Source organism: Streptomyces sp. NPDC048172 (genome assembly GCF_043202595.1).
Taxonomy (GTDB): Bacteria; Actinomycetota; Actinomycetes; order Streptomycetales; family Streptomycetaceae; genus Streptomyces.
This window is the reverse complement of sequence record NZ_JBIDAT010000005.1, coordinates 57,672-114,916: the sequence shown is the minus strand read 5'-3', so window position 1 is coordinate 114,916 and position 57,245 is coordinate 57,672. Positions and strand designations below refer to the sequence as shown.

The 57,245-nt window shown below is 73.7% G+C and carries 49 protein-coding genes (2 of these 49 cut by a window edge); 32 read left to right on the top strand and 17 right to left on the bottom strand.

Annotated features, from left to right (window positions below; genetic code table 11):
• A protein-coding gene (locus tag ACGF3A_RS22275) for a bifunctional 3'-5' exonuclease/DNA polymerase (protein ID WP_393732003.1) crosses the window boundary here: on the bottom strand, positions 1-418 show its start. Its footprint begins 1,307 nt before the window's first position; 418 of the gene's 1,725 nt are visible here — the first part of the coding sequence; its start codon is at positions 416-418; its stop codon lies off the left edge, out of view.
• A 176-nt stretch (positions 419-594) separates the two neighbouring features.
• Between ACGF3A_RS22275 and ACGF3A_RS22270 the strand changes: the two genes are divergently transcribed.
• Positions 595-1,248, top strand: a complete 654-nt coding sequence (locus ACGF3A_RS22270; RefSeq protein WP_393732002.1) for a TetR/AcrR family transcriptional regulator — start codon at positions 595-597, stop codon at positions 1,246-1,248.
• An 85-nt stretch (positions 1,249-1,333) separates the two neighbouring features.
• Positions 1,334-1,600: a GlsB/YeaQ/YmgE family stress response membrane protein gene (locus ACGF3A_RS22265; RefSeq protein ID WP_393732001.1), complete on the top strand. Its 267-nt coding sequence runs from the start codon at positions 1,334-1,336 to the stop codon at positions 1,598-1,600.
• A gap of 121 nt (positions 1,601-1,721) precedes the next feature.
• Here ACGF3A_RS22265 and ACGF3A_RS22260 read toward each other — a convergent pair whose 3' ends face one another.
• A complete protein-coding gene (locus ACGF3A_RS22260) occupies positions 1,722-2,987 on the bottom strand; it encodes a glycoside hydrolase family 18 protein (protein ID WP_393732000.1) in 1,266 nt (421 codons plus the stop codon).
• 412 nt (positions 2,988-3,399) lie between these two features.
• Here ACGF3A_RS22260 and ACGF3A_RS22255 point away from each other — a divergent pair, with 412 nt between their 5' ends.
• Positions 3,400-4,575 carry an acyl-CoA dehydrogenase family protein gene (locus tag ACGF3A_RS22255; protein WP_393731999.1) on the top strand — a complete coding sequence of 392 codons (1,176 nt, stop codon included), beginning with the start codon at positions 3,400-3,402 and terminating at the stop codon, positions 4,573-4,575.
• On the opposite strand, the gene ACGF3A_RS22250 is transcribed toward ACGF3A_RS22255, so the two are convergent.
• Positions 4,535-6,646, bottom strand: a complete 2,112-nt coding sequence (locus ACGF3A_RS22250) for a GTP-binding protein (protein ID WP_393731998.1) — start codon at positions 6,644-6,646, stop codon at positions 4,535-4,537. The two genes, ACGF3A_RS22255 and ACGF3A_RS22250, sit on opposite strands and share 41 nt — an antisense overlap.
• A gap of 315 nt (positions 6,647-6,961) precedes the next feature.
• Between ACGF3A_RS22250 and ACGF3A_RS22245 the strand changes: the two genes are divergently transcribed.
• Positions 6,962-7,894 (top strand): endonuclease/exonuclease/phosphatase family protein, encoded by a 933-nt coding sequence (locus tag ACGF3A_RS22245; RefSeq protein WP_393731997.1) that lies wholly within the window; start codon positions 6,962-6,964, stop codon positions 7,892-7,894.
• 26 nt (positions 7,895-7,920) lie between these two features.
• Here the strand turns inward: ACGF3A_RS22245 and ACGF3A_RS22240 are convergent, their stop codons facing one another.
• Entirely contained in the window at positions 7,921-8,952 is a 1,032-nt protein-coding gene (locus tag ACGF3A_RS22240) for an ArsR/SmtB family transcription factor (protein ID WP_393731996.1), read from the bottom strand.
• Between the two features lie 127 nt (positions 8,953-9,079).
• Between ACGF3A_RS22240 and ACGF3A_RS22235 the strand changes: the two genes are divergently transcribed.
• The 5 genes from ACGF3A_RS22235 (at position 9,080) to ACGF3A_RS22215 (ending at position 15,482) form a co-directional block, all read left to right on the top strand.
• Positions 9,080-9,760 (top strand): Crp/Fnr family transcriptional regulator, encoded by a 681-nt coding sequence (locus tag ACGF3A_RS22235; protein WP_393731995.1) that lies wholly within the window; start codon positions 9,080-9,082, stop codon positions 9,758-9,760.
• Positions 9,761-9,872: 112 nt separating this feature from the next.
• Positions 9,873-11,753, top strand: coding sequence for an FHA domain-containing protein (locus ACGF3A_RS22230; RefSeq protein WP_393731994.1), 1,881 nt, complete (start codon positions 9,873-9,875; stop codon positions 11,751-11,753).
• A complete protein-coding gene (locus ACGF3A_RS22225) occupies positions 11,750-12,901 on the top strand; it encodes a hypothetical protein (protein WP_393731993.1) in 1,152 nt (383 codons plus the stop codon). Before ACGF3A_RS22230 ends, ACGF3A_RS22225 begins: the two co-directional genes overlap by 4 nt.
• Complete coding sequence (locus ACGF3A_RS22220) at positions 12,898-13,785, top strand: putative Ig domain-containing protein (protein WP_393731992.1); 888 nt, start codon at positions 12,898-12,900, stop codon at positions 13,783-13,785. The genes ACGF3A_RS22225 and ACGF3A_RS22220 overlap by 4 nt, the downstream gene beginning before the upstream one ends.
• A 2-nt stretch (positions 13,786-13,787) precedes the next feature.
• On the top strand, positions 13,788-15,482 hold the full coding sequence (locus ACGF3A_RS22215; RefSeq protein WP_393731991.1) for a bifunctional serine/threonine-protein kinase/formylglycine-generating enzyme family protein: 1,695 nt from the start codon (positions 13,788-13,790) through the stop codon (positions 15,480-15,482).
• Between the two features lie 132 nt (positions 15,483-15,614).
• On the opposite strand, the gene ACGF3A_RS22210 is transcribed toward ACGF3A_RS22215, so the two are convergent.
• A complete protein-coding gene (locus ACGF3A_RS22210; RefSeq protein WP_393731990.1) occupies positions 15,615-16,316 on the bottom strand; it encodes a hypothetical protein in 702 nt (233 codons plus the stop codon).
• 107 nt (positions 16,317-16,423) lie between these two features.
• Positions 16,424-17,479, bottom strand: a complete 1,056-nt coding sequence (locus ACGF3A_RS22205) for a Gfo/Idh/MocA family protein (protein WP_393731989.1) — start codon at positions 17,477-17,479, stop codon at positions 16,424-16,426.
• A 216-nt stretch (positions 17,480-17,695) separates the two neighbouring features.
• Between ACGF3A_RS22205 and ACGF3A_RS22200 the strand changes: the two genes are divergently transcribed.
• Entirely contained in the window at positions 17,696-18,805 is a 1,110-nt protein-coding gene (locus ACGF3A_RS22200; RefSeq protein WP_393732633.1) for a hypothetical protein, read from the top strand.
• Complete coding sequence (locus tag ACGF3A_RS22195) at positions 18,802-19,908, top strand: phosphotransferase family protein (RefSeq protein WP_393731988.1); 1,107 nt, start codon at positions 18,802-18,804, stop codon at positions 19,906-19,908. The genes ACGF3A_RS22200 and ACGF3A_RS22195 overlap by 4 nt, the downstream gene beginning before the upstream one ends.
• Before the next feature lie 70 nt (positions 19,909-19,978).
• On the opposite strand, the gene ACGF3A_RS22190 is transcribed toward ACGF3A_RS22195, so the two are convergent.
• Positions 19,979-20,410, bottom strand: a complete 432-nt coding sequence (locus ACGF3A_RS22190) for a hypothetical protein (protein ID WP_393731987.1) — start codon at positions 20,408-20,410, stop codon at positions 19,979-19,981.
• Positions 20,411-20,608: 198 nt separating this feature from the next.
• On the opposite strand from ACGF3A_RS22190, the gene ACGF3A_RS22185 reads away from it, so the two are divergent.
• From ACGF3A_RS22185 to fxsA, 5 genes are all read left to right on the top strand, one after another.
• Positions 20,609-21,049 (top strand): Lrp/AsnC family transcriptional regulator, encoded by a 441-nt coding sequence (locus ACGF3A_RS22185; protein WP_393731986.1) that lies wholly within the window; start codon positions 20,609-20,611, stop codon positions 21,047-21,049.
• A 51-nt stretch (positions 21,050-21,100) separates the two neighbouring features.
• Positions 21,101-22,747, top strand: coding sequence for an amidohydrolase (locus tag ACGF3A_RS22180; RefSeq protein WP_393731985.1), 1,647 nt, complete (start codon positions 21,101-21,103; stop codon positions 22,745-22,747).
• Between the two features lie 577 nt (positions 22,748-23,324).
• A complete protein-coding gene (lnt, locus tag ACGF3A_RS22175; protein ID WP_393731984.1) occupies positions 23,325-25,160 on the top strand; it encodes an apolipoprotein N-acyltransferase in 1,836 nt (611 codons plus the stop codon).
• Entirely contained in the window at positions 25,157-25,924 is a 768-nt protein-coding gene (locus ACGF3A_RS22170; RefSeq protein WP_393731983.1) for a polyprenol monophosphomannose synthase, read from the top strand. The genes lnt and ACGF3A_RS22170 overlap by 4 nt, the downstream gene beginning before the upstream one ends.
• An 18-nt stretch (positions 25,925-25,942) precedes the next feature.
• Positions 25,943-26,593, top strand: a complete 651-nt coding sequence (gene fxsA / locus ACGF3A_RS22165; RefSeq protein ID WP_393731982.1) for an FxsA family membrane protein — start codon at positions 25,943-25,945, stop codon at positions 26,591-26,593.
• Positions 26,594-26,713: 120 nt separating this feature from the next.
• Here fxsA and ACGF3A_RS22160 read toward each other — a convergent pair whose 3' ends face one another.
• Both ACGF3A_RS22160 and ACGF3A_RS22155 read right to left on the bottom strand, forming a co-directional pair.
• Positions 26,714-27,103: an RNA polymerase-binding protein RbpA gene (locus tag ACGF3A_RS22160; RefSeq protein WP_344534005.1), complete on the bottom strand. Its 390-nt coding sequence runs from the start codon at positions 27,101-27,103 to the stop codon at positions 26,714-26,716.
• Between the two features lie 266 nt (positions 27,104-27,369).
• On the bottom strand, positions 27,370-28,767 hold the full coding sequence (locus tag ACGF3A_RS22155) for an MFS transporter (RefSeq protein ID WP_393732632.1): 1,398 nt from the start codon (positions 28,765-28,767) through the stop codon (positions 27,370-27,372).
• A gap of 184 nt (positions 28,768-28,951) precedes the next feature.
• Between ACGF3A_RS22155 and ACGF3A_RS22150 the strand changes: the two genes are divergently transcribed.
• The gene (locus ACGF3A_RS22150) at positions 28,952-29,785 is read left to right on the top strand and encodes an alpha/beta fold hydrolase (protein ID WP_393731981.1); all 834 of its coding nucleotides are present in this window, start codon (positions 28,952-28,954) and stop codon (positions 29,783-29,785) included.
• Here the strand turns inward: ACGF3A_RS22150 and ACGF3A_RS22145 are convergent.
• Both ACGF3A_RS22145 and ACGF3A_RS22140 read right to left on the bottom strand, forming a co-directional pair.
• Positions 29,764-30,561, bottom strand: coding sequence for a glycerophosphodiester phosphodiesterase (locus tag ACGF3A_RS22145; RefSeq protein ID WP_393731980.1), 798 nt, complete (start codon positions 30,559-30,561; stop codon positions 29,764-29,766). The two genes, ACGF3A_RS22150 and ACGF3A_RS22145, sit on opposite strands and share 22 nt — an antisense overlap.
• Complete coding sequence (locus ACGF3A_RS22140) at positions 30,558-31,181, bottom strand: YitT family protein (protein WP_393732631.1); 624 nt, start codon at positions 31,179-31,181, stop codon at positions 30,558-30,560. The genes ACGF3A_RS22145 and ACGF3A_RS22140 overlap by 4 nt, the downstream gene beginning before the upstream one ends.
• A gap of 149 nt (positions 31,182-31,330) precedes the next feature.
• On the opposite strand from ACGF3A_RS22140, the gene ACGF3A_RS22135 reads away from it, so the two are divergent.
• On the top strand, positions 31,331-32,872 hold the full coding sequence (locus ACGF3A_RS22135; RefSeq protein ID WP_393731979.1) for a PLP-dependent aminotransferase family protein: 1,542 nt from the start codon (positions 31,331-31,333) through the stop codon (positions 32,870-32,872).
• A 257-nt stretch (positions 32,873-33,129) separates the two neighbouring features.
• Here ACGF3A_RS22135 and ACGF3A_RS22130 read toward each other — a convergent pair whose 3' ends face one another.
• The 3 genes from ACGF3A_RS22130 to thrS form a co-directional block, all read right to left on the bottom strand.
• Positions 33,130-34,677, bottom strand: coding sequence for a hypothetical protein (locus ACGF3A_RS22130; protein ID WP_393731978.1), 1,548 nt, complete (start codon positions 34,675-34,677; stop codon positions 33,130-33,132).
• Between the two features lie 36 nt (positions 34,678-34,713).
• Positions 34,714-34,908 (bottom strand): hypothetical protein, encoded by a 195-nt coding sequence (locus tag ACGF3A_RS22125; protein WP_344533997.1) that lies wholly within the window; start codon positions 34,906-34,908, stop codon positions 34,714-34,716.
• Positions 34,909-35,042: 134 nt separating this feature from the next.
• On the bottom strand, positions 35,043-36,281 hold the full coding sequence (gene thrS / locus ACGF3A_RS22120; protein ID WP_393731977.1) for a threonine--tRNA ligase: 1,239 nt from the start codon (positions 36,279-36,281) through the stop codon (positions 35,043-35,045).
• A gap of 255 nt (positions 36,282-36,536) precedes the next feature.
• Here thrS and ACGF3A_RS22115 point away from each other — a divergent pair, with 255 nt between their 5' ends.
• Both ACGF3A_RS22115 and ACGF3A_RS22110 read left to right on the top strand, forming a co-directional pair.
• Positions 36,537-37,850, top strand: coding sequence for an MFS transporter (locus tag ACGF3A_RS22115; protein ID WP_393731976.1), 1,314 nt, complete (start codon positions 36,537-36,539; stop codon positions 37,848-37,850).
• A 94-nt stretch (positions 37,851-37,944) separates the two neighbouring features.
• Positions 37,945-38,034 (top strand): K(+)-transporting ATPase subunit F, encoded by a 90-nt coding sequence (locus ACGF3A_RS22110; protein ID WP_393731975.1) that lies wholly within the window; start codon positions 37,945-37,947, stop codon positions 38,032-38,034.
• Positions 38,035-38,405: 371 nt separating this feature from the next.
• Here ACGF3A_RS22110 and ACGF3A_RS22105 read toward each other — a convergent pair whose 3' ends face one another.
• A complete protein-coding gene (locus tag ACGF3A_RS22105) occupies positions 38,406-39,632 on the bottom strand; it encodes a GNAT family N-acetyltransferase (protein WP_393731974.1) in 1,227 nt (408 codons plus the stop codon).
• A gap of 116 nt (positions 39,633-39,748) precedes the next feature.
• Here ACGF3A_RS22105 and ACGF3A_RS22100 point away from each other — a divergent pair, with 116 nt between their 5' ends.
• Positions 39,749-40,222: a GNAT family N-acetyltransferase gene (locus tag ACGF3A_RS22100; RefSeq protein ID WP_393731973.1), complete on the top strand. Its 474-nt coding sequence runs from the start codon at positions 39,749-39,751 to the stop codon at positions 40,220-40,222.
• Between the two features lie 96 nt (positions 40,223-40,318).
• Entirely contained in the window at positions 40,319-41,386 is a 1,068-nt protein-coding gene (locus ACGF3A_RS22095; protein ID WP_393731972.1) for a cation diffusion facilitator family transporter, read from the top strand.
• A 7-nt stretch (positions 41,387-41,393) separates the two neighbouring features.
• Here ACGF3A_RS22095 and ACGF3A_RS22090 read toward each other — a convergent pair whose 3' ends face one another.
• Both ACGF3A_RS22090 and ACGF3A_RS22085 read right to left on the bottom strand, forming a co-directional pair.
• Entirely contained in the window at positions 41,394-42,212 is an 819-nt protein-coding gene (locus ACGF3A_RS22090; protein ID WP_393731971.1) for a HEAT repeat domain-containing protein, read from the bottom strand.
• 9 nt (positions 42,213-42,221) lie between these two features.
• A complete protein-coding gene (locus tag ACGF3A_RS22085; RefSeq protein WP_393731970.1) occupies positions 42,222-42,740 on the bottom strand; it encodes a GNAT family N-acetyltransferase in 519 nt (172 codons plus the stop codon).
• Positions 42,741-42,855: 115 nt separating this feature from the next.
• Between ACGF3A_RS22085 and ACGF3A_RS22080 the strand changes: the two genes are divergently transcribed.
• The 10 genes from ACGF3A_RS22080 to ACGF3A_RS22035 form a co-directional block, all read left to right on the top strand.
• Complete coding sequence (locus ACGF3A_RS22080) at positions 42,856-43,632, top strand: GNAT family N-acetyltransferase (protein ID WP_393732630.1); 777 nt, start codon at positions 42,856-42,858, stop codon at positions 43,630-43,632.
• 224 nt (positions 43,633-43,856) lie between these two features.
• On the top strand, positions 43,857-44,384 hold the full coding sequence (locus ACGF3A_RS22075) for a DUF1062 domain-containing protein (RefSeq protein WP_393731969.1): 528 nt from the start codon (positions 43,857-43,859) through the stop codon (positions 44,382-44,384).
• Between the two features lie 141 nt (positions 44,385-44,525).
• The gene (locus tag ACGF3A_RS22070; RefSeq protein ID WP_393731968.1) at positions 44,526-46,889 is read left to right on the top strand and encodes a GH92 family glycosyl hydrolase; all 2,364 of its coding nucleotides are present in this window, start codon (positions 44,526-44,528) and stop codon (positions 46,887-46,889) included.
• A 300-nt stretch (positions 46,890-47,189) separates the two neighbouring features.
• The gene (locus tag ACGF3A_RS22065; protein ID WP_393731967.1) at positions 47,190-47,708 is read left to right on the top strand and encodes a hypothetical protein; all 519 of its coding nucleotides are present in this window, start codon (positions 47,190-47,192) and stop codon (positions 47,706-47,708) included.
• 105 nt (positions 47,709-47,813) lie between these two features.
• Entirely contained in the window at positions 47,814-48,770 is a 957-nt protein-coding gene (locus ACGF3A_RS22060; protein WP_393731966.1) for a LysR family transcriptional regulator, read from the top strand.
• Positions 48,771-48,904: 134 nt separating this feature from the next.
• On the top strand, positions 48,905-50,347 hold the full coding sequence (locus ACGF3A_RS22055; RefSeq protein WP_393731965.1) for a carbohydrate-binding protein: 1,443 nt from the start codon (positions 48,905-48,907) through the stop codon (positions 50,345-50,347).
• 179 nt (positions 50,348-50,526) lie between these two features.
• Positions 50,527-51,705, top strand: a complete 1,179-nt coding sequence (locus ACGF3A_RS22050; protein WP_393731964.1) for an acyl-CoA dehydrogenase family protein — start codon at positions 50,527-50,529, stop codon at positions 51,703-51,705.
• 152 nt (positions 51,706-51,857) lie between these two features.
• The gene (locus ACGF3A_RS22045; protein WP_393731963.1) at positions 51,858-54,194 is read left to right on the top strand and encodes a tetratricopeptide repeat protein; all 2,337 of its coding nucleotides are present in this window, start codon (positions 51,858-51,860) and stop codon (positions 54,192-54,194) included.
• Between the two features lie 131 nt (positions 54,195-54,325).
• The gene (locus ACGF3A_RS22040; protein WP_393731962.1) at positions 54,326-55,429 is read left to right on the top strand and encodes an NAD(P)H-dependent flavin oxidoreductase; all 1,104 of its coding nucleotides are present in this window, start codon (positions 54,326-54,328) and stop codon (positions 55,427-55,429) included.
• Positions 55,430-55,709: 280 nt separating this feature from the next.
• Positions 55,710-57,245: the 5' portion of an acyl-CoA synthetase gene (locus ACGF3A_RS22035; protein WP_393731961.1), read on the top strand. The gene runs 15 nt beyond the window's last position; 1,536 of the gene's 1,551 nt are visible here — the first part of the coding sequence; its start codon is at positions 55,710-55,712; its stop codon lies beyond the right edge, outside the window.

Sequence of the window (57,245 nt, the reverse complement as noted above, 5' to 3'; positions counted from 1 at the left end):
GCGGCACCGGGCCCGCCTCGAACAGCGAGGGCTGCGGGTCCGTCTCCCGCGAGACCGGCGGCGGATCGGGCGGCTCCGGCAGCCGGTGCAGCCGTGCCCAGGCGGCGGGGAGGGAGCGGGGGCGGCCCGCCAGCCCCTCGTGGCCGAGGAGCAGGGCCTCGGCCGCCTCCACGTCGTAACACCTCTCCACGCGCAGGTCCGCCGCGAGCAGCGCGGGATAGACCGCGGCCGTCGAGCGCCACACCCAGCGCGCGACCTCCGGGCGCGCCCGCACGGCCGCCGCGGGCGACTCCTCGGCGCGCACGGGCCCCGCCGGGCGGCCCTCGCCGTCCAGCGGGCACACCAGGGCGCGGCCCCCGGCGGTCTCGGCGAGCGCCCACCGCCCCTGGGGCCGGACATCCTCGGCACTCTCGGTCATGTCAGCGAGTGTGGCAGGGGGGACTGACAATCCCGGTGATGGTGACCCACGCCATATGCGTCAGAGGCGTGCACCGCACGATCCATGGGGATATCCCGGACAACCTCGGATGATGACGGTCTGTCATACTGCGGTCATTTCCTGGCACTTGGAGACTCCGGACAGCAGGGACGGTCTTGGACGACAGACAGCAGGGCGCGGCGGGACCCGCGCCCGCCTCCCGGGGCACGGAGCGCTCGCGGGCACGCCGCGCCGAACTTCTCGCGACGGGCCGCAAGCTGTTCGCCGACACGTCCTACGACGCCCTCTCCATGGACGACATCGCCCGGCACGCGGGCGTCGCCAAGGGGCTGATCTACTACTACTTCACCAGCAAACGGGGCTACTACCTCGCGATCATCGAGGACGCCGTCGCCGGGCTCGTCCTGCGCGCCGCCGGTGACCAGGACCTCCCGCCCGCCGAGCGCGTCCACCGTACGGTCGACGGATACCTGCGCTACGCCGAGCACCACCAGGCCGCCTACCGCACCATCGTCACCGGGGGAGTGGGCCACGACACGCAGGTCCTCGCCCTGCGGGACGAGGTCCGCGAGCGGCTGCTCGGCACCATCGCGGAGGGCGCGTGGGGGACCACGGACGTCCCGCCGCTCGTCCGGTCGGCCCTGATCGGCTGGCTCTCCTCGGTGGACGGGGTCACCCTGGACTGGCTCGGCCGCCGGGAGCTGCCGCGCGACGCGGTGCGTGACCTGCTGGTGCGCACCCTGCGCGCGACCCTGGAGGCCATCGAGGAGTTCGAGCCGGACTTCCCCGCGCCCCCGTACGGACGCTGATTGGCGCATCCCGAACCGACATACCGCCGCCCGAGGAGGACACTCGTATCCATGGGATCAGCGCAAAAAGGCTGAAAGGGAAGCCATGGATATCTCAGGCATCATCAGCGCGATCGTGATCGGTCTCATCATCGGCGCGCTGGGGCGGCTCGTGCTGCCAGGGCGGCAGCGGGTCGGCCTGCTCTGGACACTCCTCGTCGGCATCGTCGCGGCACTGATCGGTACCGCCATCGCCGGGGGACTCGGAGTCGCGGACACCAGGGGCATCGACTGGATCGAGCTCGCCATCCAGGTCGTCCTGGCCGCGGTCGGCGTCGGTGCGCTGGACCGGGCCAAGGCCCCCCGCCGCTGACGGTCGCGGCTGACTGTCCGCGACCGGAATCAGGCGTGGGCGTGGCCCCGGAGCGGTGCGTGCTCCGGGGCCACGCCATGGGCGACCCGGCCAGGGGTCTCTGCTCGACGGCCGACGGCCGTTACTTGATGGCCTTGATCAGCTCACCGTCCGGGGTGTCGCCGCTCAGCTCCCAGAAGAACGTGCCGCCCAGCCCCTGCTGTGCCGCCCAGTCCCCCTTGGCGCCGATCGTCTCCGGGGTGTCGTAGCTCCACCACTGCTCGCCGCAGTGCGCGTAGGCCGTGCCGCCCACCTTGCCGGTGGCCGGGCACTTGCCCTTGAGCTCCTTGTAGTCGTCGATGCCCGCCTCGTACTTGCCGGGCGCCGGACCCGTCGCCGTCCCGCCGGGCTCGGACTGCTTGACGCCGGTCCAGCCGCGGCCGTAGAAGCCGAGGCCGTAGAGCAGCTTGTCGCCGGGGACGCCGAGCTTCTTGAGCTTGGCGATGGTGTCCTCGGTGTTGAACCCCTCCTTCGGGATGCCGTCGTACTTGGTGAGCGGGGAGTGCGGAGCCGTCGGCCCCTGCGCGTCCCAGCCGCCGAAGTAGTCGTACGTCATGGGCAGATACCAGTCGACGTACTGGGAGGCGCCCTTGTAGTCGGCCTGGTCCATCTTTCCGCCGTCGGAGGCGTCGGCCGTGATGGCGGCGGTGATCAGCTTGTCGCCGAACTTGCCCCGGAGCGCCTTCAGCAGGTTGGCGAAGGCGTCCTTGCCGCTGGTGTCACAGGTCAGACCACAGGTGTTGGGGTACTCCCAGTCGATGTCGATGCCGTCGAACAGGCCCTTCCAGCGCTCGTCGTTGAGCAGGTTGAAGCAGGACTCGGCGAAGGCCTCGGGGTTCTTGGCCGCCTCACCGAATCCGCCGGACCAGGTCCAGCCGCCGAACGACCAGAGGATCTTCAGGTCCGGGTGCTTCTTCTTCAGCTTGAGCAACTGGTTGAAGTTGCCCTTCACCGGCTGGTCCCAGGTGTCGGCCTGGCCGTCGACGCTCTCCTCGGCCGTGTACGTCTTCTCGTAGTCGGCGAAGCTGTCGCCGACCGTGCACTTGCCGCCCTGCACGTTCCCGAAGGCGTAGTTGATGTGCGTGAGCTTGTCGGCCGAGCCGGACGTCTCGATGTTCTTGACGTGGTAGTTGCGCTGGTAGACGCCCCAGTTGGTGAAGTAGCCGACGTTCTTCCCGGCGGCCGAGGCCGAGGGCTTGGCGGGGGCCTCTTTCTGGCCCGCCGAGGCGTTGACCGTCAGCATCGTGGTGGCGAGAACCGCCGCGCAGGCGGCGCCGATCACGGCGAACAGCTTGCGGCGCCCGCCGAACGACCGCCGACGTGACCGTCTCTTCTCGGTTCCGAGCATGATTCTCCTCGCGTGTGGGGGAGTGGGGGGTGCTCAGTTCCGCGCGCCGTGTCCGCTGCCGGGGGTGGGGTGATGCGGTGGGGTTGTGGCATGGACACGACTTGCGTTCTCCACGGCGGAATCTAGAAGGACTAGACCAGTGCGTCAATGGTTCGGACCAATTCCCGTCCGTCGCTGCCGCTGAGCCGCCGGTCAGGGGCCGGTTCACACCCGTCAGCCGGTGACGCGAGGCGTCCGATCGGGCATACTCCAACTGCCCCGGCCACAGGCCAGCCCTCCTCGCGACCCGGAGAGGGAGGATCACGGCGGGGCAGCGACACCCCTGGGCCTTCCCGGCCCGGCCAGAGACCCTACGGCGGCGTGCCACACCCCGGACGCGTCGCCGCCGAGCCTGACCGAAGGAGAGCGCGCCATGCCGCAGCACGGTCCGCAGCCGGTGGAACGAGAACTGCCCACCGAGGAGGCGCACGACCTGCTGACCCTCGTACGCGATCTGGTGCAGCGCGAGATCAAGCCCACCGCGGCCGAGGAGGAGGCGGCGGAGCGCTTCCCCCGCGACACCTTCTCGCTGCTCTCCCGCTCCGGCCTGCTCGGCCTGCCGTACGAGGAGGAGTACGGCGGCGGGGAGCAGCCGTACGAGGTCTATCTGCAGGTCCTGGAGGAGCTGGCCGCCGCCCGGCTCACGGTCGGCCTCGGCACCAGCGTGCACGCCCTGGCCTGCTACGGGCTCGCGCACTTCGGCACCAAGGAGCAGCGCCTGGAGCACCTCCCCGCCATGCTCGGCGGCGAGCTGCTCGGCGCCTACTGCCTCTCCGAGCCCTCCTCCGGCTCCGACGCCGCCTCCCTGCGCACCCGCGCGGTGCGCGACGGGAACGACTGGGTGCTGCACGGCACCAAGGCGTGGATCACCCACGCGGGGATCGCCGACTTCTACACGGTCATGGCCCGCACCGGCGAGGACGGACCGCGCGGCATCACCGCGTTCCTCGTCCCCGGCGACGCCGAGGGCCTCAGCGCAGCGCCGCCCGAGCGGAAGATGGGCCTCAAGGGCTCGCCCACCGGACAGCTCCACCTCGACGGCGTACGGGTGCCCGACGCGCGCCGTCTCGGCGACGAGGGCCAGGGCTTCACCATCGCCCTCGCCTCCCTCGACTCCGGGCGCCTCGGCATGGCCGCGTGCGCCATCGGCATCGCCCAGGCCGCGCTGGACGAGGCTCTGGCGTACGCGGAGGGGCGGGCGCAGTTCGGCCGCCCCATCTCCGACTTCCAGGGCCTGCGCTTCATGCTCGCCGACATGGCCACCCAGATCGAGGCGGGCCGCGCCCTCTATCTGAGCGCGGCCCGGCGGCACGACCAGGGCAAGCAGTTCTCCCAGCAGGCCGCCATGGCCAAGCTGTTCTGCACCGACGCCGCCATGCGCGTCACCACCGACGCCGTCCAGGTCCTCGGCGGGTACGGGTACACGGCGGACTTCAGCGTCGAGCGCTACATGCGCGAGGCCAAGGTCCTCCAGATCGTCGAGGGCACCAACCAGATCCAGCGCATGGTCATCGCGCGCCGCCTGCTGGGCCCGGAGAGCGACCGCTGAGGACGTCCACCCGCCTGTCGACCCGCAGCAGGTACTCCTCCCGGTCGAGCGGATCGCTGTCCGTCCTCGGCCGGGAGGGTGGTGCCGTGTCGCTGCCGCTGCCGCTGCCGCTGCCGCGCACCGGCTCGTAGCGGTCGAGGACGGTCTCCAGCACGCCCTCGCCGCTCGTGAGCGACGGCAGCTCGCGCTCCAGCCCGTGCACCGAGGCCGCCGGGATGTCGCCCTCCACGGCATACGTGTCGCCGTACGTCACCGAGGTGCGCGGCACCGCGCGCAGCCGCGAGAGCACCGGCAGCACCGCGCCGTACGCCTCCGCCGGGAGGTCCAGCCGGAAGTGGTGCACCGGCTCGCACACCCGCGTACCGGCCCGCCGCAGCGCCTCCATCAGGACCAGCGGCGTCAGGTTCCGGAAGTCGCCCGCGGTGCTCGACATGCTCTTGTCGAACGTCCCGTGCGCGTGGCTCTGCCGCGCGAGATAGCCCGAGCGCGTCAGCGTCACCACGCAGTCGGTGACCTCCCAGCCGTGCAGCCCCTGCCCCAGCGTCGCCCGGACGGTCTCCTCGACCGCGCGGACGAACGCGTAGGGCAGCGAGCCGAGTTCGATCTCCAGCCGGAAGCCGACGCCCGAGCCCACGGGCGCCGGAGCGACCCGCAGGCCGACCGTCGCGAGGAACGGGTTCGCCCCGGCGTGCAGCACCTCGACGGCCTCTCCCGTCCCGGCGGGGCGCTCGATGTGCAGCGTGGTCGTCTCCCGGAAGTCGGCCTCGACGCCGAACTCGGCGGCCAGCGTCTCCGCGATGACCTCCTTCTGGACCTCCCCGTAGAGCGAGACGCGTGTCTCGCCGCGCCGCTCGTCCAGCCGCAGGCCGATCAGCGGGTCCTGCTCGGCGAGCTGGGTGAGCGCGGTGTGCAGCGCGCCCCTCTCGTCCGGACGGCGCGGCACGACGACGCTCTCCAGGGTCGGGGCGGCGAAGTGCCGGTCCGTATCGCGGTCTTCGCTCTCAAGAGGCCGGGCACCGACCCGGGCATCGACCCTGTCGCCCAACCGGTCGCCCACCCGTACGCCCCTGAGCCCCCGCAGGATCCCGATGCGCCCCGCGCCCACCTCGGGGCGCGGCAGGACGGAGCCCCGCTCGAAGACCTCGATGCCGGTGACCTTCTCCTCCGTACCGTCCGGCAGCCGCAGCCGGTCCCGTACGCGCACGGTCCCGGCCGTCATGCGGACGTACGCGGACTTCTCCCCGGCGGGGCCGCGCGCCACCTTGAACACGGTGCCCGACGGGGCGCCCGCCGCGGCCCCGGCCACCTCGGTGGCGGGCAGCAACCCGGCGATGCCCGCGACCAGTTCGCCGATCCCGGCGCCCGTGATCGCCGAGCCGGGGAACACCGGGTGGACGAGCGCGCGCCGCGTCTGCTCCACCAGCGCCGCACGGAGGCGTACGGGCGAGAGGGACCGCTCGTCCTCGACGTACGCGGCGAGCAGCTCCTCGTCGTGCTCGGCCAGCACCGCCGCCATGCGCGAGACGAAGCCGGGGTCGGTGTCCTCGTACGGCACCGCGCGCGCCCCGCGCGTCCCCGGCGCGCGGACCGCGCCCATCGCGAGGCTCGCGTCGGTCAGCTTCGCGGCGATGCCGCGCAGCACGGCGTCCTCGCGGGCTCCCGCGCGGTCGATCTTGTTCACGAAGAGGAGGGTGGGGAGGCGCAGCCGCCGCAGCGTGCGCATCAGGACGCGGGTCTGCGGCTGCACGCCCTCCACGGCCGAGACGACGAGCACGGCGCCGTCCAGGACGCTCAGCACGCGCTCGACCTCGGCGATGAAGTCGGGGTGGCCGGGGGTGTCGATCAGATTGACGGTCACGCCGCCCGCCTCGAACGAGGCCACGGCGGACTTGACGGTGATGCCGCGCCGACGCTCCAGCGCCAGCGAATCGGTCAGCGTGCTGCCCGCGTCGACGCTGCCGATCTCGTCGCGCACGCCCGCGGTGTGCAGCAGGCGCTCGGTGAGGCTCGTCTTCCCCGCGTCAACGTGCGCGAGGATTCCCAGGTTGAGTGTTCTGGCAGGTGTACTCACGAAGTGTCATGCCCTTGAGGTAGGTGACGGTTCCCATCCGGCTGGACATGTCTGCGGGGCACATGGGGGCCTCCGATCGTGAGAGGGCCGTACGGGTGCGCGTACGAGTGCGCGTACGCGTACGGATACGGGGCGCGGGCACCTGGCGGCCCCGCCGCCACGCAGTGCAGCAGAGCGCGCGCCCGCGGAACAACCGAATATCGCCCGGGGCCGCCCCCGGCCGTTCGTGAACCGGACGCTCTCACGCCACTTCCCCCACACCCGCCCGTCTGAGACTCTCCGGAAGTCCCCACCCGAATCGCCCGGGAGGTCACGTTGTCCACTGAGCCCACGCCGCCCTCGTCCCGCTTCAGCCGCCGCACCGGTATCCGTACGGCCACCGCGGCGGCCGTCGCGCTCCCGCTCCTCGCGCGGACCGCCACCGCGCACGCCGCGCCGGGCCCCGAGAGACGCCCGGGGGGCGGTGACGGCCGGGCCCTGAACGTCATGACGTTCAACCTCCGCTACGCCTCGGACACCCCGCCGCACAGCTGGCCGGAGCGGCGGCCCGTGATGCGGGCGCTGCTGCGGAAGGAGACGCCGCATCTGATCGGGACGCAGGAGGGGCTGTACCCGCAGCTGCAGGACATCGCCGCCGATCTCGGCCGCCGGTACGACTGGATCGGCACGGGGCGCGCGGGCGGCAGCCGCGACGAGTTCATGGCCGTCTTCTACGACACCCACCGACTGGTTCCGGTCGAGTTCGACCACTTCTGGCTCTCCGACCAGCCCGCTCTGATCGGCTCGGCCACCTGGGGCAACAAGGTCATCCGTATGGTCACCTGGGTCCGCTTCCGCGACCTGCGCACCGGCGGGCAGCTCTACCACCTCAACACCCACCTGGACCACCAGAGCCAGCCCTCCCGCGAACGGTCGGCCGCCCTCGTCAACGAGCGCCTCGCCGCCCTCGACCCGGCCCTCCCGCGCGTCGTCACCGGCGACTTCAACGTCCCGGCGCACGGCAACCCCGTCTACGACACGCTGCTCGGGGACGGCAGGCTCGTGGACACCTGGGACACCGCCGAGAAGCGCAGCAAGCTCTACGCCACCTTCCACGGCTACAAGCCCCTGATCCCCGACGGCGAACGCATCGACTGGATCCTCGCCTCCCCCAAGACCCGCGTCCGCCGGTCGGTCATCAACACCTACTCCCGCGACGACCAGTTCCCCAGCGACCACCTCCCGGTCCAGGCGACCCTGGAGTTCTAGGGCAGACGGGACTTCGACGACACGACCTAGCGGTCCGGCGGAGCCGGGGGGCCGACCAGGGCGCGGCCCTCCGGGGTCGCGGCGTGGAGCGTCCTGCCCGGGGCGCGGAAGGAGTGCGCCAGCCCGGCGCGGCGCAGCACCGCGAGGTGCTGGCTCACCGCGGGCCCGCTGACGCCGACGCGGTCGGCGAGGGCGCCGGTGGTGCGGGCGACGCGGCACAGCTCGGCGAGGATCCCCGCGCGGGTCGTGCCGATGAGCGCGCACAGCGGATGCGCCGCCCGCGCCGGTCCGGCCGTGCGGGCCCGCCGCGCCGGGGCGGCGCGTCCGGACTCCCCGGCCCAGGCCGGTTCGTGCCGGATGGGGTACGTCAGTACGGGCGGCAGCTCCGGATCGGCGAGGCTGACCGGCCCCGGCCAACAGAAGAACGACGGCTGGAGCGTCAGCCCCCGGCCCGCCAGCCGCAGGTCCTGGCGGGCCGGATAGCTCAGGACCTCCAGTACGGGCGCCCGCCAGCGGAAGTCGGGGCCCAGCTCCTTCAGCAGCCGCTCGGTGCCGCCGCGCAGCAGCGCCTGGAGCCGCTCGTGGACGTCGGCCTCGACGTGCAGCCGGAGGGTGGGCCAGTACGCGGCCAGCGCCGCCTCGTGGAAGTGCCGCAGCGCCGCGCCGAGGCGGCCGATCGTCCCGGGGTCGCCCTCCGCGAGGCCCCGGAACCACCCGATCGTGTCACGGCACCGGGCGAGCCGTCCCATGTCGGCGCACAGCCGCGCGCGGGGCGTGCCCAGCACGGTCTCGACGGCCGCGTCGAAGAGGTGCTGGTCCGCGGAGGGCGCCGGGGTGAGGAAGTCCGGCGAGTACCCCCGCGCGGGCAGCAGCGTGCGCAGCGGGTGGGCGGGGGAGGGGAGCCGGGGCCTGACCGCCCTGCGCCAGGCGCCGAACACCGGGGCGCCGTCGCCCCGGAAGAGCGTCTGCACGCCGTTGGCCAGCTCCCACATCACGTCCGGTTCCGCCGCGACCCGTACGCGTGCGAGGTCGTCGGGGGTGAAATGGATGCGCAGCACGGCGTCCTCCTGCCGTGTATGTCAAGGAACGGGATCAACTGCCGCCGGAACAGGGGATGTTAGCCACAGCTTCCGGCCTTTGTGGCCATGATGCCCCTCGGTGACCATGCGGAGAAGGAGGAACGCGATGGCGCACACCGAGGAACTCTCCGGGCTGGGAGCGCTGCTCTCGCCGCCGCGCTGGCACGCGCTGCTGGACCTGGGCTGCCCCCGTGACTACGGCCCCGGCGACGTGCTGATGCGGCAGGGCGAGGCGGCGCAGGTGATCCTGGCGCTGGTCAGGGGCCGGGTCAAGGTCTCGATGCTGGAGCCCGACGGCTGCGAACTGCCCATCGCCGTACGGCACAGGGGCGAGGTGCTCGGCGACATCGCGGTGCTCGACAAGAAGCCCCGCACCGCGACCGTCACCGCGGTGGAGGCCTGTCGGGTACGCGTGGTGCAGGGGGTGCGCTTCGAGCGCTTCCTCGCCGAGCACGGGCTCGAACCCCTGGTACTGAGGCACTCGTTGGGCAGGCTGCGCGAGGCCGAGCTGTACCGGGCCGAGCTGATCGCACTGCCGCTCGCCCAGCGGCTGTCCCGGGCGCTGCTGCGGCTGTGCACCGAGGACGGGGAGGGCGGCGCCGTCGTCGATCTGCGCATGTCGCACGAGGAGCTGGGGCGCGTGGTCAACGCCTCGCGCAACGCCGTCGGCCAGGTGCTCGGCCACCTGCGCCGCCTCGGCCTCGTGGAGATCCGCCGCCAGGTCGTCCACATCCGCGACGTCGACCAGCTCAGGAAGTACGGGGAGCAGGACGACGAGGGCGCCTGACGGAGGGCCGACGGGGATTCCTTCCGGCTCTGCACAGTTCTGGGCACTCGTCCCGTGGGGGCGCGCCCAGAGTGGGGGTCCGGTCGCACCACACCCGAGGACGCACATGGACATGCCCAGCATCGGTCCCCGCTTCAGCCGGGACCTCCCGCCCCACCGCGCCGTGCTCGCGGTGGATCTCGAACGCTTCAGCAGCCACCCCAGCAGCGAACTGACGCGGCTCAGCGCCGCCGTGCCGCGGATCCTCGAAGAGGCCTTGCGGCGCTCCGGGCTGGAGTGGAAGGAACGCCGCTTCCCGCAGGCCACCGGCGACGGTTTCGTGCTCGGCCTCGATCCCGCGCACACGCCTCGGCTGATCCATCCCTTCCTCGGCAGGCTCCAGCGCGTGCTGGAGGAGGAGGCCGCGGAGTCACCGGCCACCCGCGCGGGCGGGCTGCGGATGCGCGTCAGCGTCCACCTCGGCCCGCTGCCCGACAGCGGCGGGGAACGGCCGGGCGACGGCGTGGGCAAGCCCATGAACGACGTGCACCGGCTGCTGGACTGCGAGCCCCTGCGCGAGGCGCTCCGGCGCACCGACCCGTGTCTGACGTTCATGGCGGCGGCCGTCTCCGAGCGCGTGTTCACCGAGGTGGTCGAGGCGGGCTACACGGGCCTGAACCCCGAGGAGTTCACGCGCTGCCGCGCCCGCGTCAAGCAGTTCGCCGAGGACGCCTGGCTGTACGTACCGCTGCTCTCCGGCCCGGCCCTGACCAGCGGCATCGACGGCCGCGAGGACGGGGCGGCGGAGCTGGCGCGGACCGGGCAGGCGGCCGGTGCGACGGTCAACCACGTCGGCCGGGTCGAGGTCAGGGGCTCGGTGGTGCAGGGCCGGAACGTGATCAACAGCAACAACACCACGTACACCAACGAGACCGGCACAGCGCCCCGCGTGCACCCCGCGCCGCGCGCCGAACTCACCTCGGCCCGCACCTGGTACGTCCCGCCGCCCGGTGCGGCGCGCGCCCGTGACGTGCTGCACGCGCGGCACGTGACCGTGCTCGTCGGGCAGCGCGGCGGGCGCAGGACCACCGCGCTGCACCTGCTCGACGAGCTCGCGCGCCGCGACGGCATCAGCGTGGTGGACGTGGTCAAGCACTGGAACGAGCCGACCGTCGGCCAGCTCCCGCTGCACACCGGCTGCGGCTACCTGCTCGACCTCAACGACCCGGCCACCGACCGGCCGGGGCGCGCCTTCGCCGAGGATCTGCGCACCCACGCCGCGCGCCTCGTGGACCGGGGCTCGTACCTGGTGATCACGGTACGTCCCGACCTGTGGCGCGAGTGCTGGGCCGCCGCCGCCGCGCTCACCGTCGAGCCCGGACTGCCCGACCCCGCGCGGGTGCTGGAGGTGCACCTCGCGCGGCTCGGCGCCGCGCCCGTCCCCGCGCTGGAGGTGGGCGGCGCCGCCGAGCCCGCGCCCGGCATCGTGCCCCGCACGGTCGTCGAATGGGCCGAGCTCCACGCCGGCGACATCGACCCCGGGCCCCTCCCGGGCGACCCGGACCTCACCGACTTCGAGCACCTGCGCATCACCGATCCGGAGGGCCGCGCGCTGCTCTTCCAGCTCCGCGAGAGCGGCGGCCCGCGCTCCGAGGTGACGCTCGGCAGGGCCGTTCCCGGCAGCCCGCCGCCCGACATCGCGCTGGACTCCGGGCCCGGCGGCCTGATCCACCGCGACCACTGCCGGATCACGTACAAGGACGGCCGGTGGTGGCTCGTACCCCGTGGGACCAACCCGCCGTCCCTGTGCCGCCGTGGCGACTCCGGGCCCGAGCCGGTCCGTGAGACCACGCGGCTGCGCGACGGGGACGTGATCCATGTGCGGCTCCAGCCGGACGGGGCGGGAGCGCCCCGCGGATGGCAGCTCGAATTCCGCGACCCCCAGTCCACGGGCACGGCACCGAATCCGCCGGAACTCGGCCAACCGGAACTCGGCCAAGGAGAAGACCAGTGACCACGCAGGCGCCTCCTCCCGCCACGCGGAAGCGCGGCCGTGAGACCTCCCGTTCGTTCGCCACCACGGGCCTGATCGCCTTCGGCGTCACCGCGGTGACGGTGCCCCTCGGGCTCCTCGACGGGCTCCCGTTCGTCGGCGAACTCCTCAGCGGCAAGGGCGCGATGGGCACCATCGCCTTCCTCGTCATGACGCTCGCGCTGTGGGTCGTGCTCTTCGTCCTGCAGCGCCTGCGGCAGGCCGCGCGGGAGCAGGCCGCCACGGCCAAGGTGCGCGAGAAGCTGGCCGAACGACCTGCCGCCCGTACCCCGGGCGCCCTCGCCCGTGCCGTCCTGAGCACGCTGGACGCGCAGGGGCGCGAGACGGTCATCGGCCGCCGCCTCACGGCGCTCCTCCAGGGCGGCGACCCCGGCCCCGGCGAGGCCCAGGGCGCCCTCGCGGCCCGCTCCGAGCTGGACCACGCCCGCAGCGACGTCTCCTACGGCCCGGCACGCGCCCTCGTCTGGGCGCTCCCCGCGCTCGGGTTCACGGGCACGGCGGCCGAGATGGCGCACGCCGTCGACGGCCTCAGCACCAGCGTGGGCGGCACCGGCGGCTACGCGGAGCTGCGGGACGCCCTGGTCAAGGACGTCATCCCGCCGCTCGCCGACGCGTTCGGCGTGACGCTCTTCGCGCTGAGCGCCAGCGTCGTCTGCCATGTGCTGCTCACCTGGACCCACGCGCGGGAGGAGCGCGTCCTGCTGGAGACCGAGGAGGCCACGCTGGAGCTGCTGACCGCCTCCACGGGCGGGGGCGCGGGCACCGCGGCGGCGAGCATGCTCAACGGCGAGCTGAGCGGCCTCCAGCAGGAGCTGTCCCGCACCCGCGACACCGTGCAGACCTCGGCCCAGCTGCTGTCCGCCCTGGACCTCACCCCGCTCAACCACCTGCCCCGCCTCGACCAGCTCGGCCGCCTGGAACAGCTCGGCCAGCTCGACGGGCTGGCACAGCTGGGCCAGCTCGGCCAGCTCGCGCCGCTCCTCCAGTCGGTCGACGGGCGGCTGGAGCGCATCCAGGCCGAGATGCGCCAGGACCTCCTGGTCACCCGGCGCCCCGTGCCCACGCCGCCGCCGAGCGCCCCGCGCCCCTTCCGTGGTGACGGCGCATGATCACCGCACCCGTCTACACCCGGAGGCGGCGGAGCGGGGCCGAACACCCGGTCGAGCTGCGCTTCGTGGACATGCTGCTCATCGTCATCGCCACCCTGATGGTCGTGGCCATCGTGCTCAGCGTCATCAGCGCCATCAGCGGCGGCGGGCGCCCCGACGTGGCCCCACGCGTCACCACGCGCTCGGCGCCCGCCGCCGTCGAGGGCCAGCCCTACCGGCTCACCCTCGCCGTCCAGGGCGGCGACGGCCACTACTCCTGGCGTACGGCCAAGGGCGGGTTGCCCGACGGCATGCGGCTCGCCGTTGACGGCACGGTGCGGGGGACCCCCGCGCACAAGGGCACCGCGCGGTTCGCCGTCCGCGTCACCGACGGAACGGGCCGCTCCGCGGATTCCGCCGACCTCGCCCTCACCGTCCGTCCCGCCGGGGCGGGCGAGAAGCAGCGGGTGCGGCCCCGCGTCGAGACGCCCGTGACCCTGCTCGACGACGCGGTGGCCGGACGCGAGTACCGGCACGCGTTCCAGGCGGGCGCCGGGACGCCGCCGTACCGCTGGAGCGTCAAGGGCGACCCGCCCGAGGGGCTGGAGTTCGCGGCGGACGGCACGCTGGCGGGACGGCCGGAGGCGGGCGGGTCGACGTTCACCGTGCTGCTCACCGACGGCAGCGGCGAGACCGCCCGGCAGAAGGTGCGGATGGCGGTCGCGGACGCGCCCGAGTCGCTGTTCTGGCGGGCCCTCGGCTGGCTGCGGACGGGCGTCCGCTGGTTCGGGTACTTCCTGGTCGCCTCGTACGTCGCCGTCCTCATCCTCGGACGCGGTCCCGACGCCGGATCGCCGGGTCTCGTGGGCCGCTTGAGGGCCCGGCAGCAGGGGAGGGGCGCGTAGAGATGGGACTGTCGAAGGGAATGGACCTCTCGACCGGCGAGCGCGTCGTGGAGGTCCGCTACGGGAGCTTCGCCGAAGTCGGCGTGCTGGAGGACGACTTCGAGGGCCGCAAGGTGCTCAAGCGCCTCAAGGACGAGGTGCTGGCCCAGGCCGGTGAACCGCTGGCGACCGCGTTCTTCCACGAGTGCCGCGTCACCGTCGCCCAGCTCCGCGAGGCGCCGCACGTGGCCCCCGCGCTGCTGGCGCTGCGCAACCTGGACGACCTCGGGCCCGTCCTGTTCGTCTCGTACGTGGACGGGCCGCCGCTGCGTGAACTCGTCCGCGCCGGGCGGCAGTCGCTGGGCCAGACCGTGCGGATGGGCGGCCAGCTCGCCTCGGCCGTCGCCTTCGCGCACGAACGGGACGTGCGCCACCGCGACCTCAAGCCCAGCAACGTGCTGCTCACCCGGGACAACCGGATCCAGCTCATCGACTGGGGCCTCTCCCGCGCCCACCACGCGGCCGGGCTCACCGCCGGGGTGCTCGACTATCTCTCGCCCGAGCGCCGCGACGATCTCCCCCTCGACCACCCGGCCGACGACATCTACGCGCTCGGCGTGATCCTCTACGAGTGCCTGACCGGCGGCTATCCGGCGGAGGGCGCCGACGGGCAGCGGCTGTCCGCCGCGCTGAGCGAGGCGCACCCGCTCACGCCCGCACACCTGCCCGAACTCGTCGCCCGCATGCTCGCGCCCCGCGCCGAGGAACGGCCGACGGCCGCCGAGGTCGCCGTCACGCTCGGCGACGACGGCCTCCAGGCCGACGTGGCCGCGCGCGAGGTCGAGCAGGCGTTCTGCCGTACGTGCGGCTTCGTGGCCGCCGCGGGACGGCCGGAGGAGACGTGCCCGGTGTGCCACGCCGCGCTGTACGAGCGGTACGCCAGCCCGCCGCAGGAGGGCATGGTGCGGGTGCCGCCCGGCGTCTTCACCCACGGCATGAGCCGCAACCAGGCACACCAGGCGCTGCTGGCCGCCGGGCAGAACACCGACCCGCAGAACCTCGACCAGCTCGCCCCGGCCGACGACGAGCCCCGCGAGGTGTTCGTGCCCGGCTTCGACATCGACGTCGCGCCCGTCACCAACCAGCGGTACGCGGAGTTCGTCGAGGCCACCAACTACCCGGTGCCCAAGGACCAGCGCGTCGGTCTCTCGCTGCTCCCCGACCACCCGGTGGTGCACGTGACCTGGCGCGACGCGCTCTGCTACGCGCTGTGGGCGGGCAAGCGGCTGCCCCTGTCCATGGAGTGGGAGAAGGCGGCGCGGGGCGACAAGGACAACAGGACCTACCCGTGGGGCGACGTGTGGCGGGAGAACCGGTGCAACCACTCCCAGTACCGCCCCGACCGGTTCCTCGCCACGAGCCCTGTCGCCGCCTTCACGCGCGGTGAGTCCGACGGCCGTTCGCCGTTCGGCGTCTCGGACATGGCCGGGAACGTCAGCGAGTGGATCTCGCACAGCCGGGCCTCGCACTCCCAGGGCCGCGACCCGGAGATGAGGGCGGTGTGCGGCGGCGGCTGGACCGACCCGGTGGCGCTGTACGGGGCCGTGTCGATGCAGCTCCGTGCCGCGATCGACTACCACAGCGAGTCGGTCGGATTCCGCTGCGTGAAGGACATCGCCTACCAGGAACGGAAGGTGACGGAGCGCCAGGAGGAGTAGCGCTGCCCCCCCGCCCGTACGACCAGCCAGGGGGGAGAGGCGGGGGGGGATGTGGCCCCGAGGGGGAACGGGGGCCCGAGGGGGGGAGACGGGGGCCCCGAGGGGGACCGGGGGGCGGTGGGGCGGCGGGGGTCAGACCTCCGCCGCCTCCCGTACGTCCGCCGCCACCTCCGCGCTGAGCGCCGCCCGCACCAGTCCCGCCGCCAGCCGCGCGAGGTCGTCCTCCGGGACCAGCTCCGCCAGCTTCTCCGCCGACCCGGGCAGCCCCAGCTTCTCCGCGCCCTGCAGCGCCTTGCGGTCCAGGTACGGCCGGAACTCGGGCCACACCGCCTGTGCCTCCCGCAGGAAGATCGCGACGCCGACGGGCCCGATGCCCGGCACCTCGCGCAGCGCCCGTTCGAGATCTCCGGCCCCGCGGGTCTTGCGCAGATCGCCGCCGTACGCGCGCAGCAGGAGTTCGGCGCCCTCCCCGAGCTGGGTGGACGTGCGCTCGTCGTAGCGCCGGTAGCCGCCCTCTCCCAGTGCGTCCACCCGCCGCTGCCAGCCCGCGTCCGCCATCCGCCGCGGCGTCCGCAGCCCCGCGTCCGACAGCGCGCGCGAGGCGGCCACCGCGATGTCTGCGCGGATACGGGCGCTCAGCAGCAGCGAGAGGACCAGCAGCCGGTAGAGCGGCGAGGGGGTGTCGCGCAGGGTGATGCCCGCCTCCGCGGCGTACGTCCGCCCGTGCCGCTCCAGCAGGGCCCGCACCACCGCCTCGTCGCGCCTGTCGCGCCTGTCGTGTCCTTGTGACTGCCGTGACTGCCGTGACTGCCGTGACTGCCGTGACCGTGCCATGGGCGCCTCCTCGGTTCGGCGCACGGGTCCCCGTCCGTACGGGACCTACGCGCACCTCGCGTACGACACCGTCACCCCTTCCTCGCACCGGCGCGCGCGGAAACGCCTCACCACCCCGCGACGTCCGGCATCCGTACCGGCGCCGAGCCCGCCGCGAGCGAACGGGCCCCCGCCACGCCCACGAGCGAGGCGGCGACGGCCGCGCGTACGGGCACGCGCGGGGGCTCGCCCTCCTCGACCGTGCGCCGGAACGCCTCGACGACCAGCGCCGTGCCCTCCTCCATGGGGTCCACGGGCCCGCCGCCGACGTGCACGGCCTCCGGGGCCCGGATCTCCTCGCGGGTCTCGCCGCCGCTCGCCCAGCCCTCCCGGCGGACGCGCACGGACCACGCGTCACGCCCCGGCGCGCGCAGCGACTCGGCGAGCCCCTCGGAGCCGCGCACCGACAGCCACGACCAGTGGCTGTCCGGCTCGCCCTGGAGGAACGTCTGCCGGGTCACGGCCAGCGCGCCCGTCGACAGCCGCGTCACCAGGACCACGGCCATCGGCCGCTCGTCCGCGCCGACCGGGTGCGCGGCGACCTCCACCGGCCAGGCGCCCGTGACGTCCAGGACGGGGGAGAGGGTGTGCGTGCAGTACGCCGTCGGGGAGATCCGCCCCCGCCAGTGCGCGGGGTCCCCGGCGAGCGCGCGGACGTCGGCGGGCGGCAGCGCGTGCAGGTAGTCGCACTCGACGAGCTGGGCCTCGCCGACCTCCCCGGCCTTCAGCGCCTCGGCGATCGTCCGTACGTGAGGGTGCTCGACGTAGTTCTCGGCGAAGGAGTACGTGGCCGTCGACGCCTGGGCCGCCGCGACCAGCGCCCGGCCCTCCTCCTCGGTCACGCACGCCGCGCACTCGCTCAGCACATGGATGCCGCGCTCCAGGAAGGCGACGGCCGGTGCGGCGTGCCCGTCGAAGTCGTTGGCGAGCACCACCGCGTCAGCCCCGGCCTCCAGCAGCTCCGCCCATCCGGAGGCCGTACGCGCCGCGGGGAACTCCTTCGCGGCCTCCGCCAGCAGCTCCGCGTCGGGGTCGCAGACCGCCGCCACCTCGAAGCCCACCCGCTCGCACCACCGCGCCAGCAGCAGCCCGCGCCGCAGGCCCGCGATCATCACTCGTGTCATGGGCGACACCCTGAGCGGAACGGGCCCCGCCCGCAAGCCAATTGATCACCGTACGGGCGCCGCGCGAGCGGCGGTACGACTCTGGCCCCCTCCCGCGAGCTGACGTACCGTCAAATCCCTCTCCGCACGGCACACAGCCCCGGGAGGCAGCCCGTGACCGACGACGACCGACCCGTCGCCCTCGACGAATACCCCGTCCACCAGGTGCCGCTCTCCATGCGCCACGTCGCCACCGGCGACCGCAACGCCTACGACCGGTGCATCTTCCAGGTCCTGGACCACGCCGGGCACACGCTCCTGATCACCGGCCTCGGCGTCTACCCCAACACCGGGGTCATCGACGCCTACGCCACGCTGCGCACCGCCGACGGCCGCCTCCGCGCCGTCCGCGCCTCCGACGCGCTCGGCGACGACCGGATGCGGCTCGCCGTCGGCCCGCTGAGCGTCACCGTCGAGGAGCCGCTGCGCCGCCTCCGCCTGCGGTGCGACCCCGACCCGGACGACCCGGCCTCGCTCTCGTACGACCTGACGTGGACCGCGGCCTTCCCCGCCCTCTGGGAGCCCCACCACCTCCAGCGGCGGGGCGGCCGGCTCACCCTGGAGGCCCGCCGCTTCGCGCAGGCGGGCACCGTCACCGGCACGGTCCGCGCGGACGGCGCGGACATCCCCGTGACGGCGGGGGAGTGGACCGGGATCCGCGACCGGAGCTGGGGCGTCCGCCCCATACCCGGCGAGGAGGCGGGACGCGCCGCCGCTGACCACCCCACCGAGGGCTTCCACTGGATATGGTGCCCGGCCCGCTTCGACGACCGCTTCGTGATGGTGATCCTCCAGGAAGACGCCGACGGCCACCGCACCCTGAACGGCGCCGTCGAGGTCCGCGAGGGCCACCGCGACCGCCAGCTCGGCTGGCCGTACGCCGACATCGCCTACCGGCCGGGCACCCGGCACCCCGAGCGCGCCGTCCTCCATCTCACCGACCCCGCCGACCGCAAGCCCCTCGAACTCCACGCCGAGGTCCTCACCTCCTCGCCCCTCGCCGTCGGTGCCGGATACCCGCCCGCCGACGACTGGCAGCACGGCACCTGGCAGGGCAGGGGCTGGACCGACCGGCGTACGTACGACCTGAGCGACGCGGCGGCGCACCCGCTGGCGGCGTACGGCGTGATCGATCACGCGGCCCGCTTCACGCTCGACGGGCGGACGGGGTACGGGATCTTCGAGCACGGCAGCTTCGGCCGCCACGACCCCAGCGGCTTCACCGGCTTCGGCTCGGTCGCCCCCGGCGCCGGCACCGGCGCCGGCACCACGGGGGAGCGGTCATGACGGTCCCGGACCGCCCCCGCACCACCACGCGCCACCCCGCCGCACTCGCCCGCGCCCTCGACGCCTGGCTCGCCACCCGGCTCCCCGGAGCGCGTGCCCTGGACCCCGTGGTCCCCGAGAGCAACGGGATGTCCAGCGAGACCGTCCTGTTCGGCCTCGACCACCCCGACGCGCCCGCCACCGGCTGCGCCCTGCGCCTCGCCGCCGACCCCGCCGCGTACACGGTCTTCCCGCGCTACGACATGGCCCGCCAGTACCGCACCCAGCGCCTGGTCGCCGCGCACAGCGACGTGCCCGTGCCCCGCGTCCTGTGGCTGGAGGAGGACGAAGGGCCGCTGGGCGCCCCGTTCTTCGTCATGGAGCGCGTGGAGGGCCGCGTCCCGCCGGACGTCATGCCCTACACGTACGAGGGAAACTGGCTGCACTCCGCCACCGACGCCGAGCGCGCCGCGCTGCAGGAGGCCACGCTCTCCGTGCTGGCCCGGCTGCACGGCCAAGTACCGGCCGAGCTGGCCGGGTTCCTCGCCGAGCCGGGGCCCGGCACGCCGCTGCGCCGCCATGTGGCCGCTCAGCGCCGCTACTACGAGTGGGTCGTCGCGGACCAGCCCCGCTCACCCGTGATCGAACGCGGCTTCGCCTGGCTGACGTCCAACTGGCCTGATGAGGAGGGGGATACGGTCGTGTGCTGGGGCGACGCCCGTATCGGCAACATCGTCTACGACGGCTTCGAGCCCGTCGCCGTCCTGGACTGGGAGATGGCCGCCCTCGGCCCGCGCGAGCTGGACCTGGGCTGGACGGTCTATCTGCACCGGTTCTTCCAGGACCTGACGGAGTCCATGGGCCAGGAGGGGCTGCCGGGGTTCTTCGACCGCCGCGCGGTCGAGGCGCGCTACGCGGAGCTGACGGGGCACACCCCGCGCGCGATGGACTTCCACACCTTCTACGCGGCGCTGCGGCACGCGATCGTGATGCTCCGGATCGCCTACCGCCGTATCCACTTCGGGGAGGCCGTGCCACCGCCGGACCCGGACGACCTCATCATGCACCGCGCCTCGCTGGAACGGATGCTGGAGGGTTCGTACTGGGGAGAGGTGAGGACATAAGGGAGTGGAGCCCCCTGAGGAAGGAGGGGGCGCCTCTCGTGGAACCTGGAACGTGGAGCAGGTCGTACGGTCAGCGCTGCGCGGGCACCCGCTCGCGCCGCATGGGCCGGGAGCCCGGTCCGCCGACGTGGGAGAACGGCTGCGTCCTCCAGTCCAACTCCTCCGGCAGCGTGAGCAGTTCGGCCATGCCGAGCTCCCTGGTCTCGCCCTCGCCGTCCGCGGGCGGCGCCGCGTCCGTCACGGGACGGCCCGCGCCCTGGCACATCGTCAGGCCGAACGGGTCCCAGGGCGTCGCGCACAGCGCGTGCACCGGAAGGGACTCCTCCTGGGCGAACAGCGCGATGGGCTGCCCGCAGTCCGGGCAGTTCACCCGGTAGCTCTCGAAGGTCTCGCTGTCGAGGTCCGCGGTGTCGATGCCCTCGGCACCTGTCTCCGGGCCGCTCCCGGCGGCCACCGCCGCCGCGTCCTTCCGAACGGCGTGGACCGACTTCATCGTGCGCATGCAATCCCCCTCGGGTGGACCGACCGGGCTGGGCTCCGGCCACAGCAAGCACTTCCCGCCGCGCCACTCGCATAATCGCCACACACGGGAGGACACGGGCGCACACATGTGGCCTTGGTCACACGCCGTGCGGGGGGTGTGCTCCGGCGGCGCCGTCCGCTGTGCCGGAGCGTGCCCGGCGCAGTACGGTGATCCACCGTGGAGGACTTGGACCGACAGATCGTGGAACTGCTCGTCAGGGACGGGCGCATGAGCTACACCGACCTGGGCAAGGCCACCGGCCTGTCCACCTCGGCCGTGCACCAGCGCGTACGCCGCCTCGAACAGCGCGGCGTCATCCGTGGCTACGCGGCGCTCGTGGACCCCGAGGCGGTCGGCCTGCCGCTCACCGCGTTCATCTCGGTCAAACCCTTCGACCCCAGCGCCCCCGACGACATCTCCGACCGCCTCGCCGAGGTCCCGGAGATCGAGGCGTGCCACAGCGTCGCGGGCGACGAGAACTACATCCTCAAGGTGCGCGTCGCCACCCCCATCGAGCTGGAGCATCTGCTCGCCCGTATCCGCACCCTGGCGGGGGTCTCCACCCGTACGACGGTCGTCCTCTCGACCCCGTACGAGTCACGCCCGCCCCGCATCTGACGCGCCGACCCCGCGCGCCGTACGGGAGCCGGGGAGCGGGAGACTGTCCCCATGAGCGACAGGACAGCCCACCACTCCGACAGGCCCCGCACCACCCTGCTGCGCGGCGGCGAGGTCCACAGCCCGGCCGACCCCTTTGCGACCGCGATGGTCGTCGAGGGCGACAGCATCGCCTGGGTCGGCTCGGAGGGGGCGGCCGACTCCTTCCTCGACGGCGTCGACGAGACCGTCGACCTCGACGGCGCGCTCGTCACCCCGGCCTTCACCGACGCACACGTCCACACCACCGCGACCGGCCTCGCGCTGACCGGGCTCGACCTCTCGGGCGCCCGTACGCTCGCCGACGCGCTCACCCGCGTGCGCGCGCACGCCCAGGAGCGGCCCGGCGACCGGGTGCTGCTCGGCGCCGGGTGGGACGCCAGTGCCTGGCCCGAGCAGCGGCCCCCGCGCCGCGCCGAGCTGGACGAGGCCACCGGCGGCAGGCCCCTCTACCTGCCGCGCGTCGACAAGCACTCGGCGCTCGTCACCACCGCGCTCCTCGACCTCGTGCCCGGCGTCACGGGCCGCGAGGGGTACGCGCACGACGCGCCGCTCACCGGGGACGCGCACCACGCCGTGCGCGAGTTCGCGTACGGCACGCTCACCCCGGCCCAGCGCGCCGAGGCGCAGCGGGCCGCGCTCGCGTACGCCGCGTCCGTCGGCATCGGCAGCGTCCACGAGTGCGCGGGGCCGCGGATCTCCGGCGAGGAGGACTTCGCCGCGCTCCTCGCGCTCGCCGGCGGTGAGCCCGGTCCCCGGGTCTTCGGCTACTGGGCCGAACTCGTCACCTCAGCAAAGGAAGCCGCACGTGTGAGCGAACTCGGGGCCCTCGGGGCCGCGGGCGACCTCTTCGCCGACGGCTCCCTCGGCTCCCACACGGCACACCTGTGCGCCCCGTACGCGGACGCCCCCGGAACCACCGGCTCCGCCCACCTCGACGCCGACGCGGTCGCCGCGCACGTCGCGGCCTGCACGGAGGCCGGGATCCAGGCCGGGTTCCACGCCATCGGCGACGCCGCGATCGAGGCCGTCACCGGCGGCGTGCGCCGCGCCGCCGAGGCCGTCGGCCTCGCCCGCGTCCGCGCGGCCCGCCACCGCGTCGAGCACGCCGAGATGCTCACCGAACAGACGATCGCCGACCTCGCGGACCTCGCCCTCACGGCCTCCGTGCAGCCCGCCTTCGACGCGGCCTGGGGCGGCGACGACGGCATGTACGCGCGGCGCCTCGGCACGGACAGGGCCCGCACTCTCAACCCGTACGCCGCCCTGCAGCGCGCGGGCGTCCCCCTCGCCCTCGGCTCCGACAGCCCCGTCACCCCGCTCGACCCGTGGGGCACCGTCCGGGCCGCCGCCTTCCACCGCACCGCCGGGCACCGCATCTCCGTGCGCGGCGCCTTCACCGCGCACACGCGCGGCGGCTGGCGCGCCCTCGGCCGCGACGACGCGGGCGTCCTGGTGCCCGGTGCGCCCGCCGACTACGCGCTCTGGCACACCGGCGAGCTGATCGTGCAGACGCCCGACACCCGCGTCTCCAACTGGTCCACGGACCCCCGCTCCGGCACCCCTGGCCTGCCCGATCTCACCCCCGGCGGCCAACTCCCGGTCTGCCTGCGGACGGTGGTCGCTGGACAAACGGTCTACGCACGGCCGAACGAGTGATGTACGGTCGCCCGATACCGCCGAACGAGATCGCCTCGGCCTGTCGCGGTACGCGCACCCCCTCCGCACTGACCTGCTGATTTGCTGAAACACCCCAGGCCAGGAGGCTGTTGACAGGAAACGCCCGTGGGCGGGTAGGTTCGGCCGGGTCCACCACAGGACGTCCGACCGGGGATCTTCCGCGCAGTCGTCGAACGCCGCTGGGCCATGGGGTGGTGCGCCGCACCGGTACACCACCACTGGGAGCCAGGTCCAGCGCCCGCGGCACGGGGGCGGAAGCTTTCAGCTGGTCGGCAGGTGTGACCCGGGGCGGGGCCCGGACGCTCAGTAGACAACGGCTTTCGGTCGGCCCGCAGCCAGCGGGTCCCAGGTCGGCCCGAAGGGCACCGGGCCCCGATCCGCAGCCCCCTCCCCGGGCGCCGGGGCCGCGGGGGCGAGCCGGTCCATACCGGGCGGTAACCGCGTCACCTCGGGCTTCTCTCGCTTTCCACAGCTTTACGAACCCCCGCCCCGCGCCTGCCCTTCCGCGTTGTACGGTCACTTCACCACCGCACGACCTGCAAGGAAGGCCGCGACCTTGGCTTCGGGCCCTGACACCACTTCCGCTTCCCCCTCGGGCCAGGCGCCCGAGGAGCAGGAAGCGGCATCGACCGTGCCCGGCGACGCGCCGGGATCCGGGGGCGACCCGCGGCCCGACGAGGCACGCGTGAGCGACGAGGGGAGAGAAGGGAGCGCGGGCGTGCCGACGGCGGAGTCCGCGGACACCGGCACCCCTGAGCCTCCCGGCCGCCCCGGGCGGTTCGCCCGGCTCGGCGCGCTCGCCCGCCGCGAGGCGCTCCGCACCGCGCTCGCCGCGCTGAGCGGCTGCGCCCTGGGCCTCGCCTTCCCGCCGTACGGGCTGTGGCCGCTCTCGCTCGTCGCCGTCGCCGCCTTCGCCCTGCTCACCCGGGGCCGCACGGCACGCCAGGGCGCCTGGCTCGGGCTCGCCTTCGGCTGGCCCTTCTTCACGCTGCTCCTGAAGTGGCTGCACGTCGTGGGCTGGGACGCGGTCATCGGGCTCGCGTTCCTCCAGGGGCTGTTCGTCGCCGTGCTCGGCGCCGCGCTGGCCGTCACCTCACGGCTGCCCGCGTGGCCGCTGTGGGGCGCCTGCCTGTGGGTGTGCGAGGAGTTCCTGCGCGACCGCATCCCCTTCGGCGGCTTCCCCTGGGGCCGTCTCGCGTTCGCCAACACCGGCTCGCCCTTCACCCCGCTCGCCGCCCTCGGCGGCGCGCCCCTGGTGACCTTCGCCGTCGCCCTGACCGGCGGGCTCCTCGCCGCCGTCGCGGTGGGCGCCTGGCGGCTGCGCACGGCCCCCCGCGAGTCGCGTACGTACGCGACGGCGGGCGGCGCCCTCGTCCTCGCCGCGGCCGTCACCGCCGCCGGGTTCGCGGTGCCCGTGCCGACCAAGGCCGACGACACCGTCCAGATCGCCGTGGTGCAGGGCAACGTCCAGCAGCCGGGCATGGACTTCCTCGGCCGCCCGATGAAGATCCTCAACAATCACGTCGAGGCCACCCTCGACCTCGCCAAGAGGGTCAAGGCGGGCAAGGAGAAGCAGCCCGACCTGGTCATCTGGCCCGAGAACGCGTCGGACCTCGACCCCTACAAGTACCCCGAGGCCGGGAAGCGGATCGACCAGGCGGTCAAGGCCGTCGGCGTCCCCGTCCTCGTCGGCGCGCTGGTCGACCACCCCAAGAAGGAGGGGTACGTCGAGAACCAGGGCATCGTCTGGGACCCGAAGAAGGGCCCCGGCGCCTCGTACACCAAGCAGCACCCGGTGCCCTTCGGGGAGTACGTGCCCTTCCGTGACCAGCTCTCGAAGGTCATCACGCGGCTCCAGCGCGTCCCGCGTGACTTCTACCCCGGCGACCACACCGGCGTCCTCCAGACGGGTCCGGCCCGCCTCGGCGACGTCATCTGCTTCGAGGTCGCCTACGACGAGATCCCGCGCGACACCGTCAACGACGGCGCGCGTGCCCTCGTCGTCCAGACGAACAACGCGACGTACGGCGAGACCGGCCAGCCCGAGCAGCAGCTCGCCATGTCCAAGCTGCGCTCCGTCGAGCACGGCCGGGCCATCGTGACGGCCGCGCCCAGCGGCATCAGCGCCATCGTCGAGCCGGACGGAACGGTCCGGGAGCGCACCGAGGAATTCACCCAGGACGTGATCACCGGTACGCTCCCGCTCCGCGACGGCAGGACGCTGGCCGACCGCGTCGGTGCCGCGCCGGAATGGACGCTCGCTATCGTGGGCGTCCTGTCCTGCGCCGGAGCGTGGATCCTCGGCCGCCGGGCCCGCAGGACCGGCGAGCGCCCCGGCGGCACGGACGGCACCACTCAGCAGGAAGCGCGACAGGAGGAGCAGCACCAGTGACGGACGGCGAACAGCGGCGCTACGGCCCGCTCGGCACGGCCCTGGTCATCATCCCGACCTACAACGAGGCCGAGAACATCAAGCCGATCGTCTCCCGGGTGCGCGCGGCCGTTCCCGAGGCCCACGTCCTCGTCGCGGACGACAACAGCCCGGACGGCACCGGCAAGATCGCCGACGAGCTCGCGGCCGAGGACGACCACGTGCAGGTCCTGCACCGCAAGGGCAAGGAGGGCCTCGGCGCCGCCTATCTGGCGGGCTTCCGCTGGGGGATCGACAACGGCTACGGCGTGCTGATCGAGATGGACGCCGACGGCTCGCACCCGCCCGAGGAGCTGCCCCGGCTGCTCACCGCGCTGGGCGGCGCCGACCTGGTCATCGGCTCGCGCTGGGTCCCGGGCGGGCGCATCGTGAACTGGCCGAAGTCGCGCGAGTTCCTCTCCAAGGGCGCCTCCACGTACTCCCGGATCCTCCTCGACGTCGACGTGCGCGACGTGACGGCGGGCTTCCGCGCCTTCCGCAAGGAGACGCTGGAGAACATCGGCCTGGAGAACATCGCCTCGCAGGGGTACTGCTTCCAGGTCGACCTGACCCGGCGCACGGTCCACTCGGGCCACCACGTGGTCGAGGTCCCCATCACCTTCGTCGAGCGCGAGCACGGGGACTCCAAGATGAGCCGCGACATCATGGCCGAGGCGCTCTGGCGGATCGCCGCGTGGGGCGTCGAGGACCGGGTGAAGAAGGCTCTCGGTCGAAAGCGCACCTGAACCAGGCACACTTGCACTATGACGACGCGCGCACCGTTCCCGTACGAGCCGCAGGACGAGCAGTCGGGCCCCGGCGGCCCCGGTGGTCCGGAGGGTTCCGGGGCGGGGGGCCGCAAGCCCCGCCGCTCCCGGGCCCGGACCTTCCTGCCGCTCGCCGTCGCCGCGTGGGTGGTGCTGGAGATCTGGCTCTTCATGCTCGTCGCCGAGGCGACGAGCGGGCTGCTGGTGCTGCTCCTGATCGTCGCGGGCTTCGTGCTCGGCGCGGCCCTCATCAAGCGCGCCGGTCGCCGCGCCTGGCGGAATCTGGCGGAGACCGTCCAGCGCGCCCAGGACCAGGCCCGCGCGGGCACCCCGCCGGACGAGGAGAGCCTCGCCGCGGGCAAGGGTGAGGGCAACGGGACCGCGATGCTCGGCGGCCTGCTGATCATGATTCCGGGGATGCTCTCGGACGTCGCCGGTCTGCTGCTCCTCTTCCCGCCCACCGCGAAGCTGCTGCGCGGGGCCGCCAAGCGCTCGCTGGAGCGCCCCCGGGCACATGCCCCGGGCAGCCTCGGCGACGCCTACCAGCAGGCGCGCAGCGCCGAGGAGCAGGTCCGGATGCACCGGCCCGACGGCAAGGTCGTCCAGGGCGAGGTCGTCCGCGACGACGAGCCGCCCACGAAGGGCTGAGCGCGCCCGGCGCCCCTGGAGGCGCCGGAACAGCACAGCGAGAGGGCCTCAGACCACGGGGTGGTCTCAGGCCCTCTCGCTGTGTGCCAATCGGGCGTGGCGCAGGCGCGTGCCGCTCGGTCAGGCGGACTTGCGCTTGCCCCCGCTGTTGTCGTCACGCGGATGAACCGCGATGTTCATCGTGCCGGACCGCAGCACGGCGAGCCGCTCCTCGAGGACCTCTTCGAGCTCCTCGCGGGTACGGCGCTCCATGAGCATGTCCCAGTGCGTACGCGCCGGCTTCCCCTTCTTCTCTTCCGGACCCTCTCCGTCCACAAGGAGTGCCTGTGCGCCGCACACCTTGCACTCCCACTCGGACGGAATCTCGGCCTCCACCGAAAACGGCATCTCAAATCGATGGCCGTTCTGGCATGCGTACTCCACGGCCTGGCGCGGGGCCAGGTCGATGCCGCGGTCGGTCTCGTAGCTGGTCACCACGAGTCGCGTGCCGCGAAGAGCTCGCTCACTCATGAATTCGTGCCTCCCGGGCTTGTCGCCCACAGGACAGGTGTCGCTGTCGTCGTCATCCGGTCAACGTCCGGCCGGCGGTGAAGATTCCCGTTTGGGGACACGCGTCGCCCGACGTGCCGCCGCCTCGTTGAATATGCGGTACCCCCCGGTGACCGGTTTGTCACAACTGACAGGAGATGTCACCCACTGTTCGCATCTCTTTGGCGTGCAGTAACGGTCCATCCGGTGAGCCAAAGGCGTACACTACCGCCCCTGCCCCCTTGACACTAAATCCGGCCCGGTTCGGTGTTCCCCACGGCAGCCGCCGCCCGTCTCACAGGTACCCGCCACAGCAGCGCGAAACCCAGGGCGAAGAACACCACCAGGGACAGGATCGCCACCCGGTACTCGCCCGTGAGCTGGTACGCCAGGCCGAACAGCAGCGGTCCCAGCCAGCTCGTGCCCCGGTCGCTCACCTCGTACAGCGAGAAGAATTCCGCCTCCTTGCCCGCCGGGACGAGCTGGGCGAACAGGGACCGCGACAGCGCCTGGCTGCCGCCCAGGACCAGGCCGATCGCCGCCGCCAGCGCGTAGAACCACAGCGGTTCCCCGGCGGGCAGCGCGAAACCGGCCGCCACCGTGACCGTCCACGCCACCAGGGACCACAGGATCACGCGCCGCGCGCCGTACGACCGTGCCAGCCGCCCCATCAGCAGCGCCCCCGCCACCGCGAGCACCTGCACCAGCAGCACCGCGCCGATCAGCGTCGTCTGGTTCAGCCCCAGCTCCTCCGAGCCGAAGACGGACGCCTGGGTGATCACGGTCTGGATGCCGTCGTTGTAGAGCAGGTACGCCAGCAGGAAGAGCATCGTGAGGGGATACCGCCGCAGTTCGCGCAGCGTCCCCGCCAACTGCCGCCACCCGTCGCCGAACGACACACGTCCGTACCCGCCGCCGACGCCGTCCCCCTGCCGCGCGTACGGGCGCTCCCGCAGCCGCAGCAGCGGGACGAGCGCGAAGACCGCCCACCACACCCCGGCCGAGGACAGGCAGATCCGCACCGCCATGGACTCGCTGACGCCGAACGACTCGTGGCCCAGGAACAGCGCCAGGTTCGCCACGAGGACGAGTGCCCCGGACGCGTAGCCGAACGCCCAGCCGCGCGAGGAGACGTCGTCGCGCTCGGCGGGCCCGGCGATCTGCGGCAGGAACGCGTTGTAGACGACCATCGAGACGGCGAGCGCCACGTTCGCCACGACCAGCAGCACGCCGCCCAGCAGATAGCGCTCGCCGTCCAGGAAGAACATCGCGGACGTCGCGCCCGCGCCCACGTAGGCGGAGACGGCCAGCACCGGTTTCTTGCGCCCTGTGCGGTCCGCCAGCGCGCCCGCGAGCGGCATCACCACCACGGACAGCAGCACGGAGGCGGAGACCGCGTAGGCGAAGAACGAGCCCGCGCGCACGGGGAGCCCGAGCGGGTGGACGTAGCCGTCGGCGTCCGCGGCCGCCTTGGCGACCTCCGTGAGGTACGGGCCCAGGAAGACCGTGAGGACGCTCGTGGAGAAGACCGAGACCGCCCAGTCGTAGAAGTACCAGCCCCGCTGCTCCCGGCGCCGCGCGAGCGCGTCCTCGTCCGGAGTTCCGTCCGGAGCCCCGTCGTCCGGTCCCGTGGCCCGCGCCGACACCGTGCTCAACTCCGGCCCCGCCCCTCGTCGTACGGTCGTGATCTTCGGGGGAGACTACAGGCCGTGCCGCACTGCCCCGGCGGGCCGAAAACCGGATGCCCGGCCCTCCGGCCGCTGGCATCCTGTCCCGCGCGCCATCCCTCCTCCCATTTCTCCCACCCCTCGCGAACGGAGCCGCTCCGCCATGCCCGCAGACCCACCCGCCGGGGAGTTCACCGAGCACCGGATCACCCTCGACGGGCACCCCTTCGTCTACCTCGACAGCGGAGGGGAGGGGCCGCCGCTCCTCGCGCTGCACGGGCACTTCGGACGCGGACGGATCTTCGCGCCGCTCGCCCGCGCCCTCGGGGCCCGGTACCGGGTGATCGCCCCCGACCTGCGCGCCCACGGGCGCTCGGGCCACGGCGGCACGCTCGTCCCCGGTACGTACGTGGACGACGCCGCCGCCCTGCTGGAGGCCCTGGGCCTGGCGCCCGCCGCCGTCCTCGGCCACTCGATGGGCGGCGCCGTGGCCTATCTGCTCGCCGCCCGCCGCCCCGAACTGGTCTCCGCGCTGCTCGTCGCCGATGGGACCGTCCTCAACCGGCGCCCCGAGACCGAACCCGTGCTCGACGTGTCGGAGTGGCCGCGCCGGGCCCCGAGCCGCGAGGCCCTGGGCGCCGCCGTCGAGGCGCGGGGCATCCCGGACGCGGGCTACTTCCTGCAGAGCGCCGCCGCGTTCGACGACGGCTGGGGCTTCCTCTTCGACACCGGGGAGATGATGGCCTCGCAGCGCGCCTTCGTGGGCGACTTCTCCGCCGACTGGCGCGCCTCACGGCAGCCCGCGCTGCTGCTCCACGGCGAGCACAGCTTCCTGCTCAGTGCGGAGACGGCCCGCAGGATGGCCGCGGAGCGCGCGGACACCGAGCTGGTGGACATGCCGGGCTGCGGCCACTGGCTCTACGAGGACGACCCGGACGGCTTCGCCACGGCGGTCGGCGCCTTCCTCGACCGGGCTCAGGAAGGCTCCGGCCAGTAGCCCCGCCCGGCCAGCACCTCCCGGAGCATCTCCAGGTCGTCCGTCATGATCCCGTCGACGCCGAGGTCGAGCAGGGCCTCGGCGCGCTCGCGCTCGTTCACCGTCCACACGTGGACCTGCATGCCCCGGGCGTGCGCGGCGCGGACGAACGCGCGGTCCACCACGCGCACCGCGCCGTGCCGCTCGGGCACCTGTACGCAGCGCGCGCTGGCCCGTACGCGCGCGGGCAGCCCGTACGCGCGCAGCCGCAGGCCCAGCACCCCGCTCGTGCCCAGCGAGGTCAGCAGCCGGGACCCGGCGTGCGCCTGGGCGCGGGCGACCCGCGCCTCGTCGAACGAGCCGACGCACACCCGTTCCCATGCGCCGGTCTCCGCCAGCAGCCGCAGCAGCGGGGCGAGCGCGGCCTCCGACTTCACATCCACGTTCCACCGCACCCCGGGCAGGGCCCGCAGCAGCTCCTCGAAGAGCGGCACCGGCTCGCCGCCCGCCACCTGGGCCCGGCGGACCTCCGACCACGGCAGCCGGGCTATCGGTCCGACGGCGTCCGTCACCCGGTCCAGCGTCGCGTCGTGGAAGGCCACCAGCCGCCCGTCGGCCGTGGCGTGCACATCGGTCTCCATGTAGCGGTAGCCGAGCGCCGCGGCCCGGGTGAACGCCGAGAGCGTGTTCTCCGCGCCGCTCGCGGCCCCGCCCCGGTGGGCGAAGGCCAGCGGCCCCTCGTGCGCCAGGTAGGGGTGCGGGGGGAACCGGGGGAGGCGTCGTCGTACGTTCGTCACCACCGCAGTATCGCGCGGCGCTTCTTCTTCCCGCCCTCGGCCACCACCCGCGTCGGGCCGCCGTCCCCGGGCAGCGCGAACACCCGCAGGAAGAACTGCGACAGCGGGCCGATCGCCAGCGCGTACACCACGGTCCCGATCCCGGCCGAGCCGCCGAGCAGCATCCCGACCGCCAGCACCGCCAGCTCGATGCCCGTGCGCACCAGCCGGATCGAACGCCCTGTCACCTCGTGCAGGCCCGTCATCAGGCCGTCGCGGGGGCCGGGGCCGAAGCGGGCCGAGATGTAGAGACCCGTCGCCATCCCGTTCAGCACCACGCCGGAGACGAGCAGCGGGATGCGCACCGCCAGCAGCTCCTGGCCGGGCAGCAGCCACAGGGTGGCGTCCATCGAGAGCCCCACCAGGAAGACGTTCGAGACCGTGCCGAGCCCCGGGCGCTGCCGCATCGGCCACCACAGCAGCAGCACGGCGGCGCCCGCGATGATCGCGATCGTGCCGATCGACAGCCCCGTGTGCTTCGACAGCCCCTGGTGGAACACGTCCCAGGGATCGAGCCCCAGCGCCCCGCGCACCATGAGCGCCGCGCTCGCGCCGTAGAGCACCAGGCCGACGTACAGCATCACCAGGCGCCGCGCGAGATGCCTGCCGGATCCCCTCACCGCGGACAAAGACCTACCCCCTTCTCGTGCCACTGGACTCACTCATGGCACTCTGAGGCAGGAGAGCAGGCCACTTCCATGGCCAATCCCGGAAAGGTGGACCGGAAACCATGGCGCACTGGAACTCCGCAGTGGGAGCGCCGCAGCTCGCGCGGCTCCTCGACTCCCAGCACACGGGCTCTGCCGCGCGAGGCGCTGCCGCGTCCGCCGTCCTCGGCGGGTCCGGCGTTCCCGGTGCCCGTCGCGTGCCCGCCTACCGCTCCCTCGCCGACGGCCTCCGCCTCCTCGTCCTGGAGGGGCGCATCCCCGTCGCCACGCGCCTCCCCGCCGAGCGCGAGCTGGCCGCCGCGCTCTCCGTGAGCCGTACGACCGTGGCGGCGGCCTTCGAGGCTCTGCGCACCGACGGCTTCCTGGAGTCCCGGCGCGGCTCCGGGAGCTGGACCGCCGTCCCCGCCGGGAACCCGCTGCCGACGCGCGGCCTCGAACCGCTGCCGCCGGACAACGAGAGCTCGATGATCGACCTCGGCTGCGCGGCGCTGCCCGCGCCCGAGCCGCATCTCACCCAGGCCTTCCAGGAGGCCCTGGCCCAACTTCCGCCCTACGCTCACACCCACGGTGACTACCCCGCGGGGCTCCCCGTACTCCGCGAGGCCCTCGCCGACCGCTACACCGCGCGCGGCATCCCGACCATGCCGCAGCAGATCATGGTCACCACCGGGGCCATGGGCGCCGTCGCGGCCCTCGCCCGGCTCCTGACCCCGCGCCGCGAACGCATCGCCGTCGAGCACCCCTCGTACGCCAACGTCCTCCAGCTCCTGCGCGAGACCGGCACCCGTCTCGTCCCCGTCCCCATGGCCGAAGGGCACGCGGGCTGGGACCTCACGGCCTGGCGGGAGACGCTGCGGGAGGCGGCGCCGCGCATGGCGTACGTCGTCGCCGACTTCCACAACCCCACCGGCGCCCTCGCCGACACCGAACAGCGCCGCGCCCTCGTCTCCGCCGCGCGCTCGGCGGGCACCGTGCTGGTCGCCGACGAGACCATGGCCGACCTCCCGCTCGACGAGGACCTCGACGTGCCCGCGCCGATGGCCTCCTTCGACCCCGGCGGCTCGACCGTCATCACCGTCGGCTCGGTCAGCAAGTCCATCTGGGCCGGGCTCCGCATCGGCTGGGTACGCGCCGCGCCCGACGTCATCCGCAGCCTCACCGCCGCCCGCGCCTACGCCGACCTGGGCAGTCCCGTTCTGGAACAGCTCGCCGTCACCGCGCTGATGACGGGCGAGGGCTGGGAGCGGGCGGTCACCGAGCGGCGTGCCCGTGCCCGGGAGAACCGGGACGCGCTGATCGCCGCGCTCCGACGGCACGTGCCCGACTGGGAGTTCGCCGTTCCGCGGGGCGGGCTCACGCTCTGGGTCCGTACCGGTGGGCTCTCCGGCTCGCGCATCGCCGAGGCGGGGGAGCGGCTCGGGGTCCGCGTGCCCTCGGGGCCGCGCTTCGGGGTGGACGGCGCGTTCGAGGGGTACGTGCGACTGCCGTTCACGATCGCTGACCCCGTCGCGCGGGAGGCCGCGTCCCGCCTTGCCGCTGCGGCCGATCTTGTCCGTTCCGGAGCGCCGACCGAGTTCGACGCGCCCCGCAGTTACGTGGCCTGATCCCGGCATCTCCGGCTCCGCGTCTCTCCGGGGCCGGGTTCGGGGTGCCCCGTCCTGTGCTTCGCGGGGTGCGGGTGCGCTGTGGTTCCTCGCGCAGTTCCCCGCGCCCCTGTGCGGCCCCTTGGCGGGGCCCGGAATCGGGTTGCCGGGCAGGGGCTGCCCCGTCCTGTGCTTCGCGGGGCGCGCGATTCCTGTGGCTGGGCGCGCAGTTCCCCGCGCCCCTTCGGGGCGCTTCTGCGGGGGCGCTCCCTTGGGGGTTACGAGGTCGGGACCGGGGTCTCCGTTCCTGGGTCTTCGAGGCCTGTGCGGGACGGGAGGAGGGCGTGGACCGCTTGGCGTTCGGGTTCGCCGGCGGACTCGTCGTAGGGGTCGGGGGTTGCCGGGACCTGGAGGCGGAGGACCGGGCCCGCGCCCAGGCGGGCGAAGCCGCGGCCCGGTGGGGCGTCGGCGGCGGGGCCGGACTGGGGGGCCTCGCCCAGGACCGCGCGGGCCTGGTCGCGGGTCACGGGGCCGAGCACCACGCGGGCCCGGGTGTACGCGCGGACCGCCTGGCCCAGCTCCTCCGCGCCCTCGAACTGTTCGGCCACCACGACGCTCACCCCCGCGGCGCGCCCGTGCCGCAGCGGCACCTGCAGCAGCTCCTGCGGGTCCCGTTTGCCCTCGGCCCGCGCCAGGTGGGTGAGGACGGCGGGGCGGTCGACCAGGAGCCAGAGCGGGCGCCGTACGTCCTCGGGTACCTGTTCGCCCGCCTGCCGGGCGCGGCTCGCGGCGAGCAGGCGGCGCTCCGTCTCGCGTACGACCCACTCGAACGAGGCCAGCGCGCCCGCGAGCGAGGACTCGACGCCGAGCACCCCCTGCCGGGCCGCGAGGCAGGCGAACTCGCCGCCCCCGTCGCCGTCCACGACCAGCACCTCGCCGCGGCGCAGCGCCTGGAGCGCCACCGAGCGCAGCAGCGTGCTCGTGCCCGAGCCCGGGACGCCCATGGCCAGCAGGTGGGACTCGGTGGAGCGCGCGCCCGTACGCCAGACCACCGGCGGCACGTCCACGGCCCGGTCCATCCCCGCGACGGTCACCGGCACCGTGCGCCGCACCGCGCCGCCGTCGGTGAACCCGAGCACCGTCTCGCCGGGGGCCGTCACGAACCGCTGGGCGTGGATCCCGGTGAGCAGCGGGGCCAGGACCGTCATCTCCAGCCGGTTGCGCTCCTCGTCCCACGCGAACCGGTACTCACGCCCTCGGCCCGACTTCGCCGCGAGCAGCTGTTCGACGCGCAGCCGCTCCTCGGGCTCCCCGTCACGGAAGTGCGCCGGGTAGCGCAGCCGCAGCGCGCAGAGCCGCCCCTCGGGGGAGAACTCGTGCTCCTCGAACGCGCGCCCCCATTCCCCGTCGTGCGCGTACATCGGCTCCGCGTGCGGGTCGTCCGGCATCGCGAAGTACGGGACCAGTGCCTCGTACAGCGCCTGGAGCCGGGCCGTCTCCTCCTCGCCCGGGCCCTCGTCCTCCTCCACGACCTCGCCCGCGCGCTCCCGCCCGTACCAGGCGGCGGCCGCGACGAGCGAGACGACCGCGATCACCGGCCCGTACGGCATCAGCCACAGCACCAGTCCGCACGCCGCGACCAGGAACAGCGCGGGACCACGCCGCTCCTTCGGGGTGCGCTTCCAGCGCGTCTTGGCGAGCGTCACCAGCCGCCCGGCCCCGCGCACCAGCACGAGGACCGGGTACAGCACGTCCAGCATGCCGTCGGCGCCCGTGCGGACGAACTGCCGTCCGCCCCCTCGCCACGGCAGCGCCCATCGGCTCACGCGCGTCTCCTCCCGTGCCTCCCGTGGTGCCCGTACCTACAGCTTGATCCCGCTGAGCAGACTCGCGAGGCTCTCGCCCCCCGCCTTGATCCCGGGCGCGATGGCGGTCCCGGCCAGGTAGAAGCCGAGGAGTGCGCAGACGAGGGCGTGGGACAGCTTGAGCCCGTCCTTGCGGAAGAAGAGGAAGACGATCACGCCTAGCAGCACGACGCCCGAGATGGAGAGGATCACCAGCACTCCTGATGTAGGGGACTGTCACCATGAGTGCCACCAGCTTCACAGAAAGTGCGAAAAGTGCGTAACTGGCGAATGGGTGATTTCGACCATTCCGGGCCCCGTGCCGGACCCGTCGGCAGGCGTCGTGGTCACGGCCCCCACAGCTCGGTTCCGTGCGCCGCGACGACGGCCGCGATCCGGTCCGCCGCCTCGGCCGCGGGCAGCGGCGCGAGGCGCCGTCCGTCGCGCAACCGCAGGGCCACCAGGCCCTCCGCGGCCTCCCGGGGACCGATCACCGCCTGGTACGGGACGAGCCGCGCCTCCCGCACGCGCGCCCCCAGGGACCCCCGCTCCGGACCGGCCGGTTCCGCCCGCAGCCCGAGGGCGACGCAGTGCCGTGCGAAGTCCTCCGCGTTCGCCCGTTCGGCCTCCGCCACCGGGAGGACGGCGAGCTGAACGGGCGCGAGCCACGCCGGGAACGCGCCCCCGTGCTCCTCCACCAGCAGCGCCACGGCACGCTCGACGCTGCCGATGACGCTGCGGTGCACCATGACGGGCCGGTGCTTCGCGCCGTCCGCGCCGATGTAGGAGAGGCCGAACCGCTCGGGCTGGTGGAAGTCGACCTGCACGGTCGAGAGGGTGGACTCGCGCCCGGCCCCGTCCGCGAACTGGACGTCGATCTTCGGCCCGTAGAACGCGGCCTCGCCCTCGGCCTCCTCGTACGCGAGCCCCGCCTCGTCCAGGACCTGCCGCAGCAGCGCGGTGGACCGGCGCCACAGCTCCGGCGCCGCGACGTACTTCCCGTCGGGGCCGGGGAGGGAGAGCCGGTAGCGGGCCGGGCGGATGCCGAGCGCCCCGTACGCCCGCCGGATCAGCTCCAGAGCCCCGCGCGCCTCATCCGCGACCTGGTCCGGCGCGCAGAACACATGTGCGTCGTTGAGCTGCATCGCCCGTACGCGGGTGAGCCCGCCCAGCACGCCGGAGAGCTCCGAGCGGAACTGGCCGCCCAGCTCGGCCATCCGCAGCGGCAGCTCGCGGTAACTGCGCGCCCGGGAGCGGTAGATCAGCGCGTGGTGCGGGCACATGCTGGGCCGCAGCACGACCTGCTCGGCGCCCAGGTCCATCGCGGGGTACATGTCCTCGCTGTAGTGCGACCAGTGCCCCGAGCGTTCGTACAGCTCGCGCTTGCCCAGCACGGGCGAGTACACGTGCCGGTAGCCCGCGCGGCGCTCGGCCTCGCGGACGTACTCCTCCAGCGCGTGCCGCACCGCCGCGCCGTCGGGCAGCCAGTACGGCAGGCCCGCGCCCATCAGCGGGTCGGTGTCGAACAGGTCCAGCTCGCGGCCGAGCCTGCGGTGGTCGTGAACGGGGTTCGGGCTCTCGTGCATGGCGGGTCACCTCATGGATGTCGGACACCCGGCGGCGAGCGGCCCACGACCCCACGACGAAGCCCCGGGGCGCTCGCCCCGGGGCTTCGGATCAGTACAACGATCAGCGCGCCGGGACACTCTCCGGCGTCGTCGTCTGAGCGGCACGCTGTTCCATGGCGGGACCGTAACAGGGCGAACGGCGCCGCACGAAAGGGTTTTTCCCCGGGGACATCTACGGGGATACGCGCGCCGCCGCGGGGCAGGGGAGCCGCGGTGACTGATCGCTCACGGCGGGGGTACGGGATGGGGCTGGGAGCCGAGTACCGGCGGATCTGGACGGGGAACGCGGCGTCGAACCTCGCCGACGGCGTCACGTTCGTCGCGCTGCCGCTGCTCGCGGCGGACCTGACCGACGCGCCCGCCGCCGTCGCGGGGCTGCCGCTCGCCTACACCGTGCCGCGCATCCTCGCCGTCCTCGGCGCGGGGGTGCTGATCGACCGGGCCGACCGGCGGGTCCTGCTCCACCTCTCCAACTTCTGCCGCGCGGCCGTCTTCGGCGTCCTGACCGCGCTCGTCGCGACCGAGCAGGCCACGCTCGTCGCGCTCTACGCCGTCTCCGTGGTGATGGGCGTGGCCGAGACGCTCTCCGACAACACCGTCTTCGCCGTACTGCCGCGCGCCGTACCGGAGGACGGCCTCGACAAGGCCAACGCGCGGCTCACCGGCGCCCAGTTGGTCATCGACGAGTTCCTCGGCCCGCCGCTCGGCGGGCTCCTCTTCGCGGCGGCGGCCTTCGCGCCGCCGGGCCTCGTCACGCTCGCGTTCCTGGCCGCCGGGGTCAGCTACTTCCTCCTCAAGGGCGACTACGGCCGCGACCGCGACGCCCCCGGGCCGGGCACGGAATCCGGGTCCCGTACCGGCGTCGCCGGGGTGCTCGGCGACATCCGCGAGGGCGCCGCCTGGACGTGGCGCCACGCGCTCGTGCGCACCACCGTCGTGATCGGTGCGCTGGCCAGCGTCGGCTACATGATCCCGTTCTCGTACCTCGTGCTGTACGCCCACGACGTCCTCGGGCTCGGCCCCACCGGCTACGGCGTCCTGCTGTCCGCCTCGGCGCTCGGCGGGCTGGCCGGTGCCTGGGGCGCGGCACGGCTGCGCGCCCGCGTCGGCTACGGCTGGGCGATCGTGGCCGCGCTGGCCCTGGGCTCCGTCTCGTTCGCCGTCATCGCGCTCACGACGCACCTCGCCGTCGTGGCCGTCGCCCTCGCCGCGTACATCGGGCACGCGGCACTGTGGAACGTCCTCGCGGCCTCCGTACGGCAGAAGGCCACGCCCGACGCGCTGCGGGGCCGCGTCATCGCGACGACACGGCTGCTCTCCTTCTGCGGGCTGGCGCTCGGCTCGCTGCTCGGCGGGTGGCTCGCGGGCGCGCTGGGGCTGCGGGCCCCGTTTCTCGTGGCCGGAGGGCTCTTCGCGGTCGCGGTCGTGGTGGCGCTGGCCGGGTTGCGCCACTTCAGGGCGTGGGAGGAGGAGACGGCCCGCGCCCCCGGCGTCAACAGGGCGTCAGAGACGGGCGGCCGGGCGTGAGGGACGCGTACGGGACCGTCCGCCCTCGCCGCCGTACCGCCCGCACGGCTCCACGCTGGCGATGACCGCCGACCGTCGTGGAGGGAGTGGAGCGGTGACCGCGGAGAATCTCGTCGGACTGCTGATCGCCGGTGCGCTCATCGGCTACCTGCTGCTGGCCCGCCGCCACCCGGACCGCTTCTAGCGGGCGCGGGCGCGGGCCCGTGCGCTCCGCGTGTGCCGCGTGACCGGCTCGGGCGGCCCCGGCGAGGGCGGCTCGGGCGAGGGCGGAGCCGGAGGCACCGGATCGGGCCTCGGGTCCGGCCCCGGCGGCGCGGGCGGCACCGGGTCGGGAGCGGGATCCGGGCCGGGTCCGGGCCTCGGTCCGGGAGCGGGCCCCGGATCGGGTCCGCCGGGTCCGCCGAGTGCGTGCTCGGCGGACCGGCGTGTGCGTGGGGTGCTCGGGGGCATTTTCCGGCGCCTCCCTGCGCGGGGTGACGTTCCTGTCCAGTGTCGGACGGCCCGTGTTCCCCGGCAACGCCGCTCGGAACCTCGGAGCCCCGTCGCACCCCTCCCTCAGAACTCGTCGACCGTGTGCGGGAGCAGGTCGGTGTGCAGGGCCGTCTCCAGTGCCGCCGCAGCGCCCGGGGTGTGCTCCGTGGCCACGCCCGCGGCGACGAGGGCCGTGGGGCGGGTGCCGCCGAGGTAGCAGGAGGCCAGGTCGCGCACGTCGAGGGTGAGGTCGGCGGGGTCCTCCGTGGGGGCGTAGGCGCAGCCTTCGGGGGACGCGGTCAGCCGGTGGCGGCCCGCGTTGGCCGGGAGCGTGTCGTCGCGTACGTCCAGTACGAGGTCCACCGGGGCCGCCCAGGCGCGGGCCTCCAGCGCGGCCCGTACGTCCAGGAGCCGTACCCACAGCGCGGGGAACTCGCTCGTGACCCGCACCTGGTCGCGGTCGCCCGCGAAGAGCAGCAGCGGGTCGTCCACCGGTCGGCCCCAGGCACGCACGGTGCCCGTCAGGTCGATCGCGGCGAGGTACTGCCACAGCGCCGCCGCGGCCCGGGGCGAGTCGGCCTCCAGGTCGTCCAGCCGGATGAGGGCGGGGCCGTCGCCCTCGGACTTGGTGCGGTAGATCGCGTATCCGGCGACGGGGTCGCCGAGGGTGACGACGCGGGGCTGCGACATGTCGCTGTCGTCCTCGTCCGTCTCGGGCAGCCAGGCGTCCCGCCACCAGAACTCGGAGCGGGCGATCCGGCCCGCGCGGGCGGCACGCGTACGCGCGTAGTACGGGCCGAGCACGTCCGGGGCCTTGGCCGGGTCGACCAGGCGCAGCGGGCGCTCGTCCGGTTCGATGCGCAGGGCGAGCGGGCGGCGGGAGTCGATCTCGACCGTGGCACCGTGCGTGGCGGGGCCGAAGCCGAAGCGGCCGTAGATCGTCGTCTCGGAGGCCCACAGCGCGGCGACCGGCGCGCCCTGCCCGGCGGCGCGACGGTACAGCTCGCCGATGAGCCCCGACAGCACGCCGCGGCGGCGGTGCGTGGGCGCGACGGAGACGAACGTGAGGCCGGGGCATGTCAGTTCGCCACCGGGCACGGACAGCTCGAAGGGGAGGGCGGCGAGGAGTCCGACCAGCTCGTCCCCCTCGTAGGCGCCGAGGCGCAGCGAGCGGCGCAGCACGTCCTGATGGTGCTTGCGGATGTCGTCCTCGTCCGGGGACTCGTGGAAGACGAGATACGCGTGCGCGAGGGCGCGCTCGATCTCGGTCTCGGGGATCTCGCGGAACTGGACGGCTGTGCGGGAGTTCATACCCGGACACTAGTTGTCCTCGTATCGCACGAGCATCCGGATTTCGGCGGAGACGTCGTTCATCCGTTCGTGTCGGCTCCGGGAGAGGTGCCCGACGAGGGTGGCACAGTGGGCGGATGACAGAGCCCGAACCCGTGTCCGAGCCCCTGCTGCGCCGTGCCCGTCCGTCCGAGGCCGAGGCCCTGACCGCGCTCACCCGGCGGTCGAAGGCCCACTGGGGCTACCCGCCCGAGGTGCTGGAGCGCCTCCGCGAGCTGCTCTCCGTGAGCGCCGAGGCCATCAGGGACGGCCACGTCGTCGTCGCCGAGCGCGACGGGGTGCTCCTCGGCTACTACCAGCTCGCGGGCGAGCCCCCGGACGGCGAACTGGCCGACATGTTCCTCGACCCCGGCGTCATCGGCACCGGCCTGGGCCGCACGCTGTGGGAGCACGCCGCGCGCTCCGCGCGCGAGGCCGGGCACCGGACGCTCACCTGGGAGTCGGACCCGCACGCCGAGGCGTTCTACCGGCACATGGGCGCCGAGCGCGTCGGCGCGCGCGAGGTCGCGCCCGGCCGCGTCCTGCCGGTGATGCGGGCGGACGTCGACTGACGGCCGCGCGCCCGCACTTGCGAGGGCGTCGCACCTGGTCAGAGGGCGCAGAACGGCAGTAGCCGCAATGGGTTTCGTGTGCCACGGTGGCGTGCCATGGAGGGGCACGAGCACACACACGAGCACAGCGGGCACGGGCACGGCGGCCATCGGCACGGCGGCTGGGGGCGGTTGCGGCACCGTGCCGGGCATGTGCTGAAGCCGCACAGTCACGAGGCCACGGACAAGGTCGACGCCGCGATGGAGACCTCGCGCGAGGGGATGCGTACGCTCTGGATCTCGCTCGCGGTCCTCGGCCTCACCACCGTCGTCCAGGCGCTGATCGTCGCCGTCTCGGGCTCGGTCGCGCTGCTCGGCGACACGGTGCACAACGCCGCCGACGCGCTGACGGCCGTGCCGCTCGGCATCGCCTTCGTCCTCGGCCGCCGCGCGGCCAACCGCCGCTACACGTACGGGTACGGGCGGGCCGAGGACCTCGCCGGAGTGGTGATCGTGGCGACCATCGGCGCCTCGGCGGCGTTCGCCGCGTACGAGGCCGTGGACCGGCTGCTGCACCCGCGCGACGTCACGCACCTGTGGGCCGTGGCCGCGGCGGCGCTCGTGGGCTTCGCCGGGAACGAGTGGGTGGCCCGCCTCCGTATCCGTACGGGCCGCAGGATCGGCTCTGCCGCGCTCGTCGCCGACGGGCTGCACGCGCGCACCGACGGGTTCACCTCGCTGGCCGTCCTGTGCGGCGCCGGGGGCGCGGCGCTCGGCTGGCGGCTCGCCGACCCCGTCGTCGGGCTGCTCATCACGGCCGCCATCCTGTTCGTCCTGCGGGACGCCGCCCGCGAGGTCTACCGGCGCCTGATGGACTCCGTCGACCCGGCGCTCGTCGACGCCGCCGAGGCCGCGCTGCTCGACGTCCCGGGCATCCGCGCGGTCGGGAAGGTGCGGATGCGCTGGATCGGCCACGCGCTCCGGGCCGAGGCCGACATCGTCGTGGACCCCCATCTCACCGTGGTGCGCGCGCACGCCCTCGCCGTCGCCGCCGAGCACGCCCTGATCCACGCCGTGCCCCGGCTGACGGCCGCGACCGTCCACACCGACCACGCCCCGGCCCCCGACGACGACACAGCCGCCGACCCGCACGCCGAACTGGCCCACCACGCCCCGGCGCACTGAGCCGGGGTCACTCCTCGTCCTCGTCCTCGTCGTCCTCCAGGATCGCCTCCGCCGCCTCGCGGACGTCCGGGTGCGGGTCCTGGGTGAGCGGGGTCAGCAGCGCGGTCACGCCGGGCGTGGTCCAGCGGCCGACCGCCCACACCAGCTCCTCGCGGACGCCGGGGTCGGGGTGGGCGGCGAGGGGCGCGAGCCGCGCGAGCGGGCCGCGGCGGCGCATGCCGAACCAGTGCAGGATCTCCCGCAGCGCGGCCGGGTCCCCCGGATCGCCCGCCGCGGCGATCCTGGCGAGGAGGACGCGGACCGGGGGCGGCGGTCCGTCGAGCGGATGCGGGAGCCGTTCGCGCAGGCGCCGCGCGCCGTAACCGCCGCGCACCCGGCAGCCGTAGCAGGTGCAGGGGCGTACGCCGTGCGCGTCCGGCTGGTAGCGCCAGCCTGCGGTCTGCGGGACGCCCCGGATCCGGTGCACCTCGCGGGGGCGTATCGCGCGGGGCACGAACACCTCCCAGCCGCGCGGGTCCTCCAGCGCCGCGATCGTCCGCACCGCCTCGGCCGCCGTGCCGGAGCTCCGGGCCGCCCGGCGCCCGTACGGCCCGACGACCACCGGCTCGGCGTCGTCCAGCCGCACATGGACGGCCACCAGGCCGCCGCCCCGGCTGCCGAAGCGGGCCAGCTCGCGCAGCCATTGGTGGGTGAGTGTGTACGAGCGCAGCACCGGGAAGCAGTACACGCCGCGCCCGCCCTCGCGCCCCTGACTCACGGCGCGGATACCGGACCGGCGCACGCGCGGCGCGTTCGCGGCCGACGTGAGGTGCACGAACATCGCCATGGCCGGATGCTACGGCGTGGCGTAACAGCGTACGGAGACGGCCCGGCCCCCCGGGCCCCACCGCTGCTCGACCGTGTCGAGGAACTCCCAGCCCAGGCGCTCGTACAGCGCCACCGCCGCGGTGTCCTTGGCCACCACCTCCAGCACGGTACGCAGGCCGCGCTCCCGCGCCTCGTCGGCGACCCGCGCCATCAGCAGCGCGCCGATCCCGTGGCCGCGCGCCGCCGGGTCGACGAAGAGGCGCCCGAGGACGGCGACATCACGGAAGTCCACCCCCGCGCCCACGAGCGCCGGTGCCGCGTCGCCCGCGGCAGGGCGGGCCAGCGTCACGTGGCCGACGAGTCGGCCGTCCAGCTCCGCCACCCAGGCGCCGAGCAGGGAGGGCTGGTCGAGCCAGGCGGCGGGGTGCTCGGGCCAGTTGACGGGGTAGCCGTCGCGCGCGTGGACGGCGGCGAGGGCCCGTACGCATCCGTCGAGGTCGTGTGCGGTCCGCGGCCGGACCGTGGGGCAGCTGTTCGTGTGCGTCATCGCGGCATCGAACCACGGCATCGAACCACGGCACGGGGAAAATGCGCGTGCCTCCGCCTGACGGTGCGTGATGGGATCGGACACCATGGATTCCACGCACGACCTGCTCGTCCGGATGGAGCGGAACCTCGCCGAGCACGCCTGCCACCCGCACCGGCACCTGCCGGGCGCGACCGTCGTCGAGACGGACGATCTGCTGATCGCGGACAGCGGGCTCGACGACGACACGTTCAACATCGTCGCCATGGCGCGCTTCGCGCCCGGGGCCGCCGGGGCGCGCGTCGAGGAGACCGTACGGGGCCTCGCCGCGACCGGGCGGCACTTCTCCTGGTGGGTCGGGCCCGCCTCCGAACCGTCCGACCTGTCCGGACGGCTGTCCGCCGCCGGAGCGGAGGCCTCCGAGCAGGAGACGGCGATGTGGGCCGAGCTGACCACCGCGCCGCCACGGGCGTACGCCGCCGGGCTCGACATCCGTCCCGTCACCACCCCCGCGCTGCTCGCCGACTACGCGACCGTACTGGCCGCGAACTGGGACCCGCCCGCCGCCACCGTCCTGGAGTTCTACGAGCGCGCCGCGCCCTGGCTGCTCGCGGAGGAGAGCCCCTCCCGCTTCCTCGTCGGTCACGTGGACGGCCGTCCCGTCGCCTCGGCCGAGGTCGTCCACCACGCGGGGGTCGCCGGGATCTACAACATCTCCACCCTCGCCGCCCACCGCCGCCGCGGCTACGGCGGCGCGCTCACCCTCGCCGCGCTGCACACGGCCCGCGAGCGGAACGCGGGGGAGCGCACCGTCGCCGTCCTCCAGGCCTCGGCCGACGGCGAACCGGTCTACGCCCGCCTCGGGTTCCTCCCCTGCGGCCGCTTCACGGAGCACGCGCTGACCCCCGCCTGACGGAGGGGCCGCGGACCGACGAAAACCGGTGGTCCCGTCCTTTCCCACGCAGGTAGCGTGCTCCGGCCGCTGCCCCCGTGCCGAGGACGTGCCCTTGTACATCCAGTGAGAACACCTGAGCGCTGATCCGTCGCGCGTCGCACCCGCACCCGTGCGCCGCGCTGCTTTTCGCTGCCATTTCTCACTGGAACCGGTGTACTTCCGTGCTCAACACCTGGGCTGTCATGCCCACCTGTCTGCCTGCCGTTCTCCGTCGCTGCCACGCGTGTGCCTCCGGGCGCTTCCGGGCGAGCGGCAAGTTCCGTGTCAACGCGAACGGCAAGCTCCTCGACGTCTGGCTCCTCGCGCGCTGCGCGGGGTGCGGGACGACCGCCAAGTTCACCGTCATGGAACGGGTGAACGTGCGCGCCGTACCGCCCGGTCTCCTGGACCGGCTGCACCACGACGACCCCGGTCTCGTGGCCGAGCTGCTCCAGGACCCGGCCGTCCTGCGGCGCAACCACCTCGTCCTCGACTGGGCGGGCGCCTGGCGCCTCGACACCGGCGGAACGGACCATCTGGACCGCGAGGTGGCCGACATCTCGGTCCGCTTCGCGGCGCGGATACCCGTACGGCCGGTACGGCTGATCGCGGAGGGCTTCGGCCTCTCGCGGGCCGGGACGGAGAGGCTGCTCGCCGAGGGGAAGCTCGTCTCGGCGTTCCGCCTGAGCGGCAAGCTCTCGCACGACTTCACCTTCACGCTCAAACGGTGAGTCCCGCGCCTGTCCCTTCCCGGGAGGGGAGGGACAGGCGCGAACCGGGGTATTGACAGAGGCTGCTGGGCTCACGAACCTGTCAGGGAACGTCCGTAAGACAACGTTGTCAGCGGTCAGTCAGCCGTTCGGAGGCCAGCCTTGGTACGTGCCCGCCGCATCCGCGGTCTCATCGGACTCGCCGTCTCCGCGCTCTGCGCCGGACTGCTCAGCGCGCCGCCACCGGCCGCCGCCGACGCCGACGACGACAGCGGTGGACGTCTGACCGATCTCGTGAACCCGTTCATCGGCACCCGTAACGAGGGCAACACCTTCCCCGGCGCAGCCGTCCCGTTCGGCATGGTGCAGCTCTCCCCGGACACCGGGCACACGACCGGGTACGACTGGGAGGACAAGTCGATCCGCGGCTTCTCCTCCGTCCACCTCTCCGGCGTCGGCTGCGGGCTCGGCGGAGACCTGCCCGTCATGCCCACCACCGGCGACATCACGAGCACGGACAACGAGAAGTACGCGGCGTCCTTCAGCCACGAGAAGGAGAGCGCGTCCCCGGGCTCGTACAAGGTGACGTTCGACGACTACGGCGGTACGTCCGCCGAGCTGACCGCCGGGAAGCGCACGGGCCACCAGCGCTACACGTTCCCGGCGACGGACAAGGCCAACGTCCTGCTCAACACCGGGCAGGCCCTGCACAAGGTCACCAAGAGCACGGTGCGGGTGCTGGACGACCGGACCGTCGAGACCGCCATCACGGGGCGCGGCTTCTGCCAGGACACGCGCGAGTACACGGTCCACACCCGCACCCGCTTCGACCGGCCCATCGAGGCGCACGGCACCTGGAGCGGCGACAAGGTCACGGACGGGAGCGGCAGTTCGACGGGCGGCGGGAAGCGCGGCGCGTACGTCCGCTTCGACACCCGCGACGGCGACCGGGACGTGGAGGCGACGACCTCGCTCTCGTACGTCGACGCGAAGGGCGCGGCCCGCAACCTCGCCTCGGAGGGCGGGCGTTCGTTCGACGCGACCCGGGAGGCGGCGCGCGCCGCGTGGGAGAAGCGGCTCGGACAGGTGCGCGCCGAGGGCGGCAGCGAGGAGCGGCGGCGGGTCTTCTACTCCTCGCTCTACCGCGCCCTGCTGCACCCCAACGTCGGCGAGGACGTGGACGGCCGCTACACCGGCTGGGACGACAAGGTCCACCGTTCGAAGGGCTTCACGTACTACCAGAACTGGTCCCTGTGGGACACCTACCGCACCCAGGCCCAGCTCCTCGCGCTGCTCGCGCCGCAGGAGTCCCGCGACATGGCGCTCTCGCTCCTCAAGGTCGACCAGCAGGGCGGCTGGCTGCCCAAGTGGGGCTACGGCACGGTCGAGACGAACATCATGACGGGCGACCCGGTCACCCCGTTCCTCACCAACGCCTACCGGCAGGGGCTGCTCAAGGGGCACGAGGAGGAGACCTACCGGGCGCTGAAGAAGAACGCCGACGGGGTGCCGCCCGCCGACTCGCCCTACGTCGGCCGGATGGGGAACGAGCAGTACCTCAAGGACGGCTTCGTGCCCTTCCTGCCCGACGGGGAGCGGGAGAAGCCCGGCGACTCCGACTTCGAGCACGGCGCCTCCGCCACCCTTGAATACGCGCTGTCGGACGCGGCGCTCGCCGAGATGGCGCGGGGGCTGGGGCACGGCGACGACGCCGCCCGCTACGCGAAGCGCGCCCAGCACTACCGCGACGTCTTCGACAAGAGCACGGGTTTCTTCCGTGCCCGCGACGGCGAGGGGAAGTTCACGGGCCCGGCTGACCCGGCCAAGAGCAAGGGCTTCCACGAGGGCACGTCCTGGCAGTACATGTGGCTCGTCCCGCAGGACCTGCCCGGCATGATGTCGCTCATCGGCGGCCGTGAGGCCACGGGCAAGCGCCTCGACTCCTTCTTCGCCTACGACAAGCTGCTGAAGGACCCGGAGAAGACGGCCCGCGAGGTGTGGGTCAACGGGCCGTACGACTACTACAACGCGGACAAGTACAACCCGCAGAACGAGCCCGACCTCATCGCCCCGTACACCTATCTCTCCACCGGGCAGCCCTGGAAGACGACCGACGTGACGCACGCCGCGCTCACCCTCTTCACCGACGGGCCCGACGGCGTGACCGGCAACGACGACCTGGGCACCATGTCGTCCTGGATGGTCCTCACGGCCATGGGCGTCTTCCCGGTCTTCCCCGGCACCGACACCTGGGGCCTGTCCACGCCCGCCTTCGAGAAGGTGACGCTCTCGCTGGACCGGCGCTGGTACCCGCGCGGCCACTTCACGGTCGACGCGAAGGGCACCAGCGACAAGGACCGCTACATCCAGTCCGTCTCGCTCGGCGGGCGCGACCTGCCGCGCACCTGGGTCACCACGGACGAACTGCGGCGCGGCGACCTGTCGTTCGAGACCGGTCCGAAGCCGTCCGAGTGGGGAACGGGGGAGGACGCGGCGCCGCCCTCCACCCCGTCCCGCGTGGGCTGAGCCCCGGCGGGCGGCGCAGCTCTCACGTCCACGCGCGCCGCCCGCCGGCCATGCGGCCCTTCCCCGGGCGCAGTACCCTCCGGGGAAGGGCCGGCGTGCTCCCCGCGATGCCTCGCGGGGGTGAACATCCGCCGCCCAGGGGGCACTCGACACGTACGTACGCGCTGCGACAGCGGGAGGGGACGCCGTGCACGAGACGCCGCCCGAGGACACCGGCGAGGACACCGGCGAGGACCCGAACGCGCCGGGATCGTGCGCGCCGGGATCGCGCGCCCTGGAGACGCACCGGGCCCTGGCGTCATGAGCGGGCTGGAGGGCTTACGGGCCGTCGTCCTCGGGACCCGGGGCGTGCTGGTCGAGCCGGCCGAGGTAGCCGTCACGGGCGAGCGCGCGGCCGAGGTGCCGCCCGGCGCCTGGTGGCTGCTGCGGGCGCTGGAGGGCGCGGGGATGCGGCGCGCGGCCGTCGCGCCCGGGCCCGGCGAGCGCGCGCTCCTCGGCCGCGTCGGGGTGGCGGAGCTGCTCGACGCGATCGTGGACGAGGCGGACGTGGCGCGGCTCGGCCCGGCGCCCACCGGAGGCCCCGACGCGCGCCCGTACCAGGAGGCGGCGGCCCGGCTGGGCGTCGTCCCGGGGGACGCGGCGGTGATCGAGGCGACGCCGGAGGGCGTGGCGGCCGGGCGTTCGGGCGGCTTCGGGCTGGTCGTCGGCGTCCGCCCCGCGGGCGGCCCCGCCGCGGCCGACGCGCTGCGCGCGCACGGCGCGCGCCTCGTCATCGGCGATCTCTCCGAACTCCTCGCGCCGAGGGCCCAGGAGGGGTGACGGGCGGGGTGACGGGCGTTCGGGGCGGGGCGTTCGCTGCCTACTGGCAGGTCAGGGGCCGCACGAACCTTGCGGGACCGGGGGGCCAGGCCCAAGCTGTGGCGCATGGATCTGGAGCTGCGGCACCTGAAGGTCATCTGGGCCATCGCGGAAGCGGGCAGCCTCACCCGTGCGGCGACCGGCCTGGGCCTCGCCCAGCCCGCGCTCAGCGCGCAGTTGAAGAGGCTGGAGCGGTCGCTCGGGGGTGAGCTGTTCGTCCGCGGACAGCACGGCGTACGGCCCACGCCCCTGGGTGAACTGGTGCTGGACCGGGCCCGGGTGCTGGTGCCCGCGGTGACCGAGCTCCAGGAGGAGGCGCGCAGGTTCAGCCAGGAGCGCGCCGCCAGCAGCCGGTTACCGCGCTTCCGGCTGGGCGGCACCCACGGGCCGCTGCTCGGCGGGCTGGTGGACCGGCTGGCCACCGAGCACCCCGAGGCGCCGGTCACCACGTACACGACCTGGTCGAACAGCGAGCTGGCCGCGCTGCTCGTGGAGGGCCGTATCGACTACGCGCTCACCGGCGTCTGCGGCGAGAGCCAGCCGCCCTGTTCGGGACGGCTGGTGTGGCGCGAGGTCGCCGTCGACCCGGTCTTCGTGATGCTGCGCGAGGACCATCCGTACGCGGCCCGGGACGAGGTCGCGCTCGGGGACCTCGCGGAGGAGCGCTGGGCGAACGTGCCGGGGGACGGCTGCTTCGCGGAGTGCTTCGCCGCCGCCTGCGCCCGCGTCGGCTTCACCCCGGACGCGGTCTACGAGACGGACACCGCCTCCTGCGTGCACCTGGTGCAGGTGGGGCGCGCGGTGGGGCTGTGCCGGGCGACGTTCCCGCCCTCGCCGGGGATCGAGACCCGGCCGATCGCCGGGTCCCCGCTGATGTGGCGGCACGTCCTGGGCTGGTACCCGGACTCGCCCGCGGCCGAGGCGGGCTCCTCGGCGCTCGACCACGCGCGCGCCGCGCACGAGCAGGCCGCCGCGGCGAGCCCCAGCTACGCGCGCTGGCGCCGCGCCCACCCGCGCGCGTGAGAACGAGGTGGATGGCAGGGACATGTGTCGACAGGGGGCCATAACACGGAAGGAGGGGGCAAGTTGAGAGGTCCAGACCTATAGCGGACGCCGCTACGGTTTCGCCAACCCCCGACGAAGCCAGGGAGACCCCCATGGTCACTTCCGTGAAGCGTGCGACGCGCCGCAGACGCACCGCCACGGCCGCGGCGGCGGCAACCCTCGCCGCAGGCGCACTCGTGGTCGCCGGGCTCACCGGCTCGGCCTCCGCCGGGCCCGGCACTCCGGACCGCTCCTCCGACCGTTCCCCAGCGGCGGAGAACTACTCGCCCGGCCTCATCAAGGCCATGAGCAAGGACCTCGGCCTCACCAAGGACGAGGCCAGGACCCGGCTCGGCAACGAGGCGGACGCGGCGGCCACCGCCGCGCAGCTCCGCAAGGCCCTCGGCGCCAGCTACGCCGGTGCCCGCCTCAGCGGCGACACCGCCAAGAAGCTCACCGTCTCCACCACCGACTCCTCCGAGACCGCCCGGATCACCGAGGCGGGCGCGACCCCCCGCGTGGTCGACCACAGCCTGGCCGACCTGAACGGCGTCAAGAAGGCGCTGGACCGCACGGCCAAGAAGGCCGACACCAAGAAGGCCGACACCAAGAAGGCCGACGCCAAGAACGCCGATGCCAAGGACGTCTCCGTCTGGTACGTGGACGTGAAGGGCAACCGCGTCGTCGTCGAGGCCGCGCGCACCGCCGCCGCGCACTCCTTCCTCGACCGCGCCGGAGTGGACCGCGCCGACGTGGCCGTACGCCACTCGACCGCGAAGCCCCGCCCGTTCTACGACGTCAGGGGCGGCGACGCCTACTACATCGGCAGCGGAAGCCGCTGCTCCGTCGGCTTCTCCGTGACGCGCGGCGGCGGCCAGGGCGGCTTCGTCACCGCGGGCCACTGCGGCAGGGCGGGCGCCACGACCACGGGCTTCAACCGCCAGCCGCAGGGCACCTTCCAGGGCTCCACCTTCCCCGGCTACGACTACGCGTGGGTCGCGGTCAACAGCCAGTGGACGCCCACCCCGAAGGTCAACGGCTACGGGCAGGGCGATGTGACGGTGGCCGGTTCGACCGAGCAGGTCGAGGGCGCCTCGGTCTGCCGCTCCGGCTCGACGACCGGCTGGCACTGCGGCACCATCCAGCAGCGCAACACCAGCGTCACCTATCCCGAGGGCACCATCAACGGCGTGACGCAGACGACCGTGTGCGCCGAACCCGGCGACTCCGGCGGCTCGTACATCTCCGGCAGCCAGGCCCAGGGCGTGACCTCCGGCGGCTCCGGGAACTGCTCGTCCGGCGGCACGACCTTCTTCTTCCCGGTCAACCCCATCCTCCAGGCGTACGGGCTGACGCTCAGCACGCAGGGCGGCGGTCCCACGGACCCGCCGACCGATCCGCCCACCGACCCGCCGAGCACCTGGTCGACGGGGAAGAGCTACAAGATCGGCGACACGGTGCAGCACGGCGGATCCTCGTACCGCTGCATCCAGGCCCACACCTCGCAGCCGGGCTGGGAGCCGCCGAACGTCCCCGCACTCTGGGAACGTTCGTAACCCGCACCCGGACCTGAAACCGCACCTGATCCGCACCACCCCTCCGTCACCGGCCATTCCCATGTGATGGAACACGTTCTACCGTGTGCGCCGCCGCCCGGTGCCCTGTCACCACCGGGCGGCGGCATGGCCGTTCCCGTTCTGCGGGACGGGAAGCCGGAAGAGACGGAGGGACGGACATGTACCTCGACTACACCGAAGGACAGCGGCGCCTCCGCGCCGAACTGCGCGCGTACTTCGCGGACCTCGTCCCCGAGGACGCGCACGCGCGCTTCTCCGAGCCCGCCGCGCAGAAGCGCTTCTACCGCGAGACCGTGCGCCGCCTCGGCGCCGACGGCTGGCTCGGCGTCGGCTGGCCCGCCGAGTACGGCGGGCGCGGGATGTCGCCCATGGAGCAGTTCGTCTTCTTCGACGAGGCCGCGCAGGCGGGCGTCCCCCTCCCGCTGATGGCGCTCAACACCGTCGGCCCCACGATCATGCAGTTCGGCACCGAGGAGCAGAAGGCGTACTTCCTGCCCCGGATCCTCTCCGGCGAGCTGGACTTCGCCATCGGCTACAGCGAGCCCGAGGCGGGCACGGACCTGGCGTCGCTGCGCACGCGGGCCGTTCGCGACGGCGACGTGTACGTCGTCAACGGGCAGAAGATCTGGACCACCAACGGTGACACGGCCGACTGGGTCTGGCTCGCCGTCCGCACCGACCCGGAGGCGAAGCCGCACAAGGGCATCACCCTCCTCCTCGTACCGACGAGCGATCCCGGCTACTCCTGCACCGTGATCAACACCCTCGCCTCGCACGACACCACGGCCAGCTACTACGAGGACATCCGCGTCCCCGTCTCCCGCCGGATCGGCGAGGAGAACCAGGGCTGGCGCCTGATCACCACCCAGCTCAACCACGAACGCGTCACCCTCGCCGCGCACGGCACCATGGCCATCCGCGCCCTGCACGACGTCCGCCGCTGGGCCGCGGACACCAAGCTCGCCGACGGCCGCCGCGTCCTCGACCTCGGCTGGGTCCGCACCCTGCTGGCCCGTACGCACACCCGCCTCGACGCGATGAAGCTGCTCAACTGGCAGATGGTCGACGCCCTCGACAAGGGCACCCTCACCCCGCAGGACGCCTCGGCGGCGAAGGTCTACGGCAGCGAGGCCCGCCGCGACGCCTACGCCTGGCTCATGGAGGCGGTCGGCGCCGCAGGCCCCCTCACCGAGGGCTCGGCGGGCTCAGTCCTCCGCGGCGACCTCGAACGCGGCTACCGCAGCGCGGTCATCTTCACCTTCGGCGGTGGCAACAACGAGATCCAGCGCGAGATCATCTCCTGGATCGGCCTCGGCATGCCACGCGTTCGACGGTGAGGCGGGCGGGCCCGTGAGTCAGCCCTCGGTGCTCTCGCGCGCCCCCCTGGTGAGAGACGGATGCCGGGTCGCGGGGCATACCCACGTCTGGACGAGGCAGCCATACTGGGCAGACAGGGGAGGGACCGGAGCTACGGGGGGCGACACACGCCATGGCGGACAGCACCCTGATCCAGGGCCGTTACAGGCTGCTCGACCTCATCGGGCGCGGGGGGATGGGAGAGGTGTGGCGTTCCCGCGACGAGTCGCTGGGCAGGCGCGTCGCGGTGAAGTGCCTGAAGCCGCAGAACGCGCAGGGGGAGGGCTCGTTCATGCGGGTGCTGCGCGAGCGGTTCCGGCGTGAGGCGCGGGTCGCCGCCGCGCTCCAGCACCGGGGCGTGACCGTCGTCCACGACTTCGGCGAGCACGAGGGGCTGCTCTATCTCGTGATGGAGCTGCTGGAGGGCCGTAACCTCAGCCAGGCGCTGGAGGACAACAAGCAGCACCCGCTGCCCGTGCCCGAGGTCGTCGACATCGCGGAACAGGTGGCCTCGGCCCTCGCGTACACCCACGAGCAGGGCATCGTGCACCGCGACCTGAAGCCCGCCAACGTGATGCGCACGGCCGACGGCACCGTCAAGATCTGCGACTTCGGCATCGCGCGCCTCGGCCACGACATCGGCTTCACCTCGAAGCTGACCGGCACCGGCATCGCCATGGGCACGCCGCACTACATGTCGCCGGAGCAGATCGCGGGCACCGCCGTCGACCACCGCAGCGACCTGTACTCGCTGGGGTGCGTGCTGTACGAGCTGGCGACCGGTGTCCCGCCCTTCGACCACGGGGACGCCTGGGCGGTGCTCGTCGGGCACCGCGACACCCCGCCGGAGCCGCCGCGCACCCACCGCCCCGAGCTGCCGGGGCCGTTGGAGCGCGCCATTCTGCAGCTGCTGGAGAAGGACCCGGAGGCACGTCCGTACAGCGCGGCCGAGCTGGGCGGGGAGCTGGCGGAGGCGCGCGGCGCGGTGCCGGGCGCCGTCCCGGGCGCGGGCCCGGGCGCCGGTCCGCCGCCCGGCGGGATGTACGCGAGCGCGCCGCCGCGCCTCGTGCCGCGGCCCTCGCCCCACCTCACGCCGCCCGCCGTCCCGGCCGGGCTGCCGTCCTGGTCGTGGGGGATCAGCGGCGGCTCGCGCGCCAGCGGCTCCTGGGGTCTGGGCCTGGGGCTGGGGCTGGGCCCCGGGGCCTCGCCGGACGACGGGGGAACGCCGCCGGACCTCACCGGCCGCTGGACCCCGGCGACGGGTGCGGAGGCGAACGGTGACGGGCCGCCGCGGCCCGCACCGTCCTCACCCCCGCCCGAGCCCCGGCGCTCCACCCCGCCGCCCGAGCTGGTGGCCGTCCTGGCCAGCAGACACAACGCGGGGCTCAGCCTGGGGCGGCTCGGCCGCTGGGAGGAGGCCCGTGAGGTGCATCTGTCGGTCGCCGACGAGCGCGCCGTGTGCCTCGGGCCCGATCACCCCGACGCGCTCGCCAGCCGTTACGAACTGGGCTTCACCCTCAGCCGCCTGGGCCGCCACGCCGAGGCGCTGACGGCGTACGAGCGGGTGGCCGAGGGCCGCGCGGCCGGGCTCGGCCCCGAGCACGCCGACACCCTCGCGGCGCGGCAGGAGTCGGCGTACGTGCTGGGGCAGCTCGGGCGGCACACCGAGGCGCACCGGACGTACACCGAGGTGCTGGAGGTCCGCGAGCGCACCATGGGCGCCGACCACCCCGACACCCTGCGCTGCCGCCACAACCTCGCCTTCAACCTGAGCAGGCTCGGGCGGCTGGAGGAGTCGTACCGGATGGCCGACGAGGTCGCGACGGCGCGTACCCGCGTGCTGGGCCCCGACGACCCCGACACGCTCGTCACGCGGTACGAGGTGGCGTACGCGCTGGGGCGGCTGGACCGCTGGGACGAGGCGCTCACGGAGTACCGGGAGATCGCGGAGGCGCGCGCCCGGATCCTCGGCCCCGACCACCCCGACACGCTCGCCGCGCGGTACGAGACGGGCATCTGCCTGGGCCGGCTGGGCCGCTGGGCCGAGGCGCTCGACCTGTACCGCGAGCTGACCGCCGCGCGCTCGCGCGCCCAGGGCCCCGCCGACCCCGAGACGCTCCGCGCCCGGCACGGCCTCGGCGTCAACCTGGGGCGGCTCGGGCGCTGGCCCGAGGCGCTGGCGGAGGCCCGCGAGGTCTGCGCCGTACGGGAACGGGTGCTCGGGCCCGATCACCCCGACACCCTGGTCAGCAGGCGCGAGATCGCGGTCGGCCTCGGCTGGCTGGGCCGCTGGTCGGAGGCGCTGGAGGTCTACCGGCACGTGGCGGCCGTACGGGAACGCGTGCTCAGCCCCGACCACCCGGACACCCTCGCCAGCAGGAACGACGAGGCGCACTGCCTGGAGCAGCTCGGCCGCTCCGGGGAGGCCGCCGAGGTCTACCGGGAGGTCGCGGCGTCCCGCCGGGGCTGACCGCGGGCCCGCCGGTTGCACGGCCCGGTGGCACGGCCCGGTGGCACGGCCCGGGGCACGGCTCCAAGAAATCTGACGCAGCATCAGAAAGTGTCTTCCCTCCGCCGCCCCGCTGCGGCATCCTGCGCCCCATGCAGACGGAGCTGAGCAGCCGACTGGGCGTCGAGCACGCCGTCTTCGGCTTCACGCCGTTCCCCGCCGTGGCCGCCGCGCTCACCCGCGCCGGGGGCTTCGGCGTGCTCGGCGCGGTGCGGTACACGTCCCCCGACGAACTCAGGCGCGACCTGGACTGGATGGAGGCGCACACCGACGGACTCCCGTACGGCCTCGACGTCGTCATGCCCGCCAAGAAGGTCGAGGGCGTGACCGAGGCCGATGTCGAGGCGATGATCCCCGAGGCCCACCGCCAGTACGTCCGCGAGACCCTCGCCAAGCACGGCGTGCCCGAGATGCCCGAGGGCGAGGAGGGCGGCTGGCGCATCACCGGGTGGATGGAGAACGTCGCCCGCACGCAGCTCGACGTCGCCTTCGACTACCCCGTCAAGCTGCTGGCCAACGCGCTCGGCCCGCCCCCGCCGGACGTCGTCGCGCGCGCCCACGAGCGGGGGATCCCCGTCGCCGCGCTCGCCGGGAGCGCCCGCCACGCGCGGCGGCACCAGGAGGCCGGGATCGACATCGTGGTCGCCCAGGGGTACGAGGCGGGCGGCCACACCGGGGAGATCGCGACGATGGTGCTCACCCCCGAGGTCGTACGCGCCGTCGACCCGCTGCCCGTGCTCGCGGCGGGCGGCATCGGAAGCGGCGAACAGCTCGCCGCGGCCCTCGCGCTGGGCGCCCAGGGCGGCTGGCTCGGCTCCGTCTGGCTCACGACGGTCGAGGCCGAGATGCACTCGCGTGCCCTCACCCGGAAGCTGCTGGCCGCCGGTTCCGGGGACACGGTCCGCTCGCGCGCACTGACGGGCAAGCCCGCGCGGCAGCTCCGTACGGAGTGGACGGACGCCTGGGACGACCCCGAGGGCCCCGGCACCCTGCCGATGCCGCTCCAGGGGCTGCTGGTCGCGGAGGCCAACTCCCGCATCCAGCGCTGGGAGGTCGAGCCGCTCCTGGGGACGCCGGTCGGGCAGATCGTCGGTGCGATGAATTCCGAGCGGACCGTACGGGAGGTCCTCGACGAGTTGACCCGGGGTTTCGAGCGGGCCGTTTCCCGACTGGGCCGGATCGCCGGGGGCGGGTGAGCGTTGCCGGGGGCGGCTGAGGGCTCGGGGGTGCGCGGCGTTGCCGGGGGCGGCCGAGAGTTCGGGGGTGCGCGAGCACTGCCGGGTGCGGCTTCGCTGTGGCTGGTCGCGCAGTTCCCCGCGCCCCTGACGGGGCACCTGCGCTGCTCCCTCCCGCTGTGCTTGGGAGGTCTGCGCCAGAGGCGCAGGGCTGGCAAGCGCAGCCTCCTGCTCCGGGCACGGCAGCACCAGAGGCCCGCCCCCTGGGGGCAAGGCACACCCATTGGCGAGAGGAGAAGTCATGGCGGAGGCACCCAACGGGTTCTGGGCGCAGGCCCAGGTGGACCCGGAGCGGATCGTCCTGATCGCGCCCGGCGGTGAGGAATGGACCGCCGGGCGCCTGCACGGCGCCTGCAACCGGCTCGTCGGCGGACTCCGCGAAGCGGGACTGCGCGAGGGGGACGCGTTCGCCGTCGTGCTGCCCAACGGGCCCGAGCTCCTGACGGCCTATCTGGCCGCCTCCCAGGCCGGGTTCTACATGGTGCCGGTCAACCACCACCTCGTCGCGCCCGAGATCGCCTGGATCGTGGCCGACTCCGGCGCCAAGGTCCTCCTCGCGCACGAGCGGTACGCCGACGTGGCCCGCGATGCCGCCGACGAGGCCGGACTGCCCGCCGAGCGGCGGTACGCGGCAGGAGACGCCGACGGCTTCCGGCCGTACGAGGAGCTGCTGCGGGGGCAGTCGGAGGCGCCGCCCGGCGGACGTACCAGCGGCTGGGTCATGAACTACACCTCGGGGACGACGGGCCGCCCGCGCGGCATCCGGCGCCCGCTCTCCGGCAAGCGGCCCGAGGAGACGTACCTCGGCGGCTTCCTCGCGATCTTCGGCATCCGGCCCTTCGACGGCAACGTCCACCTCGTCTGCTCGCCGCTGTACCACACGGCCGTCCTCCAGTTCGCGGGCGCGGCCCTGCACATCGGGCACCGGCTCGTGGTGATGGACAAGTGGCTGCCGGAGGAGATGCTGCGGCTCATCGACGCGTACGGGTGCACGCACACGCACATGGTGCCGACCCAGTTCCACCGGCTCCTCGCGCTGCCCGAGGAGACGCGGAGCGCGTACGACGTCTCGTCCATGCGGCACGCCATCCACGGCGCCGCGCCCTGCCCCGACCATGTGAAACGGGCGATGATCGACTGGTGGGGCGGCTGCGTCGAGGAGTACTACGCGGCGAGCGAGGGCGGCGGCGCCTTCGCGACGGCCGAGGACTGGCTCAAGAAGCCCGGCACCGTGGGCAGGCCGTGGCCCATCAGCGAGCTGGCCGTCTTCGACGACGAGGGCACCAGGCTGCCGCCGGGCGAGCTGGGCACCGTCTACATGAAGATGAGCACCGGCGGCTTCGCGTACCACAAGGACGAGGGCAAGACCCGGGCCAACCGCATCGGGGACTTCTTCACGGTCGGGGACCTCGGCTATCTGGACGAGGACGGCTATCTCTTCCTCCGCGACCGCAAGATCGACATGATCATCTCCGGCGGCGTGAACATCTACCCCGCCGAGATCGAGTCGGCCCTGCTCACCCATCCGGCCGTGGCCGACGCCGCCGCTTTCGGGGTGCCGCACGACGACTGGGGCGAGGAGGTCAAGGCCGTCGTGGAGGCCGCGCCCGGGCACGGGCCCGGGGAGGCGCTGGCCCAGGAGATCCTGGACCATTGCGCGCGGCACCTCGCCCGCTACAAGTGCCCCAGGTCCGTCGACTTCGTGCCCGAGATGCCCCGCGACCCCAATGGCAAGCTCTACAAGCGCCGGCTCCGCGAGCCGTACTGGAACGGGCGC

Coding starts and splice junctions, on each gene's coding strand:
- ACGF3A_RS22265 (WP_393732001.1), top strand. CDS start 1,334: ATGGATATCTCAGGCATCATCAGCGCGATCGTGATCGGTCTCATCATC.
- ACGF3A_RS22260 (WP_393732000.1), bottom strand. CDS start 2,987: ATGCTCGGAACCGAGAAGAGACGGTCACGTCGGCGGTCGTTCGGCGGG.
- ACGF3A_RS22255 (WP_393731999.1), top strand. CDS start 3,400: ATGCCGCAGCACGGTCCGCAGCCGGTGGAACGAGAACTGCCCACCGAG.
- ACGF3A_RS22235 (WP_393731995.1), top strand. CDS start 9,080: ATGGCGCACACCGAGGAACTCTCCGGGCTGGGAGCGCTGCTCTCGCCG.
- ACGF3A_RS22230 (WP_393731994.1), top strand. CDS start 9,873: ATGCCCAGCATCGGTCCCCGCTTCAGCCGGGACCTCCCGCCCCACCGC.
- ACGF3A_RS22220 (WP_393731992.1), top strand. CDS start 12,898: ATGATCACCGCACCCGTCTACACCCGGAGGCGGCGGAGCGGGGCCGAA.
- ACGF3A_RS22215 (WP_393731991.1), top strand. CDS start 13,788: ATGGGACTGTCGAAGGGAATGGACCTCTCGACCGGCGAGCGCGTCGTG.
- ACGF3A_RS22210 (WP_393731990.1), bottom strand. CDS start 16,316: ATGGCACGGTCACGGCAGTCACGGCAGTCACGGCAGTCACGGCAGTCA.
- ACGF3A_RS22205 (WP_393731989.1), bottom strand. CDS start 17,479: ATGACACGAGTGATGATCGCGGGCCTGCGGCGCGGGCTGCTGCTGGCG.
- ACGF3A_RS22200 (WP_393732633.1), top strand. CDS start 17,696: ATGCGCCACGTCGCCACCGGCGACCGCAACGCCTACGACCGGTGCATC.
- ACGF3A_RS22195 (WP_393731988.1), top strand. CDS start 18,802: ATGACGGTCCCGGACCGCCCCCGCACCACCACGCGCCACCCCGCCGCA.
- ACGF3A_RS22190 (WP_393731987.1), bottom strand. CDS start 20,410: ATGCGCACGATGAAGTCGGTCCACGCCGTTCGGAAGGACGCGGCGGCG.
- ACGF3A_RS22180 (WP_393731985.1), top strand. CDS start 21,101: ATGAGCGACAGGACAGCCCACCACTCCGACAGGCCCCGCACCACCCTG.
- fxsA (WP_393731982.1), top strand. CDS start 25,943: ATGACGACGCGCGCACCGTTCCCGTACGAGCCGCAGGACGAGCAGTCG.
- ACGF3A_RS22160 (WP_344534005.1), bottom strand. CDS start 27,103: ATGAGTGAGCGAGCTCTTCGCGGCACGCGACTCGTGGTGACCAGCTAC.
- ACGF3A_RS22150 (WP_393731981.1), top strand. CDS start 28,952: ATGCCCGCAGACCCACCCGCCGGGGAGTTCACCGAGCACCGGATCACC.
- ACGF3A_RS22140 (WP_393732631.1), bottom strand. CDS start 31,181: ATGCTGTACGTCGGCCTGGTGCTCTACGGCGCGAGCGCGGCGCTCATG.
- ACGF3A_RS22135 (WP_393731979.1), top strand. CDS start 31,331: ATGGCGCACTGGAACTCCGCAGTGGGAGCGCCGCAGCTCGCGCGGCTC.
- thrS (WP_393731977.1), bottom strand. CDS start 36,281: ATGCACGAGAGCCCGAACCCCGTTCACGACCACCGCAGGCTCGGCCGC.
- ACGF3A_RS22105 (WP_393731974.1), bottom strand. CDS start 39,632: ATGAACTCCCGCACAGCCGTCCAGTTCCGCGAGATCCCCGAGACCGAG.
- ACGF3A_RS22100 (WP_393731973.1), top strand. CDS start 39,749: ATGACAGAGCCCGAACCCGTGTCCGAGCCCCTGCTGCGCCGTGCCCGT.
- ACGF3A_RS22095 (WP_393731972.1), top strand. CDS start 40,319: ATGGAGGGGCACGAGCACACACACGAGCACAGCGGGCACGGGCACGGC.
- ACGF3A_RS22090 (WP_393731971.1), bottom strand. CDS start 42,212: ATGGCGATGTTCGTGCACCTCACGTCGGCCGCGAACGCGCCGCGCGTG.
- ACGF3A_RS22085 (WP_393731970.1), bottom strand. CDS start 42,740: ATGACGCACACGAACAGCTGCCCCACGGTCCGGCCGCGGACCGCACAC.
- ACGF3A_RS22080 (WP_393732630.1), top strand. CDS start 42,856: ATGGAGCGGAACCTCGCCGAGCACGCCTGCCACCCGCACCGGCACCTG.
- ACGF3A_RS22075 (WP_393731969.1), top strand. CDS start 43,857: ATGCCCACCTGTCTGCCTGCCGTTCTCCGTCGCTGCCACGCGTGTGCC.
- ACGF3A_RS22065 (WP_393731967.1), top strand. CDS start 47,190: ATGAGCGGGCTGGAGGGCTTACGGGCCGTCGTCCTCGGGACCCGGGGC.
- ACGF3A_RS22060 (WP_393731966.1), top strand. CDS start 47,814: ATGGATCTGGAGCTGCGGCACCTGAAGGTCATCTGGGCCATCGCGGAA.
- ACGF3A_RS22055 (WP_393731965.1), top strand. CDS start 48,905: ATGGTCACTTCCGTGAAGCGTGCGACGCGCCGCAGACGCACCGCCACG.
- ACGF3A_RS22050 (WP_393731964.1), top strand. CDS start 50,527: ATGTACCTCGACTACACCGAAGGACAGCGGCGCCTCCGCGCCGAACTG.
- ACGF3A_RS22045 (WP_393731963.1), top strand. CDS start 51,858: ATGGCGGACAGCACCCTGATCCAGGGCCGTTACAGGCTGCTCGACCTC.
- ACGF3A_RS22040 (WP_393731962.1), top strand. CDS start 54,326: ATGCAGACGGAGCTGAGCAGCCGACTGGGCGTCGAGCACGCCGTCTTC.